46 protein-coding genes, 1 tRNA gene and 1 pseudogene (1 of these 48 cut by a window edge) are annotated in these 57,671 nt (G+C 72.3%); 30 read left to right on the top strand and 18 right to left on the bottom strand.

The genetic code is table 11. The features are described 5' to 3' along the window. From ABZ951_RS07475 to ABZ951_RS07455, 5 genes and pseudogenes are all read left to right on the top strand, one after another. Positions 1-612, top strand: partial view of an aspartate kinase gene (locus ABZ951_RS07475; protein WP_344089411.1) — the 3' end only. 660 nt of this gene lie to the left of the window's left edge; 612 of the gene's 1,272 nt are visible here — the last part of the coding sequence; its start codon lies off the left edge, out of view; the stop codon is at positions 610-612. After that, the gene (locus ABZ951_RS07470; protein ID WP_344089412.1) at positions 609-1,715 is read left to right on the top strand and encodes an aspartate-semialdehyde dehydrogenase; all 1,107 of its coding nucleotides are present in this window, start codon (positions 609-611) and stop codon (positions 1,713-1,715) included. Before ABZ951_RS07475 ends, ABZ951_RS07470 begins: the two co-directional genes overlap by 4 nt. Before the next feature lie 275 nt (positions 1,716-1,990). Then, positions 1,991-2,650, top strand: coding sequence for a SigE family RNA polymerase sigma factor (locus ABZ951_RS07465; RefSeq protein ID WP_344089413.1), 660 nt, complete (start codon positions 1,991-1,993; stop codon positions 2,648-2,650). After that, the gene (locus ABZ951_RS07460; RefSeq protein ID WP_344089414.1) at positions 2,647-3,843 is read left to right on the top strand and encodes a hypothetical protein; all 1,197 of its coding nucleotides are present in this window, start codon (positions 2,647-2,649) and stop codon (positions 3,841-3,843) included. The genes ABZ951_RS07465 and ABZ951_RS07460 overlap by 4 nt, the downstream gene beginning before the upstream one ends. Before the next feature lie 80 nt (positions 3,844-3,923). After that, positions 3,924-4,703, top strand: a pseudogene (locus ABZ951_RS07455) (SURF1 family protein); the annotation flags it as partial. Here ABZ951_RS07455 and ABZ951_RS07450 read toward each other — a convergent pair. The 3 genes from ABZ951_RS07450 to ABZ951_RS07440 all read right to left on the bottom strand — a co-directional run bounded on the left by ABZ951_RS07450 (position 4,690) and on the right by ABZ951_RS07440 (position 8,479). Then, a complete protein-coding gene (locus tag ABZ951_RS07450) occupies positions 4,690-6,603 on the bottom strand; it encodes a prolyl oligopeptidase family serine peptidase (protein ID WP_344089466.1) in 1,914 nt (637 codons plus the stop codon). The pseudogene ABZ951_RS07455 and the gene ABZ951_RS07450 sit on opposite strands and share 14 nt — an antisense overlap. Positions 6,604-6,799: 196 nt before the next feature. Beyond that, positions 6,800-7,552, bottom strand: coding sequence for an SDR family oxidoreductase (locus ABZ951_RS07445; protein ID WP_344089415.1), 753 nt, complete (start codon positions 7,550-7,552; stop codon positions 6,800-6,802). 39 nt (positions 7,553-7,591) lie between these two features. Next, positions 7,592-8,479 carry a phenylalanine 4-monooxygenase gene (locus ABZ951_RS07440; RefSeq protein WP_344089416.1) on the bottom strand — a complete coding sequence of 296 codons (888 nt, stop codon included), beginning with the start codon at positions 8,477-8,479 and terminating at the stop codon, positions 7,592-7,594. A gap of 148 nt (positions 8,480-8,627) precedes the next feature. On the opposite strand from ABZ951_RS07440, the gene ABZ951_RS07435 reads away from it, so the two are divergent. Beyond that, a complete protein-coding gene (locus ABZ951_RS07435) occupies positions 8,628-9,833 on the top strand; it encodes a serine hydrolase domain-containing protein (protein WP_344089417.1) in 1,206 nt (401 codons plus the stop codon). Between the two features lie 79 nt (positions 9,834-9,912). On the opposite strand, the gene ABZ951_RS07430 is transcribed toward ABZ951_RS07435, so the two are convergent. Together ABZ951_RS07430 and ABZ951_RS07425 are read right to left on the bottom strand one after the other, a co-directional pair. Beyond that, positions 9,913-9,986, bottom strand: a tRNA-Pro gene (locus ABZ951_RS07430). A 129-nt stretch (positions 9,987-10,115) separates the two neighbouring features. After that, positions 10,116-11,048 (bottom strand): metallophosphoesterase, encoded by a 933-nt coding sequence (locus ABZ951_RS07425; RefSeq protein WP_344089418.1) that lies wholly within the window; start codon positions 11,046-11,048, stop codon positions 10,116-10,118. Positions 11,049-11,217: 169 nt separating this feature from the next. Between ABZ951_RS07425 and ABZ951_RS07420 the strand changes: the two genes are divergently transcribed. Then, positions 11,218-11,682, top strand: a complete 465-nt coding sequence (locus tag ABZ951_RS07420) for a GatB/YqeY domain-containing protein (protein WP_344089419.1) — start codon at positions 11,218-11,220, stop codon at positions 11,680-11,682. A gap of 89 nt (positions 11,683-11,771) precedes the next feature. Here ABZ951_RS07420 and ABZ951_RS07415 read toward each other — a convergent pair whose 3' ends face one another. After that, entirely contained in the window at positions 11,772-13,973 is a 2,202-nt protein-coding gene (locus tag ABZ951_RS07415; RefSeq protein WP_344089420.1) for a transglycosylase domain-containing protein, read from the bottom strand. 385 nt (positions 13,974-14,358) lie between these two features. Between ABZ951_RS07415 and ABZ951_RS07410 the strand changes: the two genes are divergently transcribed. Further along, positions 14,359-14,694, top strand: a complete 336-nt coding sequence (locus ABZ951_RS07410; RefSeq protein ID WP_344089467.1) for a WhiB family transcriptional regulator — start codon at positions 14,359-14,361, stop codon at positions 14,692-14,694. 40 nt (positions 14,695-14,734) lie between these two features. Here the strand turns inward: ABZ951_RS07410 and ABZ951_RS07405 are convergent, their stop codons facing one another. Beyond that, positions 14,735-16,204, bottom strand: a complete 1,470-nt coding sequence (locus ABZ951_RS07405; RefSeq protein WP_344089468.1) for an ArsA family ATPase — start codon at positions 16,202-16,204, stop codon at positions 14,735-14,737. A gap of 62 nt (positions 16,205-16,266) precedes the next feature. Continuing rightward, positions 16,267-17,259, bottom strand: coding sequence for an ArsA-related P-loop ATPase (locus tag ABZ951_RS07400; protein WP_344089421.1), 993 nt, complete (start codon positions 17,257-17,259; stop codon positions 16,267-16,269). Between the two features lie 328 nt (positions 17,260-17,587). Here ABZ951_RS07400 and ABZ951_RS07395 point away from each other — a divergent pair, with 328 nt between their 5' ends. The 4 genes from ABZ951_RS07395 to ABZ951_RS07380 are packed head-to-tail and all read left to right on the top strand — an operon-like array spanning position 17,588 to position 20,001. Beyond that, the gene (locus ABZ951_RS07395) at positions 17,588-17,746 is read left to right on the top strand and encodes a DUF4177 domain-containing protein (protein ID WP_344089422.1); all 159 of its coding nucleotides are present in this window, start codon (positions 17,588-17,590) and stop codon (positions 17,744-17,746) included. Next, entirely contained in the window at positions 17,743-18,207 is a 465-nt protein-coding gene (locus ABZ951_RS07390) for a RidA family protein (protein WP_344089423.1), read from the top strand. The genes ABZ951_RS07395 and ABZ951_RS07390 overlap by 4 nt, the downstream gene beginning before the upstream one ends. A 58-nt stretch (positions 18,208-18,265) precedes the next feature. Then, positions 18,266-19,174 carry an NUDIX hydrolase gene (locus ABZ951_RS07385; protein WP_344089424.1) on the top strand — a complete coding sequence of 303 codons (909 nt, stop codon included), beginning with the start codon at positions 18,266-18,268 and terminating at the stop codon, positions 19,172-19,174. Further along, positions 19,171-20,001: an MBL fold metallo-hydrolase gene (locus ABZ951_RS07380; RefSeq protein ID WP_344089425.1), complete on the top strand. Its 831-nt coding sequence runs from the start codon at positions 19,171-19,173 to the stop codon at positions 19,999-20,001. Before ABZ951_RS07385 ends, ABZ951_RS07380 begins: the two co-directional genes overlap by 4 nt. 157 nt (positions 20,002-20,158) lie before the next feature. Here ABZ951_RS07380 and ABZ951_RS07375 read toward each other — a convergent pair whose 3' ends face one another. Further along, complete coding sequence (locus ABZ951_RS07375) at positions 20,159-20,833, bottom strand: Crp/Fnr family transcriptional regulator (protein WP_030367278.1); 675 nt, start codon at positions 20,831-20,833, stop codon at positions 20,159-20,161. A 520-nt stretch (positions 20,834-21,353) separates the two neighbouring features. Here ABZ951_RS07375 and nth point away from each other — a divergent pair. The 3 genes from nth to ABZ951_RS07360 all read left to right on the top strand — a co-directional run bounded on the left by nth (position 21,354) and on the right by ABZ951_RS07360 (position 24,218). Further along, entirely contained in the window at positions 21,354-22,211 is an 858-nt protein-coding gene (nth, locus tag ABZ951_RS07370; RefSeq protein ID WP_344089469.1) for an endonuclease III, read from the top strand. Positions 22,212-22,256: 45 nt separating this feature from the next. After that, positions 22,257-22,940, top strand: coding sequence for a CoA pyrophosphatase (locus ABZ951_RS07365; protein WP_344089426.1), 684 nt, complete (start codon positions 22,257-22,259; stop codon positions 22,938-22,940). A gap of 81 nt (positions 22,941-23,021) precedes the next feature. Then, a complete protein-coding gene (locus tag ABZ951_RS07360; protein WP_344089427.1) occupies positions 23,022-24,218 on the top strand; it encodes a MarP family serine protease in 1,197 nt (398 codons plus the stop codon). Between the two features lie 45 nt (positions 24,219-24,263). Here ABZ951_RS07360 and ABZ951_RS07355 read toward each other — a convergent pair whose 3' ends face one another. From ABZ951_RS07355 to ABZ951_RS07325, 7 genes are all read right to left on the bottom strand, one after another. After that, positions 24,264-24,476, bottom strand: a complete 213-nt coding sequence (locus ABZ951_RS07355; RefSeq protein ID WP_344089428.1) for a hypothetical protein — start codon at positions 24,474-24,476, stop codon at positions 24,264-24,266. A 127-nt stretch (positions 24,477-24,603) separates the two neighbouring features. Next, positions 24,604-25,650, bottom strand: coding sequence for an alpha/beta hydrolase (locus ABZ951_RS07350; protein WP_344089429.1), 1,047 nt, complete (start codon positions 25,648-25,650; stop codon positions 24,604-24,606). After that, positions 25,647-26,135, bottom strand: a complete 489-nt coding sequence (locus tag ABZ951_RS07345; RefSeq protein ID WP_344089430.1) for a phage holin family protein — start codon at positions 26,133-26,135, stop codon at positions 25,647-25,649. Before ABZ951_RS07345 ends, ABZ951_RS07350 begins: the two co-directional genes overlap by 4 nt. Before the next feature lie 67 nt (positions 26,136-26,202). Continuing rightward, on the bottom strand, positions 26,203-27,600 hold the full coding sequence (gene nhaA, locus ABZ951_RS07340; RefSeq protein WP_344089431.1) for a Na+/H+ antiporter NhaA: 1,398 nt from the start codon (positions 27,598-27,600) through the stop codon (positions 26,203-26,205). A gap of 177 nt (positions 27,601-27,777) precedes the next feature. Then, positions 27,778-29,745, bottom strand: coding sequence for an acetate--CoA ligase (gene acs / locus ABZ951_RS07335; RefSeq protein WP_344089432.1), 1,968 nt, complete (start codon positions 29,743-29,745; stop codon positions 27,778-27,780). Between the two features lie 167 nt (positions 29,746-29,912). Beyond that, a complete protein-coding gene (locus ABZ951_RS07330) occupies positions 29,913-32,210 on the bottom strand; it encodes a SulP family inorganic anion transporter (protein ID WP_344089433.1) in 2,298 nt (765 codons plus the stop codon). 297 nt (positions 32,211-32,507) lie between these two features. Next, entirely contained in the window at positions 32,508-33,500 is a 993-nt protein-coding gene (locus ABZ951_RS07325) for an ATP-binding protein (protein WP_344089434.1), read from the bottom strand. A gap of 101 nt (positions 33,501-33,601) precedes the next feature. Here ABZ951_RS07325 and ABZ951_RS07320 point away from each other — a divergent pair, with 101 nt between their 5' ends. Then, entirely contained in the window at positions 33,602-34,423 is an 822-nt protein-coding gene (locus ABZ951_RS07320) for an oxidoreductase (protein ID WP_344089435.1), read from the top strand. Positions 34,424-34,741: 318 nt separating this feature from the next. On the opposite strand, the gene ABZ951_RS07315 is transcribed toward ABZ951_RS07320, so the two are convergent. Further along, positions 34,742-35,587: an HAD family hydrolase gene (locus ABZ951_RS07315; RefSeq protein ID WP_344089436.1), complete on the bottom strand. Its 846-nt coding sequence runs from the start codon at positions 35,585-35,587 to the stop codon at positions 34,742-34,744. Positions 35,588-36,040: 453 nt separating this feature from the next. Between ABZ951_RS07315 and ssd the strand changes: the two genes are divergently transcribed. The 7 genes from ssd (at position 36,041) to ABZ951_RS07280 (ending at position 40,940) form a co-directional block, all read left to right on the top strand. Continuing rightward, entirely contained in the window at positions 36,041-37,159 is a 1,119-nt protein-coding gene (gene ssd / locus ABZ951_RS07310) for a septum site-determining protein Ssd (protein WP_344089437.1), read from the top strand. Beyond that, positions 37,156-38,313 carry a TadA family conjugal transfer-associated ATPase gene (locus ABZ951_RS07305; protein ID WP_344089438.1) on the top strand — a complete coding sequence of 386 codons (1,158 nt, stop codon included), beginning with the start codon at positions 37,156-37,158 and terminating at the stop codon, positions 38,311-38,313. Before ssd ends, ABZ951_RS07305 begins: the two co-directional genes overlap by 4 nt. After that, a complete protein-coding gene (locus ABZ951_RS07300; RefSeq protein WP_344089439.1) occupies positions 38,310-39,212 on the top strand; it encodes a type II secretion system F family protein in 903 nt (300 codons plus the stop codon). The genes ABZ951_RS07305 and ABZ951_RS07300 overlap by 4 nt, the downstream gene beginning before the upstream one ends. A 227-nt stretch (positions 39,213-39,439) precedes the next feature. Next, on the top strand, positions 39,440-40,030 hold the full coding sequence (locus ABZ951_RS07295; protein ID WP_344089440.1) for a type II secretion system F family protein: 591 nt from the start codon (positions 39,440-39,442) through the stop codon (positions 40,028-40,030). Positions 40,031-40,062: 32 nt separating this feature from the next. After that, positions 40,063-40,272, top strand: a complete 210-nt coding sequence (locus ABZ951_RS07290) for a DUF4244 domain-containing protein (RefSeq protein ID WP_344089441.1) — start codon at positions 40,063-40,065, stop codon at positions 40,270-40,272. Next, positions 40,259-40,603: a TadE family type IV pilus minor pilin gene (locus ABZ951_RS07285; protein ID WP_344089442.1), complete on the top strand. Its 345-nt coding sequence runs from the start codon at positions 40,259-40,261 to the stop codon at positions 40,601-40,603. The genes ABZ951_RS07290 and ABZ951_RS07285 overlap by 14 nt, the downstream gene beginning before the upstream one ends. After that, positions 40,581-40,940 carry an Rv3654c family TadE-like protein gene (locus ABZ951_RS07280; RefSeq protein WP_344089443.1) on the top strand — a complete coding sequence of 120 codons (360 nt, stop codon included), beginning with the start codon at positions 40,581-40,583 and terminating at the stop codon, positions 40,938-40,940. Before ABZ951_RS07285 ends, ABZ951_RS07280 begins: the two co-directional genes overlap by 23 nt. Before the next feature lie 727 nt (positions 40,941-41,667). Here ABZ951_RS07280 and ABZ951_RS07275 read toward each other — a convergent pair. After that, positions 41,668-44,133, bottom strand: coding sequence for a DEAD/DEAH box helicase (locus ABZ951_RS07275; protein ID WP_344089444.1), 2,466 nt, complete (start codon positions 44,131-44,133; stop codon positions 41,668-41,670). 54 nt (positions 44,134-44,187) lie between these two features. Here ABZ951_RS07275 and bldG point away from each other — a divergent pair, with 54 nt between their 5' ends. The 7 genes from bldG (at position 44,188) to tmk (ending at position 56,946) form a co-directional block, all read left to right on the top strand. Continuing rightward, positions 44,188-44,529: an anti-sigma factor antagonist BldG gene (gene bldG, locus ABZ951_RS07270; protein WP_030367299.1), complete on the top strand. Its 342-nt coding sequence runs from the start codon at positions 44,188-44,190 to the stop codon at positions 44,527-44,529. Between the two features lie 108 nt (positions 44,530-44,637). After that, complete coding sequence (locus tag ABZ951_RS07265; protein ID WP_344089470.1) at positions 44,638-45,099, top strand: ATP-binding protein; 462 nt, start codon at positions 44,638-44,640, stop codon at positions 45,097-45,099. 353 nt (positions 45,100-45,452) lie between these two features. Beyond that, a complete protein-coding gene (locus ABZ951_RS07260; RefSeq protein WP_344089445.1) occupies positions 45,453-47,846 on the top strand; it encodes a sodium-translocating pyrophosphatase in 2,394 nt (797 codons plus the stop codon). 273 nt (positions 47,847-48,119) lie between these two features. Further along, a complete protein-coding gene (locus tag ABZ951_RS07255) occupies positions 48,120-48,692 on the top strand; it encodes a small secreted protein (protein ID WP_344089446.1) in 573 nt (190 codons plus the stop codon). A gap of 147 nt (positions 48,693-48,839) precedes the next feature. Beyond that, positions 48,840-50,366 (top strand): methyltransferase, encoded by a 1,527-nt coding sequence (locus tag ABZ951_RS07250; protein ID WP_344089447.1) that lies wholly within the window; start codon positions 48,840-48,842, stop codon positions 50,364-50,366. A gap of 236 nt (positions 50,367-50,602) precedes the next feature. Beyond that, entirely contained in the window at positions 50,603-53,458 is a 2,856-nt protein-coding gene (topA, locus tag ABZ951_RS07245; protein WP_344089448.1) for a type I DNA topoisomerase, read from the top strand. Between the two features lie 128 nt (positions 53,459-53,586). After that, a complete protein-coding gene (gene tmk / locus ABZ951_RS07240; protein ID WP_344089449.1) occupies positions 53,587-56,946 on the top strand; it encodes a dTMP kinase in 3,360 nt (1,119 codons plus the stop codon). The last annotated feature ends 725 nt before the right edge of the window (positions 56,947-57,671 follow it).

The following is a 57,671-nucleotide window of genomic DNA, read 5'->3' as shown; positions in this document are numbered from 1 at the left end:
CGCCGTTACAACATCCCGATCCACGTGCGCTCGTCCTTCTCCGGGCTCCAGGGCACCTGGGTCAGCAACGAACCGCGAGGGGACCAGCCGATGGAGCAGGCGATCATTTCGGGGGTTGCCCACGACACGTCCGAGGCCAAGGTCACGGTCGTCGGGGTGCCCGACAAGCCGGGCGAGGCCGCGACGATCTTCCGGGCCATCTCGGACGCGCAGATCAACATCGACATGATCGTGCAGAACGTCTCGGCGGCCTCCACGGGGCTGACGGACATCTCCTTCACGCTCCCGAAGACCGAGGGCCGCAAGGCCATCGAGGCGCTGGAGCGGACGCGCACGGGCGTCGGCTTCGACTCGCTGCGCTACGACGACCAGATCGCGAAGATCTCCCTGGTCGGCGCGGGCATGAAGACCAACCCGGGCGTCACGGCGTCGTTCTTCGAGGCCCTGTCGAACGCGGGGGTGAACATCGAGCTCATCTCGACCTCCGAGATCCGCATCTCGGTGGTCACGCGCGCCGACGATGTGAACGAGGCCGTCCGGGCGGTACACACCGCCTTCGGCCTGGACAGCGAGAGCGACGAGGCTGTCGTCTACGGCGGCACCGGGCGATGACCGAAGGCTGTGCGGCCCGTACGTCCGCCGCCCCGGCGGAGACGGCGGGCCGCAGGCCGACCCTCGCCGTCGTCGGCGCCACGGGCGTCGTCGGAACGGTACTGCTGGAGATCCTTTCCCAGCGGGAGGACGTCTGGGGCGAGATCCGCCTCGTGGCGTCCGCCCGCTCGGCCGGCCGGAAGCGAGCCGTCCGGGGCGCGGAGACCGAGGTCCTCGCGCTGAGCGAGGACGTGTTCGAGGGCGTCGACGTCGCGATGTTCGACGTGCCGGACGAGATCTCCGCCCGCTGGGCACCCATCGCGGTCGCCAAGGGCGCGGTCGTGGTGGACAACTCGGCCGTCTTCCGGATGGATCCGGATGTTCCACTCGTGGTCCCCGAGATCAACGCGCACGCGGCGCGGGTGCGGCCGCGGGGCGTCATCGCCAACCCCGACTGCACCACCCTGTCGATGATCGTCGCGGTGGGCGCGCTGCACGCGGAGTTCGGGCTCAGCGAGCTGATCGTCTCCTCGTACCAGGCGGCGTCGGGCGCGGGCCGGGCCGGCGTCGACACCCTCCGGGCGCAGCTCGCCGCCGTGGCCGGTACGGAGCTGGGCGGGCAGCCCGGTGACGTGCGACGGGCGGTCGGCGACGGCACCGGGCCGTTCCCGGCGCCGCTGGCGCTGAACGTGGTGCCGTGGGCGGGTGCGCTGCGGGAGGACGGCTGGTCCTCCGCGGAGCTGACGGTCCGCGAGGAGTCCCGCAAGATCCTGGGGCTGCCGGAGCTCAGGGTCGCCGCGACCTGTGTGCGCGTGCCCGTCGTCACCACGCATTCGGTGACCGTGCACGCGCGGTTCGAGAACGAGGTGACGGTGGCGCAGGCCCACGAGATCCTGGCCAACGCGCCGGGCGTCGTGCTCGTCGACAATCCCGCCGCCGGAGAATTCCCCACACCCGCCGACGCGGTGGGCACCGACCCGACCTGGGTGGGGCGGGTGCGGCGCTCGATGGACGACCCCACCGCGCTCGAACTCTTCGTGTGCGGTGACAATCTGCGCAAGGGTGCGGCCCTCAACATCGCCCAGATCGCTGAATTCGTGGCGGCGGAGCTGACCACTCCCTAATCTGGGGGAATCGTGGAGGTCCTGTGATCAAGTCGTTGGTCCAGACCTCTTGAGCTGGGCAGACGGTGTGATCGACTATTTCACTCCCCGTCCCCTGCAACCGGCAGCCGGGCGGGGAGCGTCTTTGTCGCCGTCTCTCGCGAGCGGTGCCAAAACCGGGGCATTGAGGAAGAGCTGGTACGCATGAGGGCATATGACGCACCGTCACGCGGCGCATCGTCAAACGGGGTGCCCCCCGCGTACAACCCTGACGGGGGGAAGCGTGTCCAACAGGCGTGGCAGAGGTCATCAGCATCGCAACCGCCCCGCGGCGTGGCAGCAGCGCAGTGCGTCCACGGGCCCGCACGGCGGGCGGCATGCCGGTGATCGCTCCCTGGCCGACCACCCGTCCCGCCTCCCAGCTCCCCCCGCAGCGTGGGGACGCTGAGGAGGCAATGGCAGCGGGCACCACAGTCGACCACCTCACCGAGACCTACCGCGCCCACTACCGGTCGCTGCTCGGCCTCGCCGCGCTGCTCCTCGACGACACGGCCTCCTGCGAGGATGTGGTGCAGGAAGCGTTCATACGGGTGCATTCCGCACGCAACCGGGTCCGGGAGCCGGAGAAGACCCTCGCCTATTTGAGGCAGACTGTCGTCAACTTGTCCCGTTCCGCGCTCCGCCGCCGCATCCTCGGGCTGAAGCTTCTCTCCAAGCCGATGCCCGACATGGCGAGCGCCGAGGAGGGCGCGTACGAACAGCTGGAGCGCGACCAATTGATCACTGCGATGCGCGGACTGCAGCGCCGCCAGCGTGAGGTCCTCGTCCTCCGCTACTTCGCCGACATGACCGAGGCCCAGGTCGCCGAGACCCTGGGCCTCTCGCTCGGGTCCGTCAAGGCATACGGATCCCGGGGCATAGCCGCCCTCCGTATCGCCATGGAGGCCCCGGCATGAGCCACGAGCACCCCGACGGCCCCGGCCCCTTCCCCGCCGGCGGCCGTACTTCCGCCGATGGCCGTACCTCCGCCGACGGGCCGTCCGCCGGTGGTGCCGGTTCCGCCGGCTCCGGCATGCCCTCGTGCTCCTCCGGCCCCGCCCGTCCCTCCCGTGAGGGGCGCCCGTCCGCCGGCGGGCCGCCCTCCTTCGACGAGGAAGCCCTGCGGCAGCTGCTCCAGGGCGCCGTCGGCGAGCTCGAGCCGGCCACCGACGCCTTGGAGCACTTGCGGCGTGCCGTCCCGGCGCGCCGCGCCCGCCGCAGGCAGGCCGTCGTGGGCGTGGCCGCCGCCGTGATCCTCGGAGGCACGGCCCTGCCCGCCGTCCTGCACGTCGCCACCACCGGGGACGCGGCTGACGAGCGGGCCGCCAACGCCGCCAGCAGCCAGCGCACCGAGGAGAAGGACACCGGCCCCGGGGACGAGAGCGGGCCCGACGAGGACGTGCGGCCCGAGGAGAAGACGAAGGACCGCCGGGAGGAGAAGGCCGAGGACCGCAAGGAGGAGGGCCGCAAGGCCAACGAACCCAAGCCCTCCGGCGCACCGGCCGGCAGCGCCCCCGACCCCACCAGCACCTTCGCCCCCGTCTCGCCCACCTGCGACCGCGACCAGCTCGGCAACGGCACGGGCAGCGTCCGCGCGGCCGACAAGGACGGCAAGGTCTACGGCGCCTTCCGCGTCGTCAACGTCTCCCGCACCGTCTGCACGGTCGCCGGGCCGGGGACGGTCGCCGTCAGCGCGCGCGGCAGCGCCGACAACACCCGGGTCTCCGTCGTGGACCACACCCAGGGCGACGCCGCCACCGGGCTGCCCAGCCCCACCACCGAGCCCGGCGATGTGATCCTCCAGCCCGGCCAGGCCTACGAGGTGAAGTTCGCCTGGATCCCCGCGTCCGACGGCGAGCGCAACGGCTGCCCCAAGAACACCGTCGCCCCCAGCCCGACCCCGGACGGCAGTGCCGCGGCCGCGCCCGCCACGACCAAGGCCGAGCAGTCCCCCCGCCCCGTCGAGGGCTCCCCGCCGCCGCAGCCGCCGAGCGTCGTCGTCAGCCACACCCCGGACGTCGGCGAGCCCGCCGTCGCCGACACGAAGATCGACGACGCCTGCGCCGGCACCGTCTACCGCACGGGCCCGGTCGTCGCCCCCGCCTCCTGACCCTCGACCGCCGCCGGCGACCTCTCTTCGAGCCGCGGCCCGGTGGCCGACGGGGGAGGAGGTGCCCGTACCGTGGGGGTGTGTATCGGTTCCTGCGGACTCCCCGCTGGTGGGGGATCAACGTCTTCGCCGTGTTGTCCATCCCGGTGTGCCTGTTCATGGGCAGCTGGCAGCTCGGCCGTTTCGAAACACGCGTCGACTCGCACCATGAGCTCCAGGCGCAGGCCGACGACGCCAAGGCGGCCGCCGCGGAACCGTTGCGCGAGCTGCTGCCGGTGAGCACCGAGACCTCCGGCCGCCGCGCCGTGGCGACCGGACGCTACGACACCGGCCACCAGCTGCTCGTCCCGGACCGGGCCCTCGGCGAGCGCCAGGGCTTCTACGTCCTGATCCTGCTGCGGACCGACGGCGGCAAGGCCCTGCCCGTCGTGCGCGGCTGGCTGCCCGGCGACGCGAACTCCAAGGCCGACACCGCCAGGATCCCCGCCCCGCCGACCGGCCACGTCTCCGTGACCGGAGCCCTCCAGGCATCGGAGAGCCCGGGCTCCAAGGGCGTGCACACCAGCGGCGGCGTGCCCCAGGGACAGCTCGGCGTCATCAGCGCGGCGTCGCTGGTGAACATCGTGCCGTACGAGATGTACGACGCGTGGATCACCGCCACCGAAGCGGAGGGCGACCTCACGCCGGTGCCGGCGGCCGCTCCCCCCAACAGCGGCTTGGACCTGAAGGCGTTCCAGAACCTCGGCTACACCGGCGAGTGGTTCGTCTTCGCGGGCTTCGTCGTCTTCATGTGGGTCCGGCTCTTCCGCCGTGAGGTCGAGGCCGCCCGTGACCTGGCCCTGGGCCTCACCCCCGATCAGCCGGCCGGTCCGGCGGGCTCTGGTGGATCCGGTGGTCCGCAAGACCCGGCAGGCCCGGAAGGTCCCGGTGGTCCGGCCCGGCCGGCCGGTCCTGACCGCTCAGCCGGTCCGGACCGCCCCGACGGCCCAGATGACGCTCCGCAAAAGCGATCTCCAGCCGGAGCTGCCTGACCCGCTCCTCCACCACCAGCGAGCCGTGCCCCGCGTCGTAGCGGTAGACCTCCAGCGGGTGGCCGCGCTCCGCCAGCCGCTCGACGTAGTTCTCGATCTGGCGGATCGGGCAGCGCGGGTCGTTCATCCCCGCCGAGATGTAGACCGGCGCACGGACCGCGTCGACGTACGTCAGCGGTGACGAGGCCGCGAAGCGCTCCGGCACCTCCTCCGGGGTACCGCCCAGCAGGGTGCGGTCCAGGGCCTTCAGCGCCTCCATCTCGTCGTGATAGGCCGTCACGTAGTCGGCGACGGGCACGGCCGCCAGGCCCAGCGCCCAGGCGTCGGGCTCCACGCCCAGGCCCAGCAGCGTCAGGTACCCGCCCCAGGAGCCGCCCGACAGCACCAGCTGCTCCGGGTCGGCGAGCCCCGAGGCGACCGCCCACTCCCGGACGGCCGCGATGTCCTCCAGCTCGATCAGCCCCACGCGGTGCTTGAGCGCGTCCGTCCACGCCCGGCCGTAGCCCGTAGAGCCCCGGTAGTTGACCCGCACGACCGCGTAGCCGTGGTCGACCCAGGCCGCGGGGCCGCCAGCGAACTCGTCGCTGTCGTGCCACGTCGGCCCGCCGTGGATGTCGAAGACCGTCGGGAAGGGCCCCTCGCCCGCCGGCTTCTGCACCAGGGCGTGCACTGTGCCGCCGGGCCCCTCCACCCAGGCGTCGGTGACCGGCACCGACTCGGGTGCCCTGCCGATGCCGCCCGGCAGCGACGGCGGTTCCAGGACGACCTGCCCGCCCGTGGACCGCACGCCCGGCGGCTTCGCGGCCGAGGACCACAGGAACTCCACCGTCCCGTCCGGGCGCGGCAGCGCGGCGGACACCGTGCCCCGCGGGGTGTCGAGGCGGGTCAGCCGGCCGTCCGCCAGGTCGTACCGCCACAGCTCGCTGCGGGCGTGGTGGCTGTGCTCGATCAGCAGCGCGGACCCGTCCGGATACCAGTCAGCGTCCAGATCGCCGGGCAGGTCGAGCGCGAGCTGCGTCTCCTCGCCCGTCGCCGCGTCCCACAGCATCGGCTCCCAGCGGCCGCGCCGCTGGTGCCCGACGAGCAGCCGGGAGTCTCCGGCCACGGGCGCGAAGCCCATGACGGCCAGGCCCAGCTCCTCGGCGCCGCCCCGGGTGTCGTCCAGCTCGGCGACGGTGGTGCCGTCCGTCGTGACGATCCGGATCGCCGAGTGCATCGCGTCGCCGTGCTCGGTGTGCTCGATGGCGATCAGGGTTCCGTCGCGGGAGAGGTCACCGACCCCGGCGGACTCCTCATGGCGGTAGATCTCCACGGGCTCCGCCCCGGGCCGGGCGACGTGGACCGTCGAGCCGCCCTTGTCCGTGGACCGGCCGACGACCGCCGTCCCGTCCCTGCCCAGGGCGAGGCCGCCCGGGTAGGAGGGATCGAGACCGGGCGTCGCCGGCTCGTCCGCCCCGCCGTGGAAGGGCTGCCGCATCCAGACGCCGAACTCGTCCCCGTCGGTGTCGGAGAACCACCAGATCCACTCGCCGTCCGGCGACAGCACCCCGCCCGTCGTGCCGTTCGGCCGGTCGGTCGCCTGGCGCTGCTCGCCCGTCGCCCGGTCCCACGCGTAGAGCTCGTAGGTGCCCGTCACGTTCGATACGAACAGTGAGCGGTCGGGGGCGTCCTCCGCCCACTTGGGCAGCCCGACCCGCGGCGCCCGGAACCTCTTTTCCCAGTCCGGCATGGCCGTCGCCGCGGCCTGCGCGCTTCGTGTGGTCCCGTCGCCCGGCCCGGACCCGTTGCTCTCAGTCATGGCCCCATTCTGCGTCGCCGCACCGACATCGTGCCGACGGGGACCACAGCCTGTGGATAACTTCCGGAGTCCGTGGATCCGAATCCGTGGTTCCGCGCTCCATGCTGCCCTTTCAGGGGGCGCCGACTCAGTAGTCCATGATCGCTCCGCAGGAGATGTTCACGGTGGCCCCGGTCATCGTCCGCGCCCGGTCCGACGCCACGAAGGCCGCCACGTCCCCGACGTCCGCCAGGGTCGCCGTCCGGTTCAGCAGCGCCGCCGCCTCCAGCGACGCCACGATCTCCTCGCGCCCCGCGAACCCCTCGGGCAGAGTCTCCGGCACACCGCCCGTCTTCAGGGTGACGAAGCGGACGCCGTGTTGACCGAGCTCGCACGCCCACTGCCGGCGCAGCCCCTCGACGGCGTCCAGGGCCACCTTGAAGCCCCCCAGGCCCGGCAGCGTGTCCGTGCTCGACCCGCCGAACGCCAGGATCACCCCGGAGCCGCTCCGGATCATGTGCGGGGCCGCGGCACTCGTGGTCAGGAACTGGGACCGCATCGCGGTCGTGACCGGCTGGGTGAAGTCGTCGACCGAGATGTCGGTCAGCGGCTTCTGGACGTCTCCGTACGAGATCAGGTTGAAGGAGATGTCGAGACGCCCGGCCCGCTCGGCCACTCCGTCGACGAACGCGCGGACCTCCCCCTCGTCCAGCGCGTCGACGCGCTCGGTCTCCGCCGCGCCACCGGCCGAGCGGATCAGGTCGGCGACCTCGTCCAGCGCGAACTGCGTCCGGCCGGCCAGGAAGACCCGGGCGCCCTCGCGGGCGAAGGCGCGGGCCACGGCGCTGCCGATCCGCCCGCCCGCCCCGTAGACCACCGCGACCTTGTTCTCCAGCAGCATGTCGTTGCGTCCTTCCGATCGGCGGGCGGCGAGGCCCGGCTAGGACCGGTCGACGGGCCTCGCGGAGGCCGCCAGCCGGACGCCGGTCTCGTCGTCGAACTTCTCCAGGAACCCGGCAAGGGTGTCGGTGAGGTGGCTCATGGACCGCGCGCCGAACAGCACCGGCTGATAGCCCGACACCCGGTACGGCGTCCCGGTCATGTCCCGCACGTCCAGCGCGCGGACCTCGCACGCGGCCAAGCGCCCGAGCTCGCCGTAGGACGAGAGCAGTGCGGCACCGTAAGCCTTGACCGCCCCGTCCTCGTGCATCACCCCGAATTCGAGGGTGAACCAGTACACCCGGCTCAGCATGTCCAGTGCCTCCTGGGTGCGCAGCCGCACGGCGGTCCGGCCGAACATCCGGTAGAGATCGCCGAAGCGGGGCGACGCCAGGTGAATGCCGTGCCCGAACACGTCGTGGATCACATCCGGTTCGGGCGTGTACAGCGGTATGGCGGGGTGGCGGACGAACTGCACGGCGTGGAAGTACCCGCGCTCCATCGAACCGAGGAACCGCCGGTTCTCCACGAAACCACCGGCGAGCGTGAACTCGAACCCCGTCAGCGGCTTCAGGCGGGCCCCGACCTCCGCGTGCTGAGGCACGTGATCCGCCGGAACGGGCGCCTCCTCCGCGGCCTCCTGAACGGCGCGGCAGGCGTGCTCACGGTGTGCGACGACCAGCGCGGTATGGACCGTGCGCCACGTCGCGTGCTCCTCCTCGGTGTACGCGACGTCCGGCGACGGATCGCCCACCCGGTGCCCGCGGGCCAGCCTGACCAGCGCGTCCCGCCGCTCCAGGTACCGGCCGTCACACCGCCCGGGATGCTGCGCCGCCGGCCCGAGGCGGCCCCCGGGGGTCACCGGCGTCCGCTCCCACACATCACTCATGAAACACAGGGTGCCCAGGTGCACGCGAACGGTAACCCGCACCTCGGACACCGTGGACCGGGGAGTTTTCACCATGGTCAGCCCCACCACCCCGTTGATTGGCTTGTCACCGGCGGCCCGCACGGGGCCGGGGAAGTGAGGACGGGCGATGCGCGGGTACAGGCGGACGGGCCGTTGGGCGAGGGCGGGCCTGGTCGTGGCCACGGTGGTGGCCGGGATCGCGGCGGCCCCGCAGGTGAGCGCCACCGACACCGGTGACCGCGGGCGCTACGGCCGCAGCGCGCTCGAAGCGGATGTGCACGAGGTCAGGAAGGCCGGCGGCGACGTCAACGTCCTCGCCGAGGTGGACACCGGCCGCGGCACGCTCCGCGCCCGGTCCACGGCCGGGGGACAGGTGCCGTGGGACGCGCGCTTCCGGGCGGCGAGCACCACCAAGACCTTCACCTCCGCCGTCGCGCTCCAGCTCGCCGCCGAAGGCAGGCTGTCCCTGGAGGACACCGTGGAGAAGTGGCTGCCCGGCGTCGTCTCGGGCAACGGCAACGACGGCACCAGAATCACTGTCCGGGACCTGCTCCAGCAGACCAGCGGACTGTTCGACTACGTGGACGACCCCGAGCTCGCCCGGGCCCTCGCCGAGAACTTCGAGAAGCACCGCTACGACACCACCCCGGCCCACGAGTGGGTCAGGACCGCCATGCGCCACCGGCCCCACTTCACCCCCGACCGCCACCGGCCCCGCTGGGCCTACTCCAACACCAACTACCTTCTCGCCGGAATGATCATCGAGAAGGCGGGCGGCCTCCCCTGGCGGGAACAGGTCGAACACCGCATCGTCGCCCCGCTTGGCCTACGGAGCACCTACGTCACCGGCGCCGACCCGTTCCTGCCCGGCCCCCACGCCACCGTCTTCCTGCGCACCCCCGGCGGCGGCCGGCTGGATGTGACCGAGCACACGCTCCAGCACACCGCCGACTCGGCCGTCGTGAGCACCACCGCGGACCTCAACACCTTCTTCCGCGCCCTGATCACCGGCAAGCTGCTCCCGAAGGCCCAACTGAAGGAGATGCAGCGCACGGTGGCCCGCACGGGCGACACCGACGACCTCGCGGAATGGCCGCAGGGCGGCTACGGCCTCGGTATCCGCTGGGTGCCCCTGTCCTGCGGCGGCGGCTACTGGCACCACGAGGGCGACGGATTCGGCTCGTACACCCGCACCGGCGTCACCCCGGACGGCACCCGGTCGGTGGTCGTGTCGATCACCAGCGCGGGCGGCACCCCCGATCTGGGCCCCTTCAACAAGGCCACCCGGGGCCTCGTCGACCGTGCCCTGTGCGCCGACGGCACGCGGCGGTAGAGGAGGACTCGCGGGCCCGTCGGATCCCGGACACGCAGAAGGCCCATTCGCGTGATGCGAATGGGCCTTCTGACCAGTGTCGGGGTGGCGGGATTTGAACCCACGACCTCTTCGTCCCGAACGAAGCGCGCTGCCAAGCTGCGCTACACCCCGATCCGCCGCCTCGGGATTCCACTCTCGTAGATCCCCGGTGCAACGAGCTCTACTTTAGCGGACCGGAGCCGGGAGACGAAATCCGATTCCCGGGGGCCGCAGGTGGGGGCCCGTGGCCCCCGGAGCGGGTCAGTCGCGGTCGCGTGCGGTGAGGGTGAGCAGCGTCGCCTCCGGCGGGCAGGCGAAGCGGACCGGGGTGTAGCGGTTGGTGCCGCAGCCCGCCGAGACGTGGAGGTACGAGCGCTGCCCCCCGGCGCGGTGGCTGGAGAGGCCCTTGACCCGCTCGGCGTCGATGTCGCAGTTGGTGACGAGCGCGCCGTAGAAGGGGATGCAGAGCTGCCCGCCGTGGGTGTGGCCCGCGAGGATCAAGGGGTAGCGGTCGGCGGTGAAGGCGTCGAGCACCCGCAGGTACGGGGCGTGCACGACGGCCATCGAGAAGTCGGCCGCCTCCTCGGGGCCGCCGGCCACCTCCGCGTACCGGTCACGCTTGATGTGCGGGTCGTCCAGGCCGGTCAGCGCGATGTCATAGCCGTCGATCTTGAGGTTGCCGCGGGTGTTGGTGAGGTTGGCCCAGCCCGCGGCGTCGAAGCCGTCGCGCAGCTCCTCCCACGGGTTGTGGATCACGCCGACGGCCGGGGCGTTGCCGTTCAGGCCGTGGCGGCCGCTGGCCCGCTCCAGCAGGTAGCGGGCCGGGTTGCGGAGCTTGGGCCCGTAGTAGTCGTTCGAGCCGAAGACGTACGCGCCGGGGAACTCCATCAGCGGGCCGAGGGCGTCGAGCGTCTCGGGCACGCCCTCGGGGTCGGAGAGGTTGTCGCCGGTGTTGATGACGAAGTCGGGGCGCAGCCCGGCCAGCGATTGCAGCCAGCGCTGCTTCTTGCGCTGCCCGCCGACCATGTGGATGTCCGACACCTGCAGCACCCGCAGCGGCCGCATCCCCGGTGGCAGCACGGGCACGCTGACCCGCCGCAGCCGGAAGGAGCGGACCTCGAAGCCGGCCGCGTAGGCGAGGCCGGCCGCGCCGACTGCCGTGATTCCCAGGGGTACTCCGTATCGCGCGCGCATGGGACCTATGGTCGCAGACCTTCCGGGTGCCGTGGTCACCGCGGTCGGCGCCTGTGGACAACTCCGGTGGCGGCCGACAGCGCGGCCGGGGGCGGGAGTTGCGGCCCGCGGGCGCCGCACCGGCCGTTAATGCGGGGCGCATGCCGTGGCCGGGTGCGAAGATTGCGGCATGACCACGCTCAAGTCCAAGCTCCACGACGACCTCACGACCGCCATCAAGGCGCGTGACGAGCTGCGCTCCTCCACGCTCCGCCTCACCCTGTCCGCGATCGCCTACGAGGAGACCGCGGGCAAGACCTCCCGCGAGCTCTCCGACGACGAGGTGCAGAAGGTGATCACGCGCGAGGTGAAGAAGCGCCGCGAGGCGGCGGACGCGTTCGCCAAGGGTGGTCGCGCCGAGTCGGCGGAGCGCGAGCGGGCCGAGGGCGAGGTGCTCGCCGAGTACCTGCCACAGCAGCTGTCGGACGAGGAGATCGCCGCGATCGTCGCGGACGCCGTGGCGGAGGCCAGGGCCGCGGGCGCCGAGGGCCCGCGGGCCATGGGCGCGGTCATGAAGATCGTGAACCCGAAGGTCGCGGGTCGCGCCGAGGGCGGCCGCGTCGCCGCCCAGGTGAAGAAGCTCCTCGCGGGCTGATAGGCGGCCGGCCGCGGACGGCTCACGCACAGGGGCGCCCGGACCATCATGGTCCGGGCGCCCCTGTGCGTATCAGGTACTCCTGCTGATCAGCGACCGCCGGTGCCGCCGGTGCGGCCGGAGCCGGGCGGGTTGTGCTTGCCGCCGTTGCCGCCGCCGGGCTTGTTCTTGCCGGGCTTGCCGTTGCCCGTGCCGCTGTCGTCGCCGTTGTCACGGCCCCGGTTCCGGTCGCCACCGCCGATCGCGACGGTGTCGAAGGACGGCGCCGGCTTGTCCTCCAGCGCCCCGGACATGGCGTCACGCCAGATCGGACCGGGGGTGTCGGCTCCGTAGACCTTGTCGTGGTAGACGCCGCCGATGGTGATGTTCTCCATCTCGACCTTGTCGCCCGGGCCGCCGACCCAGACCGCGCCGGCCATGTTCGGGGTGTAGCCCACGAACCAGGCGGCCCGGCGCTCGTCGGTCGTACCGGTCTTGCCCGCGCTGTCGCGGCCGCTCAGCCCGGCCTCCTTGCCCGTGCCGTCCTCGACGACGCCCTGGAGGAGGGTGTTGACGGTGTTGGCGGTCTGCTCGGACATGGCCCGCGAGCACTGCGTCTTGGGGACGGTGATGCCCTTGCCGTTCGGGCCGGTGGCCGAGGAGATGAGGACGGGGGTGCAGTACTTACCGCCGTTGGCGAAGGTCGCGTAGGCGGCCGCCATGCTCAGCGGGGACATGCCGTCGGAGCCGCCGAGGGTGAGGGCGGGCACCTGGGCGAACTTTCCGCCGTCGGCCGGCTTCAGACCCATCTTCGAGGCCATCTTCGTCACCGGGCAGAGGCCGATGTCCTCGACGAGCTGGATGAAGTAGGTGTTGACCGACTTCGCGGTCGCCTCCCGCATCCCGTACGGGCCGATCTCGCTCTTGTTCTCGTTGGCGACGGTCGCCCCCTCGCCGTTCTTCCACGTGCCGTCACACGTCTTGATCGAGCTGGGGTACTCCATCCGGTACGGCGAGGAGTAGGACTTGCCCGCCGAGTAGCCCTCCTCCAGCGCGGCCGCCGCCACGATCGGCTTGAACGTCGAGCCCACCTGGAAGCCGAAGTTCGAACCGCCCTGTGCCTTGTCGGCCGAGAGGTTGATCTGCGTCTGGTTCGGACCGAAGCCGTACGGGCGGGACTGCCCCATACCGAGTACTTTGCCTGTTCCGGGCTCTACGATCGATACCGCAGTGGCCACAGAATCGTTCTGGTAGACGTGATCACTGATCGACTTCTGTACGGACTTCTGGGTCTGCGGGTCCAGAGTGGTGCGGATCGTCATGCCGCCCTCGTTCCAGCGCTTGGCCCGCGCCTCCTTCGTCTTGCCGAAGGCGGGGTCCTGGAGGAAGGTCTCGCGGACGTAGTCGCAGAAGAAGCCCGCACCGTCGACGGCGGTGATGCAGCCGCTCTTCGGCCGGGTGATCTTGAGGGTGAGCGGCTTGGCCTGGGCGGCGGTGGCCTCGGCCGGGGTGATGTTCTTCAGGTCGGCCATCCGCTGGAGCACCATGTTGCGCCGCTTGGTGGCTTCCTTGGGGGCGTTGACGGGGTCGAAGCGGCTCGGCGACTGGACGATGCCGGCCAGCAGCGCGGACTCCTCCAGGGTGAGGTCCTTGGCCCGCTTGCTGAAGTAGCGCTGGGCGGCGGCCTCGACGCCGTAGGACTGCTGCCCGAAGAAGGTGATGTTCAGGTAGTTGTTGAGGATCCGTTTCTTGCCCAGTTCCTTCTCGACCTGGATGGCGTACTTCAGCTCCTTGACCTTGCGGCCGAGGGTCTGCTGAGTGGCCACGGCGACCTTGGCGGGGTCGTCACCGGCCTCCTCGACGAAGATGTTCTTGACGTACTGCTGGGTGAGGGTGGAAGCGCCTTCCGAGACGCCGCCGGACTGGGCGTTCTTGTTGAGCGCGCGGAGGACGCCCTTGAGGTCGACGGCCCCGTGCTCGTAGAAGCGCGCGTCCTCGATGGCGACGATCGCCTGCTGCATATAGGGGGAGATCTCGTTCAGCGGCACGACCGTGCGGTCACGGGAGTACACCTTCGCGATCTCGCCGCCCTTGGCGTCGAGGATGGTGGTCCGCTGACTGAGCGGCGGGGTCTTCATGCTGGCCGGAATCTCGTCGAACCCCTCGACGGACCCCTTCGCCGCGAGGCCGAAGGCTCCTACCGCAGGCAGGGCCAGACCTGCCAGAACCGCCCCGGAGAGCACGCTGACACCCAGAAATTTCGCGGCCTGCCGGGTCATGTGATGACCCTCGCCCGAGCGCTTCATAGCCATGAAGGGAAGCCTACGTTCTCATTCGGCGGACAGACGCCCGTGTGTTCGCCTACGCTGTTTCACGCCAGTCACTACGATGCCGTTCCGCATCACCTCCGTCTTCACTCTTGTGAGTGATGAGACGTGTCCGTATTGCCGTCTGTGTCACTCGGTGCCCCGCAAGGCAAGGGTGATCTGCCCCGGTATCAGGGGAATGGCCGGTGATGTCGCCAGCTCACTCCGTTGGGTGATCTGCCGCGTACGCATAGTCCGTTCGGGCCATCCAAGATTGGGCCCGAAGGGGCTGTTGTCCCCTGCCTGCCTTCCGTAACGTCCTCAACTGGCAACGGTGAATATGCCGCTGCCGCCGTGGGGGAGCCTCGATTCGGGAGAGGACGGCGCCAGCATGGGCTGGGTAACCGACTGGAGTGCGCAGGCAGCCTGCCGCACTACCGATCCGGATGAACTATTCGTTCAGGGCGCAGCACAGAACAGGGCCAAGGCGGTCTGCACCGGATGCCCGGTGCGCACCGAGTGCCTGGCCGACGCGTTGGACAACCGCGTCGAGTTCGGCGTGTGGGGTGGGATGACCGAGCGGGAGCGGCGTGCGCTGCTCAGGCGGCGGCCCACGGTCACCTCGTGGCGCAGGCTCCTGGAGACCGCCCGTACGGAATACGAGCAGGGGGCGGGAATCCTGCCGCTCGGCGATGAGGAGTACGACGCGTACGCCGCGGTCGGCTGACCGCCGCGGCGCATGGCGTCACAGCGCTGGTGCTGACCCGTCAGGGACGGGTGTCGGTACCGCTGTCAGGCGTGCCCACGGCGCCTTCGACGGCCTGCGCGGTGGCGGGTCGGCCGGCGAGCAGCTCACCGATCGCCCGGAGCCCCGCCAGGTCGTGCACATCGCCGGGCAGGGCGGCCACTTCCGCGACCGCGACCTCAGGGTGCAGCGCGGTGAAGCGGTCGCGTGTGCGCCGTTCGCGAGTGAGCACGTGCATGCGCTCGGCGTGCAGCCGCAACAGGCCCGCGGTCAGCCGTGCGGTGGAGGCCTCCGCGGTGGAACTCCGTGCCGTGGGGATCCGTGCCGCCGTGTCTCCTGAGGAAGCAGGCTGGGGGAGGCCGCTCTCGGGAGGGGACGGGACCGAGGGAGCGTCGGTGCCCGCGGAGTCGACGGTACGTGAGCCAGCTTGCCCGCCGACACGATCCACAATGCCGCCGCCGTCAAGATTTTCTGATGGTTTCATCGGCGCCTGCGCCGAGGCGTCCGCCGCCTTCGCGCCGGAGTCCTCCAGCAGGGCTTCCGCCGCGGCCAGCGCCCGGTCCGCCGGGAGCCGTGCGGCCTCACTGCCGTGCACCCGGTTGAGGACGAGCCCGGCCAGCGGCATCCGCTCCGCGGCCAGCCGTTCGACGAAATAGGCCGCCTCCCGCAGCGCGTCCCGCTCCGGGGCCGCGACGACCAGGAAGGCCGTCCCGGGCGCCTGGAGCAGCCGGTAGGTGGCATCGGCCCGGGTGCGGAAGCCGCCGAACATCGTGTCCATGGCGGCCACGAACGTCTGCACGTCGCGCAGCAGCTGGGCCCCCATCAGCTTGTTGAGCGGGCCGCTCATCACCGACATGCCGACACCGAGGAACTTCATCCCGGCCCGGCCGCCGAGTTTCGCCGGCGCCATCAGCACCTTGATGAACTTCCCGTCCAAGAACGACCCCAGCCGCCCCGGGGCGTCCAGGAAGTCCAGTGCCGAGCGGCTCGGCGGGGTGTCCACGACGATCAGGTCCCACTCGTCGCGCGCGCGGAGCTGGCCGAGCTTCTCCATCGCCATGTACTCCTGCGTGCCCGCGAAACCGGCCGACAGGGACTGGTAGAAGGGGTTCTCCAGGATGGCCCGGGCCCGCTCCTTGTCGGCGTGCGTCTCGACGATCTCGTCGAACGTCCGCTTCATGTCGAGCATCATGGCGTGCAGTTCGCCGCCCGCTGCGGTGTCGGTGCCGGGCACCCGGCGGGGCACGTTGTCGAGCTCCTCGATGCCCATCGACTGCGCCAGCCTGCGGGCCGGGTCGATCGTCAGGACGACGACCTTCCGGCCGCGCTCCGCCGCCCGCACGCCCAGCGCGGCCGCGGTGGTGGTCTTGCCGACGCCGCCCGAGCCGCAGCACACCACGATGCGGGTGCGGGGGTTGTCGAGGACGGGGTCGATGTCGAGTACGGCCGCCTTGTCGAGGCCGTTCCCCTTGGCCGCCGATCCGTGATGCACCGTGCCCCCCTCGTCGTCGCCCTCGTGTGTCGTCCGTGGCCCGGCGGCCGGGTGCGCGCCGCTCACAGCCATTCCTGCTTCCGCAGCGCGCGGGCCATCCGGTAGAGGCCCGCCAGGTCCACGCCGTCGCCGAGCAGCTCCAGCTCGTACGTGGGCAGACCGAGGCCCGCCAGCTCCGTGCGCCCGCTGTGCTCCAGGGCGATCCGCTCGGTGTGCTCGCGGGCCTGTGCCACCAGCGGGTCGACCAGGTCCTCGGCGAGGCCCGCACGGTGCGCGCCGCCGAACCCGGTCCGCTCCAGTGCCTGCGCGAGCGTGCGGGCGACCTCCGCGCGCCGGCCGTTCGCGGCGACCTCGACAGCCGCCGCGCCGAGTATCTCCGGGCGCACCATATTGATCACGACACCGCCCACCGGGAGCTGTGCCGCGCGCAGCTCCGCGATGCCGTCCACGGTCTCCTGGACCGGCATCTCCTCCAGGAGCGTCACCATGTGCACGGCCGTCTCGGGCGACTTCAGCACCCGCATCACGGCCTGTGCCTGATGGTGGATCGGGCCGATCCGCGCCAGGCCGGCCACTTCGTCGTTGACGTTGAGGAAGCGGGTGATGCGGCCGGTGGGCGGCGCGTCCATGATCACGTGGTCGTAGACGAAGCGGCCCGCGCGGTCCTTGCGGCGCACCGCCTCGCACGCCTTGCCGGTCAGCAGGACATCGCGCAGGCCGGGGGCGATGGTCGTCGCGAAATCGATCGCCCCGAGCTTCTTCAGCGCCCGCCCGGCGCTGCCGAGCTTGTAGAACATCTGGAGGTAGTCCAGGAGCGCCCGTTCGGCGTCGATGGCGAGCGCGTACACCTCACCGCCGCCCCCGGGCGCCACCGCGATCTTCCGTTCCTCGTAGGGCAGCGCCTCGGTCTCGAAGAGCTGCGCGATGCCCTGCCGCCCTTCGACCTCCACCAGAAGGGTGCGTTTGCCCTCGGCGGCGAGGGCGAGTGCGAGTGCAGCGGCGACCGTGGTCTTGCCGGTTCCGCCCTTGCCGGTGACGACATGGAGCCTGCTCATGATTCGGAGCCTAATTCGTCGGCAGCGGCCGTGTGGCCTCAGGTGGCGACATCAGGTCGTGCGGAGCGGTGAGGCCCGTCACGCCCAACTGGCCGCCCTTTCCCGTCGCTCCCGGCACCGGAGGCGGCACGAGCGGCGCCGGCCCCCCGGGCGGCGGGCCGAATGGCCGCCAAGCCGTCGCCGGGCCCGTCGGACGGCACGCGCGGGGGGCGCCCAGGCGCTGCTGAACGGTGGTGCCGCGGCCGCCGGGGCCGGCGGCCGGGGCGGCCGGCAGGTCGGCGCACCGACCACGCGCGAGGCTGTCGGTGTCAGGCATTACAGTCGGGCCATGACCAAGTGGGAATACGCAACGGTGCCCCTTCTCGTGCACGCGACCAAGCAGATCCTGGACACCTGGGGCGAGGACGGCTGGGAGCTCGTCCAGGTCGTCCCGGGCCCGAACAACCCGGAGCAGCTGGTGGCCTACCTCAAGCGGGCGAAGCCTTGAGCGCCGTCGAGGCCAGGCTCGCCGAGCTCGGACTGACGCTGCCTGACGTCGTACCGCCGCTGGCCGCCTACCAGCCGGCCGTGCGCTCCGGCGCGTATGTCTACACCGCCGGCCAGCTGCCGATGGTCAAGGGCTCCGTCCCGGCCACCGGCAAGGTCGGTGCCGAGGTCAGTGCCGAGCAGGCCAAGGAGCTCGCCGGGGTCTGCGCGCTCAACGCCCTGGCCGCCGTGAAGTCCGTCATCGGCGACCTGGACAAGATCGTCCGCGTGGTCAAGGTCGTGGGCTTCGTCGCCTCCGCCCCGGACTTCACCGCACAGCCCGGCGTCATCAACGGTGCCAGCGAGCTGCTGGGCGAGGTGCTCGGTGAGAAGGGCGTCCACGCCCGCTCCGCCGTGGGCGTGACGGTGCTGCCGCTGGACGCTCCGGTCGAGGTCGAGGTCCTCGTGGAGGTCCGGGACTGACCCGTGGGGCGGCCTCGCCGCCCTCGAACATCCGCGCAGGAGCGCATAGCATCCGGCCATGTCGACTTCGAACGGCCAGTGGTACCCGCCGGAGTGGCCGGACCGGATCAGGGCGCTCGCGCGCGGCGAGCTGCGGCCCGTGCCGCCCCGGCGCGCCGCGACAGTACTACTGCTGCGCGACGGAGCCGGCGGCCCCGCTGTCCACATGCTGCGCAGACGCGCCTCCATGGCCTTCGCCGGAGGCGCGTACGCGTACCCGGGCGGCTCCGTGGACCCCCGCGACGAGCGCGACGTGCCCTGGGCAGGCCCGTCCCGCGCGGACTGGGCGCGGCGCCTGGGCGTGGACGCCGCGTCCGCCCAGTCCATCGTCTGCGCCGCCGTCCGGGAGACGTTCGAGGAGGCTGGGGTGCTGCTGGCGGGCCCGGCGCCCGACACGGTCGTCGCCGACACCACCGGGCCCGGGTGGGAGGCCGACCGCGCCGCCCTGGTCACCCGCGAGCTGTCCTTCGCCGACTTCCTCGACCGGCGCGGCCTGCTCCTGCGCAGCGACCTCCTGGGCGCCTGGGCCCGCTGGATCACCCCCGAATTCGAACCCCGCCGCTACGACACCTGGTTCTTCGTGGCCGCCCTCCCCGAGGGGCAGCGCACCCGCAACGCCTCGACGGAAGCGGACCGCACCCAGTGGATCCGCCCGGCCGAGGCGGCCGACGGCTACGACCGCGGAGACCTGCTGATGATGCCGCCCACCATCTCCACGCTGCGCGCGCTCCGCCCGTACAGCAGCGTGGCCGGGGCCCTGGCCGCCTCGGGTGACCGGGATCTCACGCCTGTGATCGCGCGAGCGCGCCTCGGCGAGGACGGCATCGTGCTGAGCTGGCCGGGGCACGACGAATTCACCCGGCACGTGCCCACCACGCGACCTTCCGCACAGCGGACCGCTTCGAAGCCTTCGGAGGCCGACTCATGACAGACACAGGCGATCTTCCCGGGCGGCCCCGCCAGGGCGCTGTCGGCGGGCCCGCGACCGCCCGCGCCGTGTGTGTCCTCGCCCCGAACCCGTCCGCCATGACGCTCGACGGCACCAATACGTGGATCGTCTCCGAGCCCGACTCCGACCTCGCCGTCGTCATCGACCCCGGGCCGCTGGACGAGAACCACCTCCGGGCGGTCATCGCCACCGCCGAGGCCGCGGGCAAACGGGTGGCCGTCACCCTCCTGTCGCACGGCCACCACGACCACGCCGAGGGCGCCGGGCGGTTCGCGGAGCTGACGGGGACGTCCGTCCGGGCACTGGACCCCAAACTGCGCCTCGGCGGCGAAGGGCTGGGCCTGGGCGACGTCATCACCACCGGCGGTCTGGAGCTGCACGTCCTCTCCACCCCCGGGCACACCGCCGACTCCCTGTGCTTCCACCTCCCCGCGGACCGCGCGCTGTTCAGCGGCGACATGGTCCTGGGCCGGGGCACCACCATGGTGGCCCACCCCGACGGACGGCTGGGCGACTACCTGGACTCGCTGCGGCGGCTGCGCGCGCTCACCGTCGACGAGGGCGTGGAGACGGTGCTGCCCGGCCACGGGCCGGTGCTGGACGACGCCCGGGGCGCCATCGACTACTACCTGGTCCACCGGGCGAAGCGGCTCGCCCAGGTGGAGACCGCCGTCGAGAACGGCCTGCGCACACCGTCGGAGGTGGTGGCCCACGTCTACGCGGACGTCGACCGCTCGCTGTGGCCCGCGGCCGAGCTGTCCGTGCGGGCCCAGCTGGACTACCTGGGCGAGCACGGGCTGATCTAGGCACTTCCCCGCCCCGTTCGCGCAGGCGGCCGCTGACGGCCCTCTGCGGGGCGTTCACGGCCACCCGGGTGCCTGCCCGCACGAAAGGCCCCCGCCGCGGACGGCGGGGGCCTTTCAGGCGTTCATGGGGTGCGGGGCCGCGCGGCCCCGCCCACCGTCAGCGCGAGCGCTTGGCGAGACGCTCCACGTCCAGGAGGATCACCGCACGGGCCTCCAGACGGAGCCAGCCCCGTCCGGCGAAGTCCGCGAGCGCCTTGTTGACCGTCTCGCGGGAGGCGCCGACCAGCTGGGCCAGCTCCTCCTGGGTGAGGTCGTGCACCACGTGGATGCCTTCCTCGGACTGCACGCCGAAGCGGCGCGACAGGTCCAGGAGGGCCTTGGCGACACGGCCGGGGACGTCGGAGAAGACGAGGTCCGACATCGAGTCGTTGGTGCGGCGCAGCCGGCGGGCGACCGCGCGCAGCAGAGCGGTGGCCACCTCGGGGCGGGCGTTGAGCCAGGGCTGGAGGTCGCCGTGGCCCAGCCCGAGCAGCTTGACCTCGGTGAGGGCGGTGGCGGTCGCCGTGCGCGGGCCCGGGTCGAAGAGCGACAGCTCCCCGATGAGCTCGCCCGGGCCGAGGACGGCGAGCATGTTCTCGCGGCCGTCCGGGGACGTGCGGTGCAGCTTCACCTTGCCTTCGGTCACCACGTAGAGGCGGTCGCCGGGATCCCCCTCGTGGAACAGGGCGTCGCCCCTCGCGAGGGTGGCCTCGCCCATGGAGGCGCGCAGCTCAGCGGCCTGCTCGTCATCGAGCGCCGCGAAAAGCGGGGCGCGCCGCAGAACGTCGTCCACGAGTTCTCTCCTTGTCGACATGCACAGAGGACCGTGGTCCCCATGATGCCCGTCGGTAAAACTGTGTGATCAAACACAAGTGTCGCGCATCGTCGCCCGGAGCCCTACGGCAGGGGTCCGATTGGGCTGTGGTTTTCCTGCGCACGGGCCGGATGTCAGTGACGGGCTTTAGTCTGGCCGGGTGTCCAATACGCCGGTGAGAGCACAGGGCAAGGGGGCCGGAAGGGTGACTCCGGCCCGTAATTCCGCTGTGGGCGAACGTCCGCCCGCGAAAAAGGCGAAAGCCGCGACCGAGGCCAAACCGCCGGTCGAGGAGACCGCCGAACGGACGATCGGATCCGAATCCTCCGCTAAGGGCCGGCCTCGGGGCAAGCGGGCCGCCGGAGGGACGCCGCAGGCCGCGTCCGGCTCCGGGAGCGCCGAGCCTTCGGCTAAGACGGAGCAGCCTTCGGCCAAGGCCGCGCAGTCCTCGGCCAAGGCAGTGAAGACCCCCGCCAAGGCGGCGAAGGCCCCCGCCAAGGTGGCGAAGACCCCGGTCAAGGCGGCGAAGCCCGCTGCCGAGACCGCCAAAGCCCCGGCCAAGGCCGTTAAAGCTCCGGCCAAGGCCGCCGCGCCGGAGTCGCGCGCCGCGCTCGTCCGCCGCGCGCGCCGCATCAACCGCGAGCTCGCCGAGGTCTACCCCTACGCCCACCCCGAGCTCGACTTCGAGAACTCCTTCGAGCTCCTCGTCGCCACGGTCCTCTCCGCCCAGACCACCGACCTGAGGGTCAACCAGACCACCCCCGCCCTCTTCGCCGCCTACCCGACGCCCGAGGACATGGCCGCCGCCGACCCCGAGGCGCTGGAACAGCTCATCCGGCCGACCGGCTTCTTCCGGGCCAAGGCCAAGTCGCTCATAGGTCTCTCCACCGCCCTGCGCGACCGCTTCGACGGCGAGGTGCCGGGCCGCCTGGAGGATTTGGTGACGCTGCCCGGCGTCGGCCGCAAGACCGCCAACGTGGTCCTGGGCAACGCCTACGGCGTCCCCGGCATCACCGTCGACACCCACTTCGGCCGGCTCGTCCGCCGCTGGAAGTGGACCGACGAGACCGACCCGGTGAAGGTCGAGGCCGTGGTTTGCGACCTCTTCCCCAAGAGCGAGTGGACGATGCTCTCGCACCGCGTCGTCTTCCACGGCAGGCGCATCTGCCACTCCCGCAAGCCCGCCTGCGGTGCCTGCCCGATCGCCCCGCTCTGCCCCTCGTACGGGGAGGGGGAGACCGACCCCGAGAAGGCGGAGAAGCTCCTGAAGTACGAGAAGGGCGGACTGCCCGGCCAGCGGCTCAAGCCCCCGCCCGACTACCCGGGCCTGCCCGCCCGCCCCCTGGGAGCCGAGTGACCGCTTCGCCCGCCCAGTGACCGCACCAAAGCCGAGGGGACACGCATGACGAGCACGTACGGCCGTGGGGCCGCCATCACCGCCGAGGGGCTGCCCGAGTGGCTCGACCCGGTGGCGCGCGCCTCGGAGACGATCGAGCCGCACCAGCTCAGCCGCTTCCTGCCGCCGGACACCGGCGGACGCCAGTCCGCGGTGCTCATCCTCTTCGGCGACGGCCCCAAGGGCCCGGAACTGCTGCTCCTGGAGCGGGCCGGCACGCTGCGCTCGCACGCCGGGCAGCCGTCCTTCCCCGGCGGCGCGCTCGACCCGGAGGACGGCGACCCGGCCGCGGGCGGGCTGGTCCGCGCCGCCCTGCGCGAGGCCGAGGAGGAAACCGGCCTCGACGCCTCGGGCGTGCAGATCTTCGGGGTGCTGCCCCAGCTCTACATCCCGGTGAGCGGTTTCGTCGTGACGCCCGTGCTCGGCTGGTGGCGCGAGCCCACCCCGGTCGGCCCGGTCGACGCGGCCGAGACCGCCCGGGTCTTCACCGTGCCGGTCTCCGACCTCACCGACCCGGAGAACCGGGCGACGGCCCTCCACCCCAGCGGCCACAGCGGCCCCGCGTTCCAGGTCGGCGGCGCGCTCGTATGGGGGTTCACCGCAGGGGTGATCGACCGGATCCTGCACTACTCCGGCTGGGAACTTCCCTGGGACCGGGACCGGAAGGTCCCGCTGGACTGGCGGGCCTGACGGACATGAGACGGTGATCCCGGCCCCACGGCACACGGGGCCCACGACATCGCCGACAACATCATTGCGAGGCATCTTCCGGTGAACGTGCTGGACATCGTGCTGCTGATCGCCGCCGTGTGGTTCGCCGTCGTCGGCTACCGCCAGGGCTTCGTCGTCGGGGTGCTGTCCGTGATCGGCTTTGTCGGCGGCGGCCTCGTGGCCGTCTATCTGCTGCCCCTGATCTGGGACAGCGCCACCGACGAGGAGCCGGGCACGGCCGCGGCCGTCGCGGCCGTCGTCATCGTGATCGTCTGCGCCTCGGTCGGCCAGGCCACCACCACCCACCTGGGCAACAAACTCCGCCGCCACATCACCTGGTCCCCGGCCCGCGCCCTGGACGCCACGGGCGGCGCGCTCGTCAACGTCGTCGCCATGCTGCTGGTCGCCTGGCTGATCGGTTCCGCCCTCGCGGGCACCTCCCTGCCGACGCTGGGCAAGGAGGTCCGCAACTCCAAGGTGCTGCTCGGCGTCGCCCGGGTGGTGCCGGCCCAGGCCAACACCTGGTTCGCGGACTTCAGCAGCGCCCTCGCGCAGAACGGCTTCCCGCAGGTCTTCGCCCCGTTCTCCACCGAGCCCATCACCTCCGTGCCCGCGCCCGACCCGGCGCTCGCGGCCAGTCCTGTGGCCACGGCCGCCCAGCGCAGCATCGTCAAGGTCGTCGGCACCGCGCCCAGCTGCGGCAAGGTCCTGGAGGGCACCGGCTTCGTCTTCGCCGAAGGCCGGGTGATGACCAACGCCCACGTCGTCGGCGGGGTGGACGAGCCGACCGTGCAGATCGGCGGACAGGGCCGCCGGTACGACGCGAAGGTCGTCCTCTACGACTGGAAGCGTGACATCGCCGTCCTCGACGTGCCGCAGCTGCAGGCACCGGTGCTGCGCTTTACCGACACCGATGCGGAGACGGGCCGCAGCGCCATCGTCGCCGGCTTCCCCGAGAACGGCTCGTACGACGTCCGCGCCGCCCGCGTCCGCAGCAGGGTCCAGGCCAACGGCCCGGACATCTACCACCGCGGAAACGTCCGCCGCGACGTCTACTCCCTCTACACCACCGTCCGCCAGGGCAACTCCGGCGGGCCCCTGCTCACCCCGGAGGGCAAGGTCTACGGAGTGGTCTTCGCCAAGTCCCTCGACGACGCCGACACCGGCTACGCCCTCACGGCGGACGAGGTGCGACAGGACGCCATCAGCGGCCGTACGGCCACGGCGCGGGTCAACACCCAGGGCTGCGCCCTCTGAGCCCCGTAAGGGCCCCGTGGGGCCCTTACGGTCCGCCCGGTGCGCTCAGCGGCCGCGCGGATGGTGGCGCAGCCGCGCCGACACCCAGCGGGCACGGCGGCGGAGGATGCGCGGAATGCCGATGAGGGGATCGGGCCCGGCCGCCGGCCGGTGCTCACCCCTCGTGGCCCTCTCGGTCACCTCGCTCACGGCCAGTGCGGAGTCGCCCTCGGCGCCCCGCTCCTGCGTCACGTCACGGTAGTCGTGCGTCCAGCCCATACCGAGGTCTGTGCCCGGCCCCGGTGGTCGGTAATCGCCCGGGGGTCCCTCAATTGGCCTATGCGCCGGGCAATTGGCCGTTCGAGGAACGGGTGTACCCACGGGCGGGCGGGGCCCGCGGAGCCCGTCAGCGGTCGGGTTCCGGGTCTTTCAGCCAGTTGATCAGCTCGGTCGAGAACGCCACCGGGTCCTCTTCGTGCGGGAAGTGCCCGAGCCCGTCGAAGAGCCGCCAGCGGTAGGGCGCCTCCACGTACTGCCCGGACCCCGCCGCACTGCGTGTGCGCATCACCGGATCGAGCGAACCGTGGACGTGCAGCGTGGGCACCCTGACCGGCCGCTTCATCCGGCGGTTGAACTGGATGCCGTCCGGCCGCGCCATCGACCGCACCATCCACCGGTACGGCTCGATCGAACAGTGGGCCGTGGACGGGATCGACATCGCCCGCCGGTAGACCTCGACGGCCTCGTCGTCCGGCAGCCGGGGTCCCGACCAGTCCCGCACCAGCCGCCCCACCAGCGCCGCGTCGTCCGCGATGAGCCGGCGCTCGGGCAGCCACGGCCGCTGGAAGCCCCAGATGTAGGAACCGGCCGCGCTCTGCTTGAGGTCGGCGAGCATCGCCGAGCGCCAGCGCCGCGGGTGCGGCATCGAGGAGACCACGAGCCGGCGCACCAGCTTGGGCCGCATGACCGCCGCCGTCCACGCCAGGTAGCCACCCAGATCGTGCCCGACCAGCGCGGCGTCCGGCTCGCCGAGGGAGCGGATCACACCGGTGATGTCGAGAGCGAGATTCGCCGGATCGTAGCCGCGCGGCGTGCGGTCGCTGCCGCCCACCCCGCGCAGATCCATGGCCACGGCCCGGTACCCCGCGTCCGCGAGCGCCGGCAGCTGGTGCCGCCAAGCCCACCAGAACTGCGGGAAGCCGTGCAGCAGCAGCACCAGCGGCCCCTCGCCCATCTCGGCGATATGGAACCGCGCGCCGTTCGCCGCGACCTCCCGGTGCACCCACGGTCCGTCGGGCCGGACGACCGAAGCGGCCGGGGACCCTGCCGGCGGCGCCGCGGAGCCGCCACCGGGGCCCGGGACACCGGCCGCGCCCGCTTCTCCCGGGGAGGCCGGCGTACCGGGCTCGGGTTCGGGGGAAGCGGGCGCTGCGGAGGTATCGGGCACCGTCATACGGACGAGCGTGTCACAGATGCGTCCACCGGGCTCGTGTCCACCAGCGGCCGCGGGTGCGGCTTGACGGTGCCCAGCACGGCAGCGGTCTGCTTCGCCGAGGCGATGCTCTTCTCGGGCTTCTTGACCTTCTTGAACTTGGACACCGCCAGCAGCCCCAGCACCGCCGCCACCACCAGGAACGCAGCGCCGACGATCAGGAACGACCAGGCCAGGCCGAGACCGAGATTGTGGATCCCGTACGCCGCGGCGAAGCTCAGCACCGGCAGCGAGAAGAGCGCCAGCGTCCCGGCCGCGGCGATCGCGCCACCGCCGATGCCGACCCGCTTCGCGTCCTGCCGCAGCTCCGCCTTGGCCAGGGCGATCTCGTCGTGGACCAGCGCGGACAGCTCGGTGGTGGCCGTCGCCACCAGCTGGCCGAGGCTGCGGTCCGCGCCGTTCGCGCCCTGCGTACCGGTCGCCGCACCGTCGTCGGCTGCGCTCATCGGCTGCTCCCTCATCGTCATCCGCTTCGTCATCCGCGGGTCTTTGGCGGATGTCAAGACTCTCAGATCATGCCGGACCATCGTCCCCGGTGGGGCGCGCTGCGGCGACATCGGCCAGCCTGCGGTGCTCGGCCGCCCTCGCCTCCAGGATCGCGGCCATCCGCAGGTGGTAGGCGGGGTTGTCCTGTTCGTAGATGTCCGGGATGCCGTCCTGGTCGTCGTCCCGGTCCTCGTCGGCGCACAGCTTCCTGTACTTGTTGTCGCGAAGCTTCAGCAGCACGCTCGCGACGACGGCCGCTATCAGCGAGCCGACGAGGACCGCCGCCTTGACCTCATCGGTGAGCAGGGGGTCCTCGGCGAAGGCGAGCTCGCCGATCAGCAGGGACACCGTGAAGCCGATGCCGGCCAGGGAGGCGACGGCCAGCACGTCCGGCCACCGGAGGTCCGGATTGAGCTCCGCCCTGGTGAACCGCGCCGCCAGCCACGTCCCGCCGAACACCCCGATCGCCTTGCCGACGACCAGGCCGAGGACCACGCCGAGCGTCTCCGGCTTGGTGAAGACGTCGGTGATCGCACCGCCGGAGACCGCGACACCGGCCGAGAAAAGCGCGAACAGTGGTACTGCCAGTCCCGCCGACAAGGGCCGCACCAGATGTTCGATGTGCTCGCCGGGGGAGTGACTCTCCCCCTCGCGGCGGTGGCAGCGCAGCATCAGACCCATGGCGACACCGGCGATGGTGGCGTGGACGCCGCTGTTGTACATCAGGGCCCAGTTGACGATCCCCAGCGGCACGTAGACGTACCAGCCCCGCACGCCCTTGCGGAGCAGCAGCCAGAAGACGGCAAGGCCCAGCACGGCGAGGCCGAGGGCAGTGAAGTCGAGCTGCGAGGTGAAGAAGACCGCGATGATGAGGATCGCGAAGAGGTCATCGACGACGGCGAGGGTCAGCAGGAACGCGCGCAGCGCCGACGGCAGGGCCGTGCCGATGACGGCCAGGACGGCGAGCGCGAAGGCGATGTCGGTGGCGGTGGGCACCGCCCAGCCGTCCAGTGCCCCCCCGCCTGTCTTCGCGACCGTGAAGTAGACGAGCGCGGGTGCCGCCATGCCGCAGATCGCCGCGACCACGGGCAGGATGGCCGCCTTCGGATCGCGCAGCTCGCCCGCGACCAGCTCGCGCTTGAGCTCGATGCCCGCCACGAAGAAGAAGACGGCGAGCAGCCCGTCGGCGGCCCAGTGCTGAAGGGAGAGGTTCAGTCCGACGGCGCCGGGGCCGAAGTGGAACGAGCGGACCGTCTCGTAGCTGTCGCGCAGCGGAGTGTTCGCCCAGATCAGCGCGGCGACGGCGGCGGCGAGCAGCAGCACACCGCCGACGGTCTCGGTACGCAGGGCCTCGGCGAGGTAGTTCCGCTCGGGCAACGGCAGCCGTCCGAGGAAGACGGAACGGCGGTTCTTGGGCGCGGCCACGGCGGTGGACCTCCTGGGGGCGACTGGATACACGTGTGCTGTGTGCCGACCAGACTTCCCGGCGCGCCCTTGATTCTTGTCGCGATCTTTACGCGATGAGTACTTACCTTAGCCGGAAAGAGTGAAAGGCACCCGGCGGGTTGCCGGGTGCCTTCCGGGTACGTGCCCGAATCCGGGTCAGTCCTCGCCGGTGGTGCCGGGGAGCTGGGACTGGATCAGGGCCATCACCGAGGAGTCGGTCAGCGTCGTCACATCGCCGAGCGTGCGGTTCTCGGCCACGTCCCGCAGCAGCCGGCGCATGATCTTGCCGGAACGGGTCTTGGGCAGCTCCGCGACCGGCAGGATCCGCTTGGGCTTGGCGATCGGCCCGAGCTGCTTGGCGACGTGCGCCCGCAACTCCTCCACCAGGCCCTCGTCGTCCGCGTCCACACCGCCGCGCAGGATGACGAAGGCGCAGATGGCCTGGGTCGTCTGGGGGTCGGCCGCGCCGACGACCGCCGCCTCGGCGACCTTCGGGTGTGAGACGAGCGCGGACTCGACCTCGGTGGTGGAGATGTTGTGACCGGAGACCAGCATCACGTCGTCCACCCGGCCGAGCAGCCAGATGTCGCCGTCGTCGTCCTTCTTGGCGCCGTCGCCCGCGAAGTAGCGGTTCTCGAAGCGGGACCAGTAGGTGTCGATGTAGCGCTGGTCGTCGCCCCAGATGGTGCGGAGCATCGACGGCCACGGCTCGGTGAGGACGAGGTAGCCGCCGGCGCCGTCCGGCACCTCGTTGGCGTCGTCGTCGACGACGGTCGCGGCGATGCCGGGGAGCGGCACCTGGGCCGAACCGGGCTTCGTCTCGGTGACCCCCGGCAGCGGGCTGATCATCATGCCGCCGGTCTCGGTCTGCCACCACGTGTCCACCACGGGCGTCCGGTCGGCGCCGATGTGCTTGCGGTACCAGACCCACGCCTCGGGGTTGATGGGCTCGCCGACCGAGCCGAGGATCCGCAGGCTGGACAGGTCGAACTTGGCCGGGATGTCGTCGCCCCACTTCATGGCGGCGCGGATCGCGGTGGGGGCGGTGTAGAGGACCGTGACCCCGTACTTCTGGACGATCTCCCACCAGCGGCCCTGGTGCGGGGTGTCGGGGGTGCCCTCGTAGAGCACCTCCGTCGCTCCGTTGCTCAGCGGGCCGTAGACGATGTACGAGTGGCCGGTCACCCAGCCGACGTCGGCCGTGCACCAGAAGACGTCCGTCTCCGGCTTGAGGTCGAAGACGGCCTGGTGGGTGTACGAGACCTGGGTGAGGTATCCGCCGGTGGTGTGCAGGATGCCCTTGGGCTTACCGGTGGTGCCGGAGGTGTAGAGGATGAACAGCGGGTGCTCGGCGTCGAACGCCTGGGGCGTGTGCTGCTCCGACTGGCTCTCGACCAGCTCATGCCACCACACGTCCCGGCCCTCGGTCCACGCGACGTCCTCCTGGCCGGTGCGGCGGACGACGAGGACGCTGCGGACGTTCTCCGTGCCGGGGCGGGTCAGCGCCTCGTCGACGGCGGGCTTGAGCGCGGACGCCTTGCCCCGGCGGTAGCCGCCGTCGGCGGTGATGACGACGCGGGCGTCGGCGTCGTTGATGCGGGTCGCCAGGGCGTCCGCCGAGAAGCCGCCGAAGACCAGCGAGTGCGGGGCGCCGATCCGGGCACAGGCCAGCATCGAGACGACCGCTTCGGGGATCATCGGCAGGTAGATCGCGACCCGGTCGCCCGCCTGCACACCGAGCTCGGTCAGGGCGTTGGCGGCCTTGGAGACCTCGCGCTGGAGCTCGGCGTAGGTGATGCGGCGGGTGTCGCCGGGCTCGCCCTCGAAGTGAAGGGCCACCCGGTCGCCCAGGCCGTTCTCCACGTGGCGGTCTACGCAGTTGTACGCCACGTTGAGCCGGCCGTCGGCGAACCACTTGGCGAACGGTGGGTTCGACCAGTCCAGCGTTTCGGTGGGCTCGGTCTCCCAGCTCAGGCGGCGAGCCTGCGCGGCCCAGAAGCCCAGCCGATCAGCCTTCGCCTGCTCGTACGCCTCCGCGGTGACGTTGGCGGCGGCGGCCAGGTCGGCAGGCGGTGCGAAGCGGCGCTCCTCCTTCAAGAGGTTGGCCAGGCTTTCGTTGCTCACGACATCTCCCTTTCCCAGGGTGCCCGTTGTGTCCCGGCCCTTAGCTCATCAGCCCGGGGCACGCCCTGACAAGGGTTGCCGGCGAAAAATGGTTTAGACCTATGCGGATACGCGTCGTACGAGGTGGCAGGGGTCGGCGACCCGATGACCGCCGGCCCCGGGGCGGCTCAGACGGCGTCGAGGACTTCGGGCCGTACGGCCTTGAAGGTGCGCAACCGGGGATTGAGCACATAAGCCTGCGCCTCGGCCACATGGAAGTACATCCCGTGCAACTGGAGCGATCCCTCGGCCACCCGGCGGGCGACACATGAATAAGCCATCAGGTGGTCGAGCTGTTGCATCACGTTGACGAGCGCGAGTCGCTCGCCGTCGTCGGCCACGGGCCGGTCGGCCAGCGCCACTTCGCCGCGGCCGAGCCGGCCGATCCGCTGCATCCGGGCCAGGCTCGGCCGGCCGTGCAGCAGCCAGCGGGTGAGCGGGGTCTGCTGGGCACCGGGCTCCCGGCCCACCGTCCCCAGCAGGGCCTGCATCGCACCGCATCCGGAGTGCCCGCAGACGGTGATGCTGCCGACCTGAAGCACCTCCACCGCGTACTCCACGGCGGCACCCACCGAATCACACGTGCCGTCGTTGCCGGGCGGCGGGATCAGGTTGCCGACATTGCGCACGGTGAACAGATCACCGGGCCCGCTGGAGGTGATCATGCTCGTCACCAGCCGGGAATCCGCGCAGGTCAGGAAGAGCTGGGTGGGACGCTGGCCCTCACGGGCGAGCCGGGCCAGCTCGCCCCGGACGAGCGGGGCCGTGTTGCGCTGGAACGCGCTGACCCCGCCGAGAAGCTGCTCCCCACCCCCTTGGCCCGGAGCGCTCCCGGCCTCGGCCGGGCGGGTGCAGTGGTGGTTGCGCCAAGGCGTCCAGGGCCGGCAGACGTGGGAGCTGGCGGGCTCGGCGATCGGCTGCCCGCCCCGGCCGCGGAGCGTGACCCAGCCGCCGCGCGCGCGGTGCGCGTCGGTCCACGACTGCAAAGCGTCGTATGCCGCATGATCCATGAAGGAACCGCCCAGTTCGACCACCACGTCCGCCGCCTCCGGTACATGTGCGAGTGCCCGGCTCAGCCGGGGCACGGCCAGAAAAGTCATTTGCCCACTGACGCGCACCAGGTGGGCGTCCCTCTCCGCCTCGACGGTGATACGGGTGTGGGTCAGCCGCCGCAGGGAGAGGAACGCGGCGACCGCGATCCCGACCGCGAGGCCCTGCAGGACGCCGAAGAGCACCACGGCTCCGAGCGTCGCCGCGTACATCGGGAACTCCCGGTGCCGCTGCACATGCTTGATGTGCGCAAAGCTCACCATCTTCACGCCGACCGCCATGACCAGCGCCGCGAGCGCGGCCAGCGGAATCAGCTCCAGCACGCTCGCCAGGAGGCCCAGGCAGAACAGCATCCATACGCCGTGCAGCACGGTGGACATCCGGCTGACGGCCCCGGCCTTGACGTTGGCCGTGCCGCGGATCGCGCCCCCGGCGACCGGCAGGCCACCGAGCAGGCCGGACACCACATTGGCCGCGCCCTGGCCGGCCAGCTCACGGTCGAGCCCGGCGGGGCCGGCGGGCATGCCCGGCCGTTCGGACCGCAGCCGGTCGACGGCCACCGCGGACAGCAGGGACTCCATGCTCGCGACGAGCGTGACCGTCAGGACGGCCGCGAACACTCCGAGCACCGGGCCGTCCGGCAGCGCGGGCAACGCCTGCAACTCCCAGCGCGGCAAGGAGACCCGGGGCACCGTGAGGCCGGTGCTCACCGCGGTGGCGACGGCCACGGCCGCCAGCGGCGCGGGGACCGTACGGGCCCACCGCCCGGCGTGGCCGGGCAGCCGCGGCCACGCCGCCAGCACGGCCACGGTGACCGCTCCGACCAGCAGCGCCGAGGGGTGAAAGGCCATCAACTGGCTGGGCAGCGCCGCGATATTCTCCAGCGCGGAGCTGTTGGGGCTGTCGCCCAGCACGACATGCAGCTGCCCGAGGGTGATCGTTACACCGATGCCGGCGAGCATCCCGTGCACGATCGCGGGGCTGACGGCCAGCGCCGCCCGAGCCACCTTCCCGGCCCCCAGAGCCAGTTGCGCCAGCCCTGCGAGCGCCGTGATCGCGCACGTGGCCCGCCATCCGTAGCGCTGGACCAGCTCGGCCGTCACCACGACGAGCCCGGTGGCGGCACCGCTGACCTGGAGCGGTGCGCCTCCCAGCAGTCCCGCGACCAGACCGCCCACGGCGGCCGCGATCAGACCAGCCTGCAGCGGCGCGCCGGTGGCCAGCGCGATGCCCAACGACAGCGGGACGGCGATCAGGAAGATGACGAGGGAGGCGGAGAGGTCCTGCCGCCAGCCGGACCGCACCTGGGAACCCTGTCGGTGGTGACCGCCCAGCGCGTGAGTGGGGGGTTTCGTCTGCGTCGGCTGAGGCTGCATGGTCGTTCCCGTCTTCGTCGGGGCGTCGCGGCCGCGGTGGAAGCGCGGTCGTGGTCACGGCGTGCAGCGGCGGGAGCGGCTGCGGTGGCGGGGCTTATCTCAACTCTGAGTAAACGAATCGTAATGGAGAGTAAAGGCGCCCGGGAAGTCCGGCTGGTCGAATAGCGGTGCGGTTCCTTCTATCGAGTGAATTGGCCTTTTGTGTGTTTGTCGGGCCTTTGTTTCTCCTTGTGCGGGCGCATGACAAAGGGCCCGGCTCCTGCGATCCGGGCCCCCGAAATGCCGCGAAGCTGCTGGTCAGACGGGCTGGGGAGCGGATGCCCAGCGCTCGTCCAGGACGAAGGCGGGGTCGACCTGCGCCGCCAGGTCGGCGCCCGTTTTGGCGTTGCCCCAGCTCTCCGCGTTCTTGAGGTGGAAGTGCACCATCTGGCGGGTGTAGCGCTGCCAGTCGCGCAGTTCGTACGTGCTGTCCGCCGTCTCGCGCAGGGTGCGCAGCGCCGTGCGGTTGCTCTCCTCGAGCAGTCCGAAACGCGGCGGCCTCCCCTTCTCCATGGCGCGCACCCAGTCGGAGTGGCCGACGCAGACCAGCAGGTCGTCCCCGACCTCGTCCCGCAGGAACTCGAGGTCGTCGGGGCCCTGCACCTTGTTGCCGACGACCTTCAGGCTGATGCCGAAGTCCCGTGCGTACTCCTTGTACTGGCGGTAGACGGAGATCCCCTTGCGGGTGGGTTCCGCGACCAGGAACGTCATGTCGAACCGCGTGAACATCCCGGACGCGAAGGAGTCGCTGCCCGCGGTCATGTCGACCACGACGTACTCGCCCGGCCCGTCGACGAGGTGATTGAGGCACAGCTCCACCGCGCCGACCTTGGAGTGGTAGCAGGCGACCCCGAGGTCGGACTCGGTGAACGGGCCCGTCGCCATCAGCCGGACCGAGTCGCCGTCGTCCAGCCGCACCGGCCTGGCGCACGCCGCGTAGACCGGGTTCTCCTCGTCGATCCGCAGCAGTCGCGAACCCTCGCCCGGTGGGGTCGTCTTGATCATGGTGTCTGCGGAGGCGATCCGGGGGTTGGAGCCTCGCAGATAGTCCTTGATCAGTGGCAGCTGGGCGCCCATCGCGGGCAGTGCGGCGGTCTCCTCGTCGTCCAGCCCGAGCGCCGCACCGAGGTGCTGGTTGATATCGGCGTCCACCGCCACGACGGGGACGCGGTCCGCGGCGAGATGGCGGATGAACAGTGAGGACAGCGTGGTCTTGCCGCTGCCGCCCTTCCCTACGAAAGCGATCTTCATGTTCACAAAGAGTAGGCCGATGGCCGCGGAAAGTGAGAGCTGCGCGTGAAGAAGACCACTCCTTCGAGGGGTGTGAACCCGAAGTGCGTACTGTCTTACCCATGAGTACGACTGCCGATCCGCTCGCCGCCCTGGGCTCGCTCCCTGGTGTCGCCGACTCCGTGGACTCCGTGCGCAAGGCGGTGGACCGCGTCTACGGACACCGGGTGATGCGCCGCCGCAGCAACGAGATCACCTCCGAGGCCGCGCTCCGCGGCGCCCGTGGCTCCGCGGCGCTCGCCGGCGCCGACTGGGAGCTCGAAGAGGTGCGCCGCCGCTCCGACTTCAGCGTCGAGGGTGAGCCGCGGACGGTGGGTGCGGCCCTGCGGCTGACGGCCGAGGCCGGGCAGCTCCTGAGTGTGTGGCGGCAGTCGCCGCTGCGGGTTCTGGCCAGGCTGCACCTGGTGGCCGCGGGCGGGGCCCGGCCCGACGACGCGGTGGGGCGGCCCCGGCTGGCGGGCGAGCCGGTCGAGGAACCGCTGATCGAGCTGGCGCTGCCCGACGCGGACGAGGTGGCGGGGCGGCTGGAGGGGCTGGCCAGCCTGCTCATCGCCGGGAGCGAGGCTCCCGCGCTGGTGACGGCCGCGGTGGTGCACGGTGAGCTGCTCGCCCTGCGTCCGTTCGGCTCCTGCAACGGGCTGGTGGCGCGGACCGCCGAGCGCATCGTGCTCGTCGGCAGCGGGCTCGACCCCAAGTCGATCTGCCCGGCCGAGGTGGGCCACGCGGAACTGGGCCGAACGGCCTATCTCGCCGCGCTCGAGGGCTATACGTCCGGGACGCCGGACGGTGTCGCGGCCTGGATCGCGCACTGCGGCCGCGCTGTTGAGCTGGGAGTTCGTGAGAGCACGGCCGTGTGCGAGGCGCTCCAGCGCGGAGCCGCCTGACGTCCGGCGGCTTCCGGGGCCGGACAGGGTTGCGGCGGTACCGGTGAAGACTGGTACCGCCGCTGGCACGTTCGCCGGGTTACCAAGCGTGCACGAGATTTGCCCATCAGGCCGGGAACTTCTGCCCGTACCTGGTGCGGCTGGCCCGTAATCGACGGGTCGGCGTCGCGTGGGTGCCCGACGTTCGTGCGCGGTCCGTGGGCCGTGGTGCGTGAAGGGCTTCCTCTCGGATGTCCCTGGTCTCGCGGGCCGTTGATTCCTTTCTACTCCTGTCGTCGCCGAAGCGGAAGCCCGAGGCGCAGTTCTTTGCTTTTGCCGTTAAATTCGGGCAATCCGGCCGCAGGGCTCGCGGCGTCGGCTGGCGAACCAGACCAGGCCCGCGGTGGCGGCGGCCGCCCCGAACGCGGCGGCCGCGACCAACGCCGGACGCGACGGCATCGACAGGCCCGCCACTCGTTGCTTGAGCCGTACCGGCCGGTTGAAGGAGAGGACCGGCCAGTCGCGGGCGGCCGCCTCGCGGCGCAGGGCGCGATCGGGGTTCACCGCGTGCGGGTGGCCGACCGACTCCAGCATGGGCAGATCCGTCGCCGAGTCGCTGTAGGCGTAGCACCGGGTCAGGTCGTATCCCTCCGAGGCGGCGAGCTCCTTGACGGCCTCGGCCTTGGTCGGGCCGTAGGCGTAGTACTCGATCTCGCCGGTGAAGGCGCCGTCCTCGACCACCATGCGGGTGGCGACCACGCGGTCAGCCCCGAGAAGTTCACCGATCGGTTCGACGACCTCGGCGCCGGAGGTGCTGACAATCACCACGTCGCGACCGGCGGCGTGGTGTGCTTCGATGAGAGAGGCGGCCTCGTCGTAAATGATGGGGTCGATGAGTTCGTGCAGGGTCTCCGCGACGAGCTCGCGCACCTGCTGCACATTCCAGCCCCGGCAGAGCGCGGAGAGATACTCGCGCATCCGCTCCATCTGGTCGTGATCGGCCCCGCCGACCAGGAAGACGAACTGGGTGTATGCGGTACGCAGCACGGCACGCCTGTTGATCAGGCCGCCTTGGTAGAAGGACTTGCTGAAGGTGAGAGTGCTCGACTTCGCAATGACCGTCTTGTCCAGATCAAAGAACGCGGCAGTCCGAGGCAACGAGTGGTTTTCCACGCTGCCGAGCATAGGCGCCCTCCATTCGGCGTAAGGTGAGGCGTGTGGGTTTGCCTGAGAAGGCTCTCGGGTACACCATGGAAGTCACGGATCGTTCGCGACCGTGTCTAACCCGGTCCGACTCCTCCCCCCCCGAGTCGGCCGTGGGGACGACCCCCGCTCTCCCCCCCGGCGGGGGTCGTCGCATGTCCGGACGCATTTCGGGCCTGCCCATCCGGCCTCCCTTCCTCCCGTGCGGCTCCACGCGCCGCTGCCTCCCCTCCTTCATACACGTCACGCTGCGTAATGGTCGGGGTGCTCTCCGGAAGTCACCGGTATAGGTGACCGGGATATTCACAACGGTGGAGTTGTCCACAGATTCCCACCAAGATCCACATGATTTCTCAGTTCCCTGCACGGTGATTCCCCGCGCTGTTCCGCGAAGTCCGCGGAAGCGAGAGCGCGACGTGGGACGGGGAGGACACCGTGACCGGATCCAACACATCCGATTGGCTGCCCGCAGCCGGAGCAAGAGACGCCGGGCCGTTGATCGTCACGGAGGACGAGGGGCTGCTCGACGACCTGCTGCGCCTGTGCGCGGCGGCCGGGGCCACCCCCGAAGTGGCCCATACGGTGCCCGCACACCGGGCCGGACGGCCCGGGGCACCTCTGATCCTGATCGGTGACGACTGCGCCCATCGGTGTGCGAACACCGTCACGGCGGCGCCGGCGGAAGGAGTCGTGCTCGTCGGCAAGGACGCCGGCGACCCGGGGGTCTGGCGGCGGGCCGTGGAGATCGGCGCGCGCAACGTGGCCGTGCTGCCCGGCAACGAAAGCTGGTTGGTCGACCGGATCGCGGATGCCGTCGAAGGGGCCGGACGGCCCGCCCTCACCCTCGGCGTGATCGGCGGGCGGGGCGGCGCGGGCGCGAGCACCCTCGCTTGCGCCCTGGCGGTCGGAGCCGCCCGCGCGGGGCGGCGCACCATGCTCATCGACGGCGATCCGCTCGGCGGAGGGCTCGATGTCCTTCTCGGCGGCGAGAGAACGGAAGGGCTGCGCTGGCCGGCCTTCGCCGGATCCCGGGGCCGAGTGGCGGGCCGGGCCCTGGAGGAGGCCCTCCCCGAACTGCACTCCTTGCGCCTGCTGAGCTGGGACCGCGGCAGCCGGGCGACCGTGCCGCCCGACGCCATGCGGGCCGTTCTCGCCGCCGCGCGCCGCCGCGGCGGAGTGGTCGTCGTCGACCTGCCGCGCCGGCTGGACGAAGCGGCCGTCGAAGCCCTCGGGCAGCTGGACGTGGGCCTGCTGGTGGTGCCCGCCGAGCTGCGGGCCGTCGCGGCCGCGCACCGTGTCGCCGAGACGGTGACGACGGCACTCGCGGACCTGCGGGCCGTCGTCCGCGGGCCCTGCGCCTCCGGATTCGACGCCGAGGAGATCGCCCGGCTGCTCAAACTGCCCCTGGCCGGTGAACTTCCAGCGGAGAGCGGGCTCCCGGCCGCCCTGGCGGCGGGCCGGCCCCCGGGTTCCGCCGAGCGCGGACCACTGGCCCGGTTCTGCGCGGAGTTCTGGTCACAGGTGACCACCGAGAGCGAGGGAGTTCCGGGATGAGTACCGACCTGCTGGAAGCGGTACGACTGAGGCTCGCCGGAAGCGGCGCGGAGCCGACCCCCGCCCGGGTTGCCGAAGCCCTCCGCGAGGAAGGCCGGCTGCTCGGGGACGCCGAAGTGCTCGGCGTCGTGGCCCGGCTGCGCTCCGAGCTCATCGGCGCCGGCCCCCTGGAGCGGCTGCTCGCCGAGCCCGACGTCACCGATGTGCTCGTCACCGCCCCCGACCGGGTCTGGGTGGATCGCGGCGCGGGCCTGGAGCGCACCGATGTGACCTTCCCCGACGCGGCGGCGGTGCGCAGGCTCGCTCAGCGGCTCGCCGCGATCGCCGGACGCCGGCTGGACGACGCCCGCCCCTGGGTGGACGCCCGGCTCCCCGACGGCACCCGGCTGCACGCCGTACTGCCCCCGGTCGCCGTCGGCTCCACATGCCTTTCCCTCCGCGTGGTGCGGCCGCGCGCCTTCACCCTGGACGACCTGGTGGCAGCGGGCACCGTGCCGCCGGGCGGAGCGCGGCTGCTGCGCGCGGTGCTGGACGCCCGGCTCTCCTTCGTCATCAGCGGGGGAACAGGCTCCGGCAAGACCACACTGCTCACCTCCTTGTTGGGGCTGGTCGCTCCGGACGAACGGATCGTCCTCGCCGAGGACTCGGCGGAGCTGCGCCCGGACCACCCGCACGTGGTGCGGCTGGAGACCCGCCCGGCGAACCAGGAGGGAATGGGCCTGGTCACCCTGCGGGATCTGGTGCGCCAGGCGCTGCGCATGCGGCCGGACCGCCTCGTCGTCGGAGAGGTGCGCGGCCCGGAGGTCACCGACCTTTTGGCCGCGCTGAACACGGGGCACGAAGGGGGCTGCGGCACGGTTCACGCCAATGCGGCGGCGGATGTGCCCGCCCGGCTGGAGGCGCTGGGGTCGACCGCCGGGCTCGACCGCGCCGCCCTGCACAGCCAGTTGGCGGCTGGGCTCGCGGTGGTGATCCACCTGGTCCGCGAGCGGGGCGGCAGTCGGCGGATCGCCGAGATCCATGTGCTGGACCGCGATCCGGCCGGGTTCGTGACGACCGTCCCGGCGGCCGTCCGAGGCCCCGGGGGCTTCGAACGGGCAGCGGGGTGGAACCGGCTGGCGACACTGTGCGAGCGCGGCGGGAGCACGCCATGACAGCCCCGGGGGGACTGCCGCAGGTGTCGCTGGTGTGCGCGGCCTTGCTGGGTGCGGTGGCCGTGCTGACGGGGCTGAGGCGGCCGGGACTTGAGCTGCGGAGGGCGAGGCTGCTCCTCGCGGACGTGAGCGTCGCCGGAGCCGCCGGGCCCGGCGGGCCGCTGTGGCCGCCTGCGTGGGTCGGTGAGTGGGGAGGGCGGCTGCGGAGATCGGCCCGGGAGCGGCGCGAGCTGCTGTGCCTGCCCCTCGGGTGTGGTGTGGCGCTGTGGGGGGAGTCCGTGTTGCCGCTCATCGCCGCGGCGGTGGCCGTGCCACTTGTACGGCGTCGGATCGCCGTACGGGTAGCGGGGCGCGACCGGGAGAGGTGCGAGGCGGCGGTGATCGAGCTGTGCGGGACCGTCGCCGGTGACCTCCGGGCCGGCAGACATCCCGGCGAGGCGCTCGCCGGGGTCCGGGCGGCGGAGCTGGGGCCCGGATGGGACGCGGTCCCGGCGGCGGCGCGATTCGGTGGCGACGTGCCCGGCGCGTTGCGGGCGGTGGGTCGTCGGCCCGGGGCGGAAGGGCTGCAGGGGGTGGCCGCGTGCTGGCAGGTCGCCGTCGACGGCGGAGCCGGGCTCGCGGCCGGCCTCGAAAGGGTGGCGGAGGCGCTGAGCGCCGAACGCGACCAACGCGAGGAGCTGCACGCCCAGTTGGCGGGCACGAGATCCACCGCGGCGATGCTGGCGGTTCTGCCCCTCCTCGCGCTGTTGATGGGGAGCGCGCTCGGCGCCGCACCGCTGCGCGTGCTGCTGCACACCACGGCGGGGCTGGGCTGCCTGGTGCTCGGGGCTCTCCTGGAGGGTGCGGGGCTGGCCTGGACCGGGCGGATCGTGCGGACGGCCCGAGGGGAGGAGGTGTGAGAGAAAAAGTTATCCACATCCTGTGGATAGTGATTCCGTTTGCCCTCACCTTCGTCTCCGGGGCGATGGCTCTGCGCAGGATTCGCAGGAAGAGTCTGGCGCGCCGTCGGCTCGTAGCGCTGTTCGGCCCGGGCCGCCCGGGCGGGCCGGACGCCCCGGTGGGGGCGTGGGATCGGCTGCGGGCGGGGGCTGAGCGGCTGTCCGCGGCTCGGGGTGGAGTGCCTGCCGTGGGGGCGGGCGCCGCCGGGTTCATCCTCGTCGGCGGGGTCGCCGGGTGCGTGGTCGGACTCGCCGCCGCGTACGGCATCTGGCGGTGGCGACGCCGTGACAGGCGCACCGGTGCCGGGGTGTCAGTGGATGCGGCGACCAGTGAAGTGGGGCGGCAACTTCCCCTTGCGGCAGACCTCGTGGCGGCCTGTCTGGCGGCCGGGGCGAGTCCGAGGGAGGCGGCGGAGGCGGTGGGCGGCTCGCTGGGCGGCGCTGTGGGCGAGCGGCTCGCCAGAGCGGCGGCGGAGGTGCGGCTCGGGGGTGACCCGGCCACGGCCTGGAACCGGCTGGGCGGCCTCCCCGGAGCCCTGGCGATGGCGCGGTGTCTGGAGCGGGCCCAGGCCACGGGCGTGCCGGCGGTGGAGCCCATGTCCCGGCTCGCGAGCCGGTTGCGGGCCGAGCGCAGCCGGACGGCCGGCATACGGGCCCGGCGCGCGGGCGTCCTGGCCACGGCCCCGCTGGGGCTGTGCTTCCTGCCCGCCTTCCTGACGGTCGGTGTGGTGCCGGTGGTGATCGGGCTGGCGAGCGGGCTGATGAAAGGCAGTAACTGACGGTGCGTGAATCGAAGGCGGGAGAAACGGTGATGAGCGTGCAGTGGTGGTCGAAGGTCCGTTCTTGGCACCGGTCGCGAAGGGAAGCGGGCGGTGAGGCCGGGATGTCGACGGCCGAGTACGCCGTCGGGACCCTGGCGGCGTGTGCGCTGGCCGCGGTGCTCTACAAGGTGGTCACCAGCGGCGCCGTCAACGCGGCACTGCAGGGGCTGATCAGCAGGGCGCTCAATGCGCCGTTCTGACGACGGCTATGTGACGGCGGAAGCCGCGCTGGTGCTGCCGACGCTGACTCTGTTCGGCGCCGCCCTGCTCTGGGGGCTGATGGCCGTGTCCGCGCAGATCCAGTGCGTGGACGCGGCCCGGGCCGGGGCCAGGGCGGCGGCCCGCTCCGACCCGCCGCCGGTGGCCGTCGCCGCGGCCAGAGCGGCTGCTCCGGCCGGGGCCCGGATCGTCGTGGCGCGCGCAGGGGATCTGGTCCGGGTGCGGGTGGAAGCCAGGTCGGCCGGCCCGGGGCCGCTGGCGGTGGAGCTGGCGGGAGAGGCGGTGGCTCTTGCGGAAGAGACCGTGGGGTGACGGGGGGACGGCCTCGGTGTGGGTGGCGGTGGCGGCGTCGGTGTTCTGCGTGGTCCTCGCGGCGGTGCTGGCCATGGGGCAGGCGATCGTGGCACGCCACCGGGCGGGCGGAGCGGCCGACCTCGCGGTCCTGGCCGCCGCGGACCACGCGCTGAGAGGCGAGAGCGCCGCGTGCGGCCTCGCCCGGCGGGTGGCCGGGGCCCAGGGAGTGCGGGTGGTGCGCTGTGCCGTGATCGGTGAGTTCGCCGAGGTGTCGGCGGAGGCGCGGGCCGGCCCGTACACCGCGCGAGTCCGCTCCCGGGCAGGCCCGGCGGCCGTGACGGGTGCCGGGCCGTGACGGGGCGGGGACGCCTCGCCAGACCCTGGGCTGAGCCGGACTCCGGCCTGGGCCGGCTCCTCCGCCGGGGCCCGTGGGGCGGGGCCGCGCCGGGGACTGTGTGGCGGGACCGCACCGGGGACTGTGTGGCGGGGCCACCCCCCGGCCGGGAGCAGCTTCCCAGGGAGCGAGCCGCAGCCTCCGGCCGGGCTGGGTTCCTCCGGTCTGTCGTGACGGGGCGGAGGCGGGGCAGGGGTCTTCCCAAGGCCGCCGGCCCCTCCGCGCCCGGGGCGCGGAGACAAAGTCCGGCCTGTCCCGGCCCGTCCGCCGGGGCCTGGGGCGGGGAGGCATCCCGACTGGGGAAGTGGCCCCCCCAGGGCCCGCAGGAGGGCTCGGAGGGGCTCAGCAGCCGCCTACGGGCTCGTTGCCGGGGCAGCGCCCCCCGAGGATGAGCCGCAGCCTCCGGCCGGGCTGGGCCTCTCCGCCCTCGTCGTGACGGGGAGGGGCGGCTGTCTCCCCCCAAAGGCCCGCGCTCCGCCCGGGCGCTGAGACAAGCCCCGGGGGAGCCGGCCCGGGCTCGTCCGCCGGGGGCGCGGGGACCAGGCGCCCCGGCTGGGGGAGCGGGCCCCCGAGGCCCGCAGGCGGGTCTGGGGGCGGCTCCCCGCCGGGGACCTCGGGACCACGCCCCGGCTGGGGAGTGGGTCCCCAGTAGCCCGCAGGTGGGGTCTGGGGGCGGCTCAGCAGCCGTCTACGGCTCTTCTCCGGGGACGGCGGGGACGGCGGGGGCGTCGGCCAGGAGGCGGGTCAGGAGGCGGATGGCGGCTTTTTTGTCGAGGGGGTCGTTGCCGTTGCCGCACTTGGGGGACTGCACGCAGGACGGGCAGCCGGACGCGCACTCGCAGGAGGCGATCGCCTCCCGGGTGGCGGTGAGCCAGCGGGCCGCGGTGTGGAAGGCGCGTTCGGCGAAGCCGGCACCCCCGGAGTGGCCGTCGTAGACGAAGACGGTGGGCAGGAGCGTGTCGGGGTGGAGGGGGACGGAGACGCCGCCGATGTCCCAGCGGTCGCAGGTGGCGAAGAGCGGCAGCATGCCGATGGAAGCGTGTTCCGCGGCGTGGAGGGCGCCGCCGAGGGCCTCGGGGTGGATCCGGGCGTCGTCGAGCTGGTCCTCGGTGACCGTCCACCACACGGCGCGGGTGCGCAGGGTACGGGGCGGCAGGTCCAGCTTGGACTCGCCGAGGACCTCGCCGCTGATGAGCCGGCGGCGGAGGAAGGAGACGACCTGGTTGGTGACCTCGACGGAGCCGAAGCACAGCCGCGCGTCCCCCCAGGGGACCTCGGCGGTGGTCTCCAGGATGGAGATGGCCGTGGTGTCCCGGGCCGTCGTCGAATAGGGCGGGTCGGCCCGCTCGACCAGGGCGGCGTTGTCGTCCAGGTCGAGGTGGCGGACGAGGTAGGTAAGGCCCTGGTGGAGGTGGACCGCGCCCTCGTGGACGGTGGTGTGGGCCGCGGCCGCGTCCACGGTGCCCAGCAGCCGCCCGGTGCCCTCCTCGACGATCTGGACGGGCCGCCCGCCGCCGCCCCGGATGTCGGTCAGGTCGGCGGCGCGCTCGCGGCGGGTCCAGTGCCAGGCGGCGGCGCGCCGGCGGAGCAGCTTGCGGTCCTCCAGCTGGGAGAGGAGTCCGGGGGTCTCGGGGCCGAACAAGGGCAGGTCGGCTTCGGTGAGCGGTAGCTCGGCGGCCGCGGCGCACAGGTGGGGGGCGAGGACGTAGGGGTTGTCGGGGTCGAGGACGGTGGATTCCACCGGCTGCCGGAAGAGGGCCTCCGGGTGGTGGACGAGGTAGGTGTCCAGCGGGTCGTCCCGGGCGACGAGGACGGCGAGGGCGCCCCGGCCCGTGCGGCCGGCGCGGCCGGCCTGCTGCCACAGGGAGGCCCGGGTGCCGGGGTAGCCGGTCAGGAGGACGGCGTCGAGGCCGGCGACGTCCACGCCGAGTTCCAGGGCGCTGGTGGCGGACAGGCCCAGCAGCTCGCCCGAGTGCAGGGCGCGCTCGATGGCGCGGCGCTCCTCGGGGAGGTAGCCGCCCCGGTAGGCGGCTACGCGGGAGGGCAGCGACCGGTCCACGGCGGCCAGCCGCTCCTGGGCGATCAGGGCGACGAGCTCGGCGCCGCGCCGGGAGCGGACGAACGCGACGGTGCGGACGCCCTGGACCACGAGATCGGTGAGGAGGTCCGCGGTCTCGGCGGTCGCCGTCCTGCGCACGGGGGCGCCCTTCTCGCCGTGCAGCTCGGTCAGCGGCGGCTCCCAGAGGGCGAAGACCAGCTCGCCGCGCGGGGAGGCGTCGTCCGTGATCTCCGCCACCGGCACCCCGGTGAGCCGGGAGGCGGCGGTGGCCGGGTCGGAGACGGTGGCCGAGGCGAGGAGGAAGACCGGATCCGAGCCGTAACGGGCGCAGACGCGCCGGAGCCGGCGCAGCACCTGGGCGACGTGCGAGCCGAACACGCCGCGGTAGGTGTGGCACTCGTCGATGACCACATAGCGCAGGGCGCGCAGGAAGGAGGACCACTTGGGGTGGGAGGGCAGGATGGAGCGGTGGAGCATGTCCGGGTTGGTGAGCGCGTAATTGGCGTACTGGCGCACCCACTCCCGCTCCTCCACGGGCGTGTCGCCGTCGTAGACGGCGGCCCGGACGCCCTTGCCCAGCGGCCCGGCCAGGGCGCGCACGGCGCGCCGCTGATCGGCCGCCAGGGCCTTGGTGGGGGCCAGGTACAGGGCGGTCGCCCCACGGCCGTTCGGGGCGTTCGAGCCGTCCAGCAGGGCGCTCAGGACCGGGGCGAGATACGCGAGGGACTTGCCGGAGGCGGTGCCCGTGGCCACCACCACCGACTCGCCGCGCAGCGCGTGCTCCGCCGTGAGCGCCTGGTGCGCCCACGGCCGCTCGATACCGGCCGCGCGGATCGCGTCGACGACTTCCGGCCGGATCTTCTCCGGCCAGGGGGCATGACGTCCCGGGCGCGGGGGCAAGTGCTCCGTATGAGTGATGCGTGCAGCCCGATCGGCCCCGGCGGTGATTCGGTCGAGGACCGTCCGGGGAGCGGGATGTATGCCCGCCTCCGGCGGGAGTTGATCGTTGGCCATCGACACCGAGTGTGTCACCGGCGTGACGGACAATGGCGCCAAGGCGTCGTGCGCGCCTGCCGGTAAGTGATTGAATGCCATCGCGGCTGCCGATCCATGGGGGGCGACCGCTCGATGCAAGGTGCTGGAGGATCCGTGGACCTGTCCCTGTCGACCGAGACCGTAGGCGACCGTACGGTTGTCCGGGTCGGTGGCGAGATTGATGTGTACACCGCGCCCAAGCTGCGTGAGCAGTTGGTCGAGCTTGTCAACGACGGCAGCTACCACCTCGTCGTGGACATGGAGGGCGTCGACTTCCTCGACTCCACCGGGCTCGGCGTGCTGGTCGGCGGCCTCAAGCGAGTGCGCGCCCATGAGGGCTCACTGCGCCTGGTCTGCAACCAGGAGCGCATTCTGAAGATTTTCCGTATCACCGGCCTGACCAAGGTGTTCCCGATTCACACCTCGGTCGAGGACGCGGTGCAGGCGACCGACTGAGGTCGTCGCCGGAAGACTGCCACGCGGGGGGTACCGGGCTGAGGAGCCCGGCCCCCTCGCGAGTCCGCCCTTTTCCAGAAGAGGGCACGTATGACCGAGGGGGATGGCATGGCCACCGTCGAACTGCTTTTCAGTGCCCTTCCCGAGCATGTCCGCACCGCCCGTCTGGTGGCGGCCGCGGTGGCGCGCCGGGCCGGGGTCGACGAGGCCGTGCTGGACGAGCTCCGGCTCGCCGTGGGCGAGGCGTGCTCACGGGCGGTCGGCCTGCACATCAGCCATGAGGTACCCAGCCCCGTCCGGGTCGTGCTGATCGAGGACGAGAAGAAGTTCTCCATCGAGGTCGGTGACGACGCGCCGCACGCCACCCACGTCGACAGCTCCGCCACGCCCGGTGCGCCGACCGGTTTCGGTCCCGTCGTCCCCGCGCAGGACGACGGCGCAGACGGTGAGGACGACATGGGTCTCGCCGTGATCAGCGGTCTGGTCGACGACGTCGAGGTGACCGCGGACGAGCACGGCGGTCTGATCCGTATGAGCTGGCCGACGACAGCGGCAGCCGTACTGCCGTAGTCCGGCGTCATCACATTGTCGTAGCGGGGTGCCCCCGTTTCGTCGTAACTGTGGCCGGCGTGGAACCCGCTCCGGACCGGTGTCGTAATTCCCGGTATAGCGCGCGCCGCGGGCCCTTTTCCGATCTCCATCTGGCGATCTTTGCTTTCGGATCTTGCCCCGAGATCGTTTATCCGGCGGATCAATCACCCGATCTTCACCGGCGCGGTCCAATTCCCGTGGGGGCGCTCTGTTTTGATCTCGCCATGCTCCCTACAATCCGTCCATCTTGAGCTCAGGACGCCTGAGCGTGGCGGCTGTCCCGCGGTCGCGGTCCGGCCGCGCGCCCATGTGCCAAACGTCAAGGAGGACGAATGGCGGGGCCCCTTACCCCTGAACAGGTGGACTTCACTCAGAATCTCGCGGCCGAGCTGACCCGGGGCAATCGCACACTGGTGATGGTGATCGCAATTGTCGCGCTGGCGGCGCTCGTGGTCGCCGTGGCACTCGTACGGCAGGTCCTCGCGGCAGGTGAGGGCACCCAGCGCATGAAAGAGATCGCCGCGGCGGTGCAGGAAGGCGCGAATGCCTATCTCGCCCGGCAGATGCGCACGCTCGGTGTATTCGCCGTGGTCGTGTTCTTCCTGCTCATGCTGTTGCCGGCCGACAACTGGTCGCAGCGCATCGGGCGTTCGGTCTTCTTCTTGATCGGCGCCCTGTTCTCCGCGGCCACCGGCTATATCGGCATGTGGCTCGCGGTGCGCAGCAATGTGCGGGTCGCCGCGGCCGCGCGTGAGGCCACGCCGGCCGAGGGCTCGCCGCGGAAGGATCTGACGGACGTCTCCCACCAGGCCATGAAGATCGCCTTCCGGACAGGCGGGGTCGTCGGCATGTGCACGGTCGGGCTCGGCCTGCTGGGCGCCTCCTGCGTGGTCCTGGTCTATGCGGCCGACGCGCCCAAGGTGCTGGAGGGCTTCGGGCTCGGCGCGGCGCTGATCGCGATGTTCATGAGGGTCGGCGGCGGCATCTTCACCAAGGCCGCCGACGTCGGCGCCGACCTGGTCGGCAAGGTGGAACAGGGCATCCCCGAGGACGACCCGCGCAACGCCGCCACCATCGCCGACAATGTGGGCGACAACGTCGGCGACTGCGCGGGCATGGCCGCCGACCTCTTCGAGTCGTACGCCGTGACTCTCGTCGCCGCGCTGATCCTCGGCAAGGTCGCCTTCGGGGACGCCGGGCTGGCCTTCCCGTTGCTCGTGCCCGCCATCGGCGTGGTGACGGCGATGATCGGCATCTTCGCCGTGGCGCCGCGGCGCAGCGACCGCAGCGGGATGACCGCCATCAACCGGGGTTTCTTCCTCTCGGCCGTCATCTCGCTCGTCCTCGTGGCGGGGGCGGTGTTCGTGTACCTGCCGTCGACGTACGGGGAATTGAAGGGCATCGGTGACGCGGCGATCAGGGGCCACGACGGTGACCCGCGGGTCCTCGCGCTGGTCGCCGTGGCCATCGGCATCGTCCTGGCCGCGCTCATCCAGCAGCTCACGGGCTACTTCACCGAGACCAACCGCCGGCCCGTGCGGGACATCGGCAAGTCCTCGCTGACCGGTCCCGCGACCGTCGTCCTGGCCGGTATCTCCATCGGCCTGGAGTCGGCCGTGTACTCGGCGGTGCTCATCGGCCTGAGCGTCTACGGGGCGTTCCTGCTCGGCGGCACGTCGGTCATGCTCGCGCTGTTCGCCGTCGCCCTCGCCGGGACGGGCCTGCTGACCACGGTCGGCGTCATCGTTGCCATGGACACCTTCGGGCCGGTCTCCGACAACGCCCAGGGCATCGCCGAGATGTCCGGTGACGTCGAGGGTGCGGGCGCGCAGGTGCTCACCGACCTCGACGCCGTGGGCAACACCACCAAGGCGATCACCAAGGGGATCGCCATCGCCACGGCGGTGCTCGCCGCGGCGGCGCTGTTCGGCTCGTACCGCGACGCGATAGCCACGGCCGTCGAGGACGTGCACGCGAAATCCGGCGAACTGGGCCTGAGCCTGGACATCTCCCAGCCCAACAACCTGGTCGGGCTGATCCTCGGGGCCGCGGTCGTGTTCCTGTTCTCGGGGCTGGCGATCAACGCGGTGTCGCGGTCGGCGGGCGCGGTGGTCTACGAGGTGCGGCGGCAGTTCCGCGAGCACCCCGGGATCATGGACTACACCGAAAAGCCGGAGTACGGGCGGGTGGTGGACATCTGCACCAAGGACGCCCTGCGCGAACTCGCCACGCCCGGGCTGCTGGCCGTCATGGCGCCGATCGCGGTGGGCTTCTCGCTCGGGGTCGGCGCGCTCGGCTCCTACCTCGCGGGCGCGATCGGCACCGGCACCCTGATGGCCGTCTTCCTGGCCAACTCCGGTGGCGCCTGGGACAACGCCAAGAAGCTGGTGGAGGACGGCCACCACGGCGGCAAGGGCAGCGAGGCGCACGCCGCGACCGTCATCGGTGACACGGTCGGCGACCCGTTCAAGGACACCGCCGGGCCGGCCATCAACCCGCTGCTGAAGGTGATGAACCTGGTCGCCCTGCTGATCGCGCCGGCAGTGGTCAAATTTTCCTACGGCGACGATGCCAACGCGGGCCTGCGGGCCGGGATCGCGGTGCTCGCCATCGTCGTCATCGTCGCCGCCGTGTACGTCTCCAAGCGGCGCGGCGTCGCCATGGACGGTGACGGCGAGAGCGCCGGGAAACCGGCCCAGCCGGTGGACCCGGCCGTGGTCTCCTGAGCCGGCCGCGGGCTGTGGGAGCCGCCCGCAGGAGCATCGGGGGCGGTCCCGAGCGGTGCTGAGCACGTGTCAGGAAGGGGTGCGGGCGGCGCGCGACGGCGCGTCGCCCGCTGCCGGTGTGCGGGCCCGCCGGCCCGTTCCGGATGCGGCGAACGCCACGCCCCTCTTGGTGCAAATGGCTCTAAAAAGGGGCGTACAGGGCACTCGGCTCGGAGGCGATACCGCCTGGACGTGTAAGTTCCGGGGCCGAGAGCCATCGAAGGGACCGATCCGGTGAACAAGAAGCTTGTGGCTGCACTGTCCGGCGGTGCGGCACTTGTCCTGGCGCTGACGGGCTGCAGCGGCGACGACGACGGCAACAAGAAGCTCGACGACTGGGCCAAGAAGGTCTGCGACCAGATGCAGCCGCAGGTGAAGAAGATCCAGGACGCCAATCACTCGATCGCCGGCGTCCAGACCGAGGAGGACTCCAAGAAGGTCCAGCAGACCGACTCGGCGGCCTTCCAGGCCAACGCCGACGCGTACAAGGCGCTGGGCAAGGCCGTGGAGGACGCCGGGGCGCCGCCCGTCAAGGACGGCGAGACCAGCCAGAAGAACGCCGTCAAGGCGCTCAACGACCTCTCCGCGGCGTACTCCGGGCTCAAGAAGCGCATGGACGGCCTGGACACCGGCGACAAGGCCAAGTTCGCCGAGGGCCTCAAGGCCATCGGCGGGGACATCGGCAAGCTCAGCAGCCGGAGCGACGAGGCGCTGAAGAAGCTGCAGTCCGGCGACGTCGGCCAGGCGATGAACCGGCAGCCCGGCTGCAAGAAGGACGCGGGAGCACCGTCCACGTCCAAGGTCTAGCGGGTCCGCGCCCTGCGGGCCGTCGTTGCCGCCTGCGGGGGTGAGCGCCCTGCGGGCGCGTCCTCAATCGCCGGACGGGCTGGAAGGCCCGTCCGGCGTGGCGCCCGGCTTTCGCCATTCGGCGGTGGCGCCCCCGACAATGGAGCGGTGAGTACGCTCCTTCCCACCGCCGACCGCGCCCGCACCGCCCGACTGCGCGACGCCCTGCTCGCCGCCGCCTTCACGGCCGACGGCCTCCTCGACCTGCTCGGCGCCCCCGCCTACGCCGCCCTCGCCCGCAGCGAGACCGTCCCCGCGCTGCGCGCCACCCGGGGCGACGGCCCGCTGGAGACGCTGGTCCGCCTCTTCCTGCTGCAGCGGCCCGTCGCCCAGGGGCCGGCCGCCGCCGCGCTGCCCCTGGCGGACTGCCTCGCCGACGGCTGGCTGCTCCGGGACGGCGACGAGGTGCGCGCGAGCGTGGACGTCCGCCCCTACAGCGGCCCGGACGGCGAGGACTGGTGGATCGTCTCCGACCTCGGTTGCGCCGTCGGCGGCGCGGGCGGCATCGCCGGGGGCTCCGGCGGCCCGGCGGGGGTGGAGCGCTCGCAGCTGGTCCTCGGGGTCGGCGGTGCCTCCACGACGCTCGCCGGGATCACCGTCCGTACCCCCGTCGACAGCGCCCTGGACCTCGGCACCGGCTCCGGTATCCAGGCCCTGCACGCCTCCCGGCACGCCACCCGGGTCACCGCCACCGACCTCAACCCGCGCGCCCTGCACTTCACCCGCCTGACGCTCGCCCTCTCCGGGGCGCCCGAGGCCGACCTGCGCGAGGGCTCGCTCTTCGAGCCGGTCGCGCACGACACCTTCGACCTCATCGTCTCCAACCCGCCCTTCGTCATCTCGCCCGGCGCCCGGCTGACCTACCGCGACGGCGGTATGGGCGGCGACGACCTGTGTCGCACCCTCGTACAGCAGTCGGCGGACCGGCTCAACGACGGCGGCTACCTCCAGCTGCTCGCGAACTGGCAGCACGTCGAGGGCGAGGACTGGCGGGAGCGGCTGTCCTCCTGGGTGCCGCGCGGCTGCGACGCGTGGATCGTCCAGCGCGAGGTCCAGGACGTGGCCCAGTACGCCGAGCTGTGGCTGCGCGACGCCGGTGACCACCGCGGCGACCCGGCCGCGTACGCGGCGCGCTACGACGCGTGGCTGGAGGAGTTCGAGGCCCGCAAGACCAAGGGCGTCGGATTTGGCTGGATCACGCTGCGCAAATCGGGATCCGAACAGCCGTCCGTCACGGCGGAGGAGTGGCCGCACCCCGTGGAGCAGCCGCTCGGTACCTCCGTTCGGGGTCATTTCGAGCGACAGGACTTCCTGCGCTCGCACGACGACGCCGCGCTGCTCGCCGCCCGTTTCCGGCTGGCCGACGAGGTCGTCCAGGAGCAGGTCGGGCTGCCCGGCGCGGAGGACCCCGAGCACGTCATCCTGCGGCAGAACCGCGGAATGCGGCGGGCCACGAAGGTCGACACCGTCGGCGCGGGCTTCGCCGGCGTGTGTGACGGCTCTCTCAGCGCCGGCCGCATCCTGGACGCGATCGCCCAGCTCGTGGGGGAGGACGCGGTGCTGCTGCGCGACCGCACCCCGGAGGCGATCAGGCTCCTGGTGGAACAGGGATTCCTCACCCCCGTGACCGACTGACGGGGGGCGGGTTCTCGTCACCCTGCGCGCGTGGCCCGATACGGGCCGCGCGGTGCCCCGGCGGGCCCGCCACCCCGGCGGTCTGCCGGTCCGGGCGGCAGACAGGACGCTTGTCGGGTTACCGTTCGAGTGGCGTTGCGGGCTTTTTCCGTTTGACACGGGGGCGGGATGTACCGTCACACTCCGCAGCGTCACCGCAGCGCCTACACCGAGTGCCGACCGGAAGAAGAGCGAAGTTGTCCCCGACCAGCGAGACCGCACAGGGCGGCCGCCGACTCGTCATCGTCGAGTCGCCTGCCAAGGCGAAGACGATCAAGGGCTACCTCGGCCCCGGATACGTCGTCGAGGCGAGCGTCGGGCACATCCGTGACCTGCCGAACGGGGCCGCCGAGGTCCCGGCCAAGTACAAGGGCGAGTCCTGGGCCCGGCTCGGCGTGAACGTCGACGCCGACTTCCAGCCCATCTATGTCGTCAACCACGACAAGAAGGACCAGGTCAAGAAGCTCAAGGAGCTGCTGGCTGAGTCCGACGAGCTCTTCCTCGCCACCGATGAGGACCGCGAGGGCGAGGCCATCGCCTGGCACCTCCAGGAAGTCCTCAAGCCCAAGGTCCCCGTCCGCCGGATGGTCTTCCACGAGATCACCAAGGACGCGATCCGCGAGGCCGTCGCCAACCCCCGCGAGCTGAACAAGAAGCTCGTCGACGCCCAGGAGACCCGCCGCATCCTCGACCGCCTCTACGGCTACGAGGTCTCGCCGGTCCTGTGGAAGAAGGTCATGCCCCGGCTGTCGGCCGGCCGGGTGCAGTCCGTCGCCACGCGCCTCGTCGTCGAGCGGGAGCGCGAGCGCATCGCCTTCCGCTCCGCCGAGTACTGGGACCTCACCGGCACTTTTGCGACGGGCCGCGGCGGCGACGCCTCCGACCCCTCGACGTTCGCCGCCCGGCTCAGCGCCGTCGACGGCCGCCGCGTCGCCCAGGGCCGGGACTTCGGCTCGACCGGTGTGATCAAGGACGGCTCGCCCGTCCTCCACCTGGACGAGGCGAATGCCCGCGCGCTGGCCGCGGCCCTCGCCGAGACCTCCTTCGCGGTGCGGTCCGTCGAGTCCAAGCCCTACCGCCGCTCCCCGTACGCGCCGTTCCGCACCACCACGCTCCAGCAGGAAGCCTCGCGCAAGCTGGGCTTCGGCGCGAAGGCGACCATGCAGGTGGCCCAGAAGCTGTACGAAAACGGCTTCATCACCTATATGCGTACGGACTCCACCACGCTGTCCGAGACGGCCGTGCAGGCCGCGCGGGCCCAGGTGACCCAGCTCTACGGCGCCGACTACCTGCCGGACAAGCCGCGCACGTACGCCGGCAAGGTCAAGAACGCCCAGGAGGCGCACGAGGCGATCCGCCCCTCGGGTGATCGTTTCCGCACCCCCGCCGAGACCGGGCTGAGCGGTGACCAGTTCCGCCTCTACGAGCTGATCTGGAAGCGGACCGTCGCCTCCCAGATGAAGGACGCGGTCGGCAACTCCGTCACCGTGAAGATCGCCGGCCGGTCGGCCGACGGCCGGGACGCCGAGTTCAGCGCCTCCGGCAAGACGATCACCTTCCACGGCTTCATGAAGGCGTACGTCGAAGGCGCCGACGACCCCAACGCCGAGCTCGACGACCGTGAGCGCCGCCTCCCCCAGGTCACCGAGGGCGACGCGCTGACCGCCGAGGAGATCACGGCCGACGGTCACGCCACCAAGCCCCCGGCCCGCTACACCGAAGCCTCGCTGGTCAAGGAGCTCGAAGAGCGCGAGATCGGCCGCCCGTCGACCTACGCGTCGATCATCGGCACCATCCTCGACCGCGGCTACGTCTTCAAGAAGGGCACGGCGCTCGTCCCGTCGTTCCTGTCCTTCGCCGTCGTGAACCTGCTGGAGAAGCACTTCGGCCGGCTCGTCGACTACGACTTCACCGCCTCCATGGAGGAGGACCTCGACCGCATCGCCCGCGGCGAGGCCCAGGCCGTGCCGTGGCTGCGCCGCTTCTACTTCGGCGAGGGCTCCGAGGGCGTCGCGGGCGGCGCCGCCGACGCCGGCAACGGCGACGGCGACCACCTCGGCGGCCTCAAGGAGCTCGTCACCGACCTCGGCGCGATCGACGCCCGCGAGGTGTCCTCCTTCCCCGTCGGCGACGGCATCGTGCTGCGCGTCGGCCGCTACGGCCCCTACGTCGAGCGCGGCGAGAAGGACTCCGAGGGCCACCAGCGCGCCGACGTCCCCGACGACCTGCCGCCCGACGAGCTGACCGTCGAGCACGCCGAGGAACTGCTCGCCAAGCCCAGCGGCGACTTCGAGCTCGGCACCGACCCCGTCAGCGGGAACCCGGTCATCGCCCGGGACGGCCGCTACGGCCCCTACGTCACCGAGGTCCTCCCCGAGGGCACCCCGAAGACTGGCAAGAACGCGGTCAAGCCGCGCACCGCCTCCCTCTTCAAGTCGATGGCCCTCGACACGGTCACCCTCGACGACGCCCTGAAGCTGATGTCGCTGCCGCGCGTCGTCGGCAAGGACGCCGAAGGCGTGGAGATCACCGCCCAGAACGGCCGCTACGGCCCATACCTGAAGAAGGGCACGGACTCGCGGTCCCTGGAGACCGAGGACCAGCTCTTCACGATCACCCTCGACGAGGCCCTCGCCATCTACGCGCAGCCCAAGCAGCGCGGGCGGGCCGCGGCCAAGCCGCCGCTGAAGGAGCTGGGCACCGACCCGGTCAGCGAGCGCCCGGTCGTCGTCAAGGACGGCCGCTTCGGCCCGTACGTCACGGACGGCGAGACCAACGCCACCCTGCGCCGTGACGACGACGTCGAGACGATCACGCCGGAGCGCGGCTACGAGCTGCTCGCGGAGAAGCGGGCCAAGGGCCCCGCCAAGAAGACCGCGAAGAAGGCACCGGCGAAGAAGGCCACGGCCAAGAAGGCGACCGCCAAGAAGACGGCCACCAAGGCCACGGCCGCCAAGAAGACCGCCGCGAAGAAGACCACGGCGGCCAAGAAGACCACGACCGCCAAGAAGACGGCCGCGGCGAAGAAGACGGCGGCGGCTCCGGCCGAGTAGTCGCGCCGCGCGGTGACGTGAGCGGAGGGCGGTGGGCCGGGATCCGGCCCACCGCCCTCCGCTCATGCTCCCCGCACGCGTGTTCGGAGAGGCGGTTGGGGTCCTGCCACTCCGGATAGGCTGGCAGGATGACGCGAGCCGAGCAGCCAACCGTGGAGACCCCCACCTCAGGCGCCCTAGCCGCGGACTCCCGCGAGCGCGCCGTCCGGGCCCTCCTGCGCATCCCACCGCTCCGGCGGCTGTGGAGAGCCCAGTTCGCCGGCGGGGTGGGCGACTGCCTCGCCCTCCTCGTCCTCCTGCCGCTCGCCCTGCAGGCGGCGGTCGCGGCGGGCTCCTTCGGAGGGGGCTATCGCGGTGCCGCCCTCGCGGTCGCCGCGGTCCTCGGGGCGCGGCTGCTCGCCACCTTCCTCTTCGGCGCCGTCCTGCTCGGCCCGCTGTCCTCGCTCATCGCGCCCGGCGGACCGCTCGACCGCCGCTGGACGATGATCGGCGCGGACGGCGTACGCCTCGCCCTGCTCGCCGTCGCCCCCCTGTGGATCGACTGGACCGAGAGCCGGGCCCTGGCCCTCCTGCTCGTCTCGGCGTTCGTCATGGGCGTCGCCGAACGCTTCTGGACCGTCGCCAAGGACGGCGCGGCCCCCGCGCTGCTGCCCGCCCCGCCGGCCGAGGGCACCGCCGTACGGCCGCTGCCCGACCACTACGACGCCCTGCGCCGCCTCTCCCTGCGCACGAACTTCGTCGCCCTGCCCGTCGCGGCGGCCGCGCTCGTCGCCATCACCCTCGTCAGCAACGTGCTCGGCTCCGGCATCGACTGGTTCCACACGCACCAGACCGCCATGGGCGCCTTCCTCGCGGCCGCGCTCTTCGCGACCTCCGTCGCGATCCTCTACCCGAGCGCGCTCCCGAACACGCAGTCCCCCCGGGCGCGCTCCCCGCTGGAGGGCCTGCGCCGCCCTCGGACCGCCCAGGGCCCCGACACCGGCCGCACCGGAGCGATCCCCGTCCTCGTCCTGGCCTGCGCGGCCGTCGCGGGAGCCATCGCCGCAGCCGTCGGCGTCGCCACGCTCCAGGCCGTGGACCTCGGCGGCGGCCCGGTGGCCTTCGGGCTGCTCGTGCTCGCGCTCGCCGGCGGCCCGGTCATCGGCATCCGCAGCGCCCGGAAGGTGCTGCCCGGCTTCTCCCGCCGCCGCTTGCTCGCCCTGGCCCTGGCTGTCACCGGCCTCGCGCTCCTCGCGGCCGGCCTGGTGCCCGACCCGACGACGGTGCTGCTGCTCATCCTCCTCGCGGGCGTCTGCGCCGGCATCGCCGCCAACACCGGGCACTCCCTGCTCGACCAGGAGACCGAAGAAACCCGCAGGGCCCGCACCACCGAGCACCTGCACGCCGTCGTCCGGGTCACTGCGGCGCTGGGCGCGGTCGTCGCCCCGCTGCTCGCCGGGGCCATCGGGCCGCACCGGATGGAGAACGGCAGCTTCGTCTTCTCGCACGGCGGCGCGGCGTTCACGCTGATGCTCGTCGGCGCGCTGCTGCTGCCCGTCGGGGCGCTCGTCCTCGGCAAGACCGACGACCGGCACGGCGTACCGTTCCGCCGCGACCTCATGGACGTCCTGCGCGGTGGCGACCCCGACCAGGCGCCCTCCGCCACCGGCTTCTTCATCGCCTTCGAGGGCGGTGACGGGGCCGGCAAGTCCACCCAGGTCCAGGCCGTCGCCGACTGGATCCGTGCCAAGGGCCACGAGGTCGTCGTCACCCGCGAGCCCGGCGCCACCCCCATCGGCAAGCGGCTGCGGGCCATCCTCCTCGACGTCTCCTCCGCCGGTCTGTCCGACCGCGCCGAGGCCCTGCTCTACGCGGCCGACCGCGCCGAGCACGTCGACTCCGTCGTCCGGCCCGCCCTGGCGCGCGGCGCCGTCGTCATCACCGACCGCTACATCGACTCCTCCGTCGCCTACCAGGGCGCCGGGCGCGACCTCTCGCCGACCGAGATCGCCCGGATCTCGCGGTGGGCCACGGACGGGCTCGTCCCCCACCTGACGGTGCTGCTCGACGTCTCGCCCGAGACCGCGCGGGAACGGTTCACCGAGGCGCCCGACCGGCTGGAGTCCGAGCCGGCCGAGTTCCACCAGCGGGTCCGGGCCGGGTTCCTGACCCTGGCCGCCGCCGACCCCACCCGCTACCTCGTCGTCGACGCCGGCCAGGAGCCGGAGGCCGTCTCCACCGTCGTGCGCCACCGGCTCGACCAGCTCCTCCCGCTCTCCGCCGCCGAGATCGAGGCCCGCGAGCAGGCCCGCAAGGCCGCCGCCGAAGAGGCCCGCCGCAAGGCCGAGGAGGAAGCCGCCCGCAAGGCGGAGGAGGAGCGGCTGGAGCGCGAGCGCCAGGCACAGCTCGCCAAGCTGCGGGCCGAGGAGGAGGAGCGCAAGCGCCGGGAGCTGGAAGAGGCCCGGCAGCGCGAGGAGGCGCGCCTCGCCGAGGAGGCCCGGCAGCGGGCCGAAGAGGCACAGCGCAAGGCGGAGGAGGAGCGCAAGCGCGTCGAGGCCGAGGAGCGGACGCGCGCCGCCGAGCAGGAACGCCTCCGCAAGCGGGCCGAGGAAGAGGCCCGGCTGCGCGCCGAGGCGGCAGAGCGGCGCCTGGAGAAGCAGCGCAAGGCGGAGGAGGCCCTGCTGCGCGCGGAGGAGGCCCGGGTCGCGGCGGCCGCGGCTGCGGCGGCCGCGCCTGCCGCGCCTGCCGCTGATGAGGCGCCGACGGTGGAACGGCCGGCTGTCCGCCGGCCGGACCCGCGGGTTCAGGGCGGGTCGGAGGCGGAGACGGTGCAGAGGCCGTCCCTGCGCAAGCCGGGTTCCGCTGACGCGGACGGCACGCGTGCCGCCCGCCGACCCGACCCGCGCGAGGCGGATCTGACCCCGACCGTCGAGCGGCCGCGGGTCGAGCCCCGCCCGGAGGCGGAGCCGCCGTCCGGCGCGGAGCCGCCGTCCGGCGCGGGTGACGAGACGGCCGTGCTGCCGCCCGTGCCCGCCGTGCCGCCTGTCGCGCCCCGGCGCATCACCTGGGGCACGGAGGGGGAGCGGGCCGGCGGCGCGGCGGACTCCGAGGAGACCGCGGTCCTCCCGCAGCCTCCCGCCCGGCCCGCGGCCGAGGACGAGACGGCGGTGCTGCCGCCTGTACGGCCGGCGGCCGAGGACGAGAACGCCGTGCTGCCGCCCGTCCGGCCCGCGGCACCGGCCGCGCCCGCGCGCGTGGAGCGGCCCGAGGATCCGGCGGACCGGGTGCCGACGTGGCTGTTCCGCCCGGAGGACGACGGCCCGCGGCAGGCCCCCGCCGAGTCGGACAGCGAGCGCACGCGCGAGCTGCCCGCGGTGCACGGCGACCAGACGGCCCGCCGCCGCCCCGGCTGGGCCGAGGAGCCGGCGGACGACGACGCCCCGACCCTGGCGGACGAGCTCCTGGGCCGGCGCGACGAGGAGGAACGGCGCCGCCGCGGCGGCAAGTGAGGGGAGCCGGGACCGGGCCGGTGGGCGATGTGCGCGGGCGGCCGGCGCTGCGACGGCACGCCGTAGCGGCCGTGGGAGTGAGTCCGGGGCCGCTGCGGCGTGCCGCGCACGTGGCACGAGCCGGAGGCGCGGCGGTGCCGGATGGACGGCGCAACCGGCGCGCCCGACCGCGTACGACGGCACGCGGGGGAGTGCGGATCCGGTCGGCGCCCCTGGGCCGGGCCGGGCTGCCACGTCATCGGATCGGCCGGCGGTCCTGCTAGGGGGCGGTCGCGCCGCCGGTCCGGTCCGGGGCGCCGTCGTGCCGGTCGGCGCTCTTGCCGGGAGCGGTCGCGTCGCTGCGGCAGCGACGGGATCTTTCGGCCCGTCGGCGGGTGGCGGTGTGGGCACGTGGGGGAGCGCGGATCCGGTCGGTGCCCGTGGCCCGGGCCGCGCCGACCGGTGCTCCCGCCGGAGCGGGCACCTCGCCGTGGCAGTGGCGGAACCTTCCGGTCTGACGATGGCGGCGGCCACGCAGCGGTGCGTGCACCCGGTCGCTGCCCCTGGCGCAGGACGGGCCCAGGTCGGGCCGGGCCAGGGGCGGCGCCCCCAACCCGTAGCCAGGTGTCCGAGCGTTCGTTCGCCCTGTGGCCCTGTGGCCCTGTGGCCCTGTGGCCCTGTGGCCCTGTGGCCCTGTGGCCCTGTGGCCCTGTGGCCCTGTGGCCCTGTGGCCCTGTGGCCCTGTG

The organism is Streptomyces sp. NPDC046215, assembly GCF_040646215.1.
GTDB lineage: Bacteria > Actinomycetota > Actinomycetes > Streptomycetales > Streptomycetaceae > Streptomyces > Streptomyces stramineus.
This window is presented reverse-complemented; position numbering and strand designations above follow the sequence as displayed.

What these genes read in the sequence shown, in the direction of transcription:
- ABZ951_RS07435 (WP_344089417.1), top strand. Translation starts at nt 8,628, where the DNA reads ATGCGCGGGTACAGGCGGACGGGCCGTTGGGCGAGGGCGGGCCTGGTC.
- ABZ951_RS07320 (WP_344089435.1), top strand. Translation starts at nt 33,602, where the DNA reads ATGAGTACGACTGCCGATCCGCTCGCCGCCCTGGGCTCGCTCCCTGGT.
- ABZ951_RS07450 (WP_344089466.1), bottom strand. Translation starts at nt 6,603, where the DNA reads ATGCCGGACTGGGAAAAGAGGTTCCGGGCGCCGCGGGTCGGGCTGCCC.
- ABZ951_RS07445 (WP_344089415.1), bottom strand. Translation starts at nt 7,552, where the DNA reads ATGCTGCTGGAGAACAAGGTCGCGGTGGTCTACGGGGCGGGCGGGCGG.
- ABZ951_RS07355 (WP_344089428.1), bottom strand. Translation starts at nt 24,476, where the DNA reads ATGGGCTGGACGCACGACTACCGTGACGTGACGCAGGAGCGGGGCGCC.
- ABZ951_RS07325 (WP_344089434.1), bottom strand. Translation starts at nt 33,500, where the DNA reads ATGAAGATCGCTTTCGTAGGGAAGGGCGGCAGCGGCAAGACCACGCTG.
- ABZ951_RS07260 (WP_344089445.1), top strand. Translation starts at nt 45,453, where the DNA reads ATGGCGGGGCCCCTTACCCCTGAACAGGTGGACTTCACTCAGAATCTC.
- ABZ951_RS07470 (WP_344089412.1), top strand. Translation starts at nt 609, where the DNA reads ATGACCGAAGGCTGTGCGGCCCGTACGTCCGCCGCCCCGGCGGAGACG.
- ABZ951_RS07400 (WP_344089421.1), bottom strand. Translation starts at nt 17,259, where the DNA reads ATGAGCAGGCTCCATGTCGTCACCGGCAAGGGCGGAACCGGCAAGACC.
- ABZ951_RS07410 (WP_344089467.1), top strand. Translation starts at nt 14,359, where the DNA reads ATGGGCTGGGTAACCGACTGGAGTGCGCAGGCAGCCTGCCGCACTACC.
- ABZ951_RS07305 (WP_344089438.1), top strand. Translation starts at nt 37,156, where the DNA reads ATGAGTACCGACCTGCTGGAAGCGGTACGACTGAGGCTCGCCGGAAGC.
- ABZ951_RS07350 (WP_344089429.1), bottom strand. Translation starts at nt 25,650, where the DNA reads ATGACGGTGCCCGATACCTCCGCAGCGCCCGCTTCCCCCGAACCCGAG.
- ABZ951_RS07415 (WP_344089420.1), bottom strand. Translation starts at nt 13,973, where the DNA reads ATGGCTATGAAGCGCTCGGGCGAGGGTCATCACATGACCCGGCAGGCC.
- ABZ951_RS07345 (WP_344089430.1), bottom strand. Translation starts at nt 26,135, where the DNA reads ATGAGCGCAGCCGACGACGGTGCGGCGACCGGTACGCAGGGCGCGAAC.
- ABZ951_RS07330 (WP_344089433.1), bottom strand. Translation starts at nt 32,210, where the DNA reads ATGCAGCCTCAGCCGACGCAGACGAAACCCCCCACTCACGCGCTGGGC.
- ABZ951_RS07420 (WP_344089419.1), top strand. Translation starts at nt 11,218, where the DNA reads ATGACCACGCTCAAGTCCAAGCTCCACGACGACCTCACGACCGCCATC.
- ABZ951_RS07460 (WP_344089414.1), top strand. Translation starts at nt 2,647, where the DNA reads ATGAGCCACGAGCACCCCGACGGCCCCGGCCCCTTCCCCGCCGGCGGC.
- ABZ951_RS07380 (WP_344089425.1), top strand. Translation starts at nt 19,171, where the DNA reads ATGACAGACACAGGCGATCTTCCCGGGCGGCCCCGCCAGGGCGCTGTC.
- ABZ951_RS07315 (WP_344089436.1), bottom strand. Translation starts at nt 35,587, where the DNA reads ATGCTCGGCAGCGTGGAAAACCACTCGTTGCCTCGGACTGCCGCGTTC.
- ABZ951_RS07275 (WP_344089444.1), bottom strand. Translation starts at nt 44,133, where the DNA reads ATGGCATTCAATCACTTACCGGCAGGCGCGCACGACGCCTTGGCGCCA.
- ABZ951_RS07365 (WP_344089426.1), top strand. Translation starts at nt 22,257, where the DNA reads ATGACGAGCACGTACGGCCGTGGGGCCGCCATCACCGCCGAGGGGCTG.
- ABZ951_RS07385 (WP_344089424.1), top strand. Translation starts at nt 18,266, where the DNA reads ATGTCGACTTCGAACGGCCAGTGGTACCCGCCGGAGTGGCCGGACCGG.
- ABZ951_RS07290 (WP_344089441.1), top strand. Translation starts at nt 40,063, where the DNA reads ATGAGCGTGCAGTGGTGGTCGAAGGTCCGTTCTTGGCACCGGTCGCGA.
- ABZ951_RS07285 (WP_344089442.1), top strand. Translation starts at nt 40,259, where the DNA reads ATGCGCCGTTCTGACGACGGCTATGTGACGGCGGAAGCCGCGCTGGTG.
- ABZ951_RS07425 (WP_344089418.1), bottom strand. Translation starts at nt 11,048, where the DNA reads ATGCGCGCGCGATACGGAGTACCCCTGGGAATCACGGCAGTCGGCGCG.
- ABZ951_RS07265 (WP_344089470.1), top strand. Translation starts at nt 44,638, where the DNA reads ATGGCCACCGTCGAACTGCTTTTCAGTGCCCTTCCCGAGCATGTCCGC.
- ABZ951_RS07395 (WP_344089422.1), top strand. Translation starts at nt 17,588, where the DNA reads ATGACCAAGTGGGAATACGCAACGGTGCCCCTTCTCGTGCACGCGACC.
- ABZ951_RS07440 (WP_344089416.1), bottom strand. Translation starts at nt 8,479, where the DNA reads ATGAGTGATGTGTGGGAGCGGACGCCGGTGACCCCCGGGGGCCGCCTC.
- tmk (WP_344089449.1), top strand. Translation starts at nt 53,587, where the DNA reads ATGACGCGAGCCGAGCAGCCAACCGTGGAGACCCCCACCTCAGGCGCC.
- ABZ951_RS07300 (WP_344089439.1), top strand. Translation starts at nt 38,310, where the DNA reads ATGACAGCCCCGGGGGGACTGCCGCAGGTGTCGCTGGTGTGCGCGGCC.